The organism is Streptomyces sp. NRRL F-5122, assembly GCF_001507435.1.
Lineage (GTDB): Bacteria > Actinomycetota > Actinomycetes > Streptomycetales > Streptomycetaceae > Streptomyces > Streptomyces lannensis.
The window spans coordinates 1-56,772 of record NZ_LMWH01000266.1; the positions used below are offsets into that span (position 1 = coordinate 1).

Below are 56,772 nucleotides of genomic sequence, written 5' to 3' on the forward strand. Positions count from 1 at the left end.
GGAAACGCCCGGTTACATTCCGAACCCGGAAGCTAAGCCTTTCAGCGCCGATGGTACTGCAGGGGGGACCCTGTGGGAGAGTAGGACACCGCCGAACAATTCTTCAGAGCTGGTCCCCGAACTTCGGTTCGGGGACCAGCTTTTTTGTGTTGGGCGTCACTTTTCGTTCACTTTGCCGCACCAGCATCCGGAGCATGGGTACCGCAGGAATGCTCAGGGCCGCGGGAGTTGGACACGGTGACGAGGTCATCGTGCCGTCCTTCGGGAACGTCGAGGTCGCCGAGGCCGTGACCCTGGCCGGCGCGACGCCGGTCTTCGCCGACATAGACCCGGCGACGTACTGCCTTGCCCCCACGGCCGTCGAGGCCGTGGTCGGCGCGCAGACCGCCGCGATCGTCGTCGTCCACCGCTTCGGGCATCCGGCCGACGTCGCCGGCCTGCACGAGATCGGACAGCGGCACGGGCTCCTGGTGCTGGAGCAGGGTGAGTCGGAGACTCCCTATGCCGAGGTCGCGCAGCGTCGTGAGCGGGCCGCCTACCTCGACCGGCGGCTGCGGGGCGTGGGTACGCCCGAGAGCGGCGGCGGTCACACCTACCAGCAGTACGTGGTGCGGGTTCCGGGTAATGGACGGCCGGACCGGGACGCTTTTGCCCAGGCCCTTCGAGCCAGGGGCGTCGAGTGCCGGGTGCCGGTGAAGACGCCGGTCCACCGGATGCCGGGGTTCCGTCGCGACGTGTGCCTGCCCGAGACCGAACTCGCCTCGGACGAGACACTTTCCCTGCCGGTGGACGCCTCGTTGACGAAGCGTGAGATGAATCGGATCGTGTCCGCGTGCAATGCCCTTGGAGGGCTGCTCCAGCCGGCCTTCTGAGCTGCTGCTGATGGTTGGGAGCACACTCCGGTTCGGGGTATGATCTATCCCGTTGCGGCGGGGGATACCTCGAGAAGGCAACCGGCCCCTATAGCTCAGTCGGCAGAGCGTCTCCATGGTAAGGAGAAGGTCAACGGTTCGATTCCGTTTGGGGGCTCCAGCAGAAGGCCTCGCCCAACAGGGCGAGGCCTTCTTCGTTTTCCGGGGGTCTGCTCAGTCCTTCGGAAGGCCCGGGACGCGCATCGCGAGAATCGCCATGTCGTCGGACGGGGCGTCGGACGCGAAGCGTTCCACCGCGCGCATGATGCGAGCCGCCACCGCACCCGCCGTGAGGCCCGTGCAGGTGGTCAGAACGTCCGCGAGGCCGTCGTCCCCCAACATGCGGGTGCCCTCGCGACGTTCGGTGACGCCGTCCGTCACACAGAGCAGGACGTCGCCCGGGTCGAGCGTCACGGTCTGCTCGTACAGGTCCAGGTCTTCCATGACGCCGAGGAGCGGCTGGGGCTCAGCCGCCGGTTCCACCGAGCCGTCCTGGCGCAGGCGCAGCGGTAGGGGATGACCGGCGCACACCACCTTCAGCAACGCGCTGCCGTCCTCCTGCGGCCACAACTCGCCGTAGAGGAGCGTCAGGAAGCGGCTGCGGGCGCCCTCGTCGAGGATCGCCGAGTTCAGGCGCTCCAGTACCGCGGGACCCCCGAAGCCCTCCCTGGCGAGCAGACGGAGGGCGTGGCGGGCCAGGCCCGTGACGGCCGCCGCCTCCGGTCCCGTACCGCAGACGTCGCCGATGGCGAAGCCGTAGGCGCCGTCGCGGATCGGGAACAGGTCGTAGAAGTCGCCGCCGACCTCGTTGCCCTCGCCGGCCGCGCGGTAGATGACCTCCACCTCGACGCCGTCGACATGCGGGAGCTCGGGCGGGAGCAGGCTGCGCTGGAGGGACTGGCTGATGGCCGTGCGCTCCGAGTACAGCCGGGCGTTGTCCAGCGCGAGGGCGGCCCGTCGGCTCAAGTCCTCGGCAAGTTCCAGGATTTCCTGGCGGAAGTGTTCGTCCGTCGGCTTGCCCAGGGTCAGCATGCCGATGACACGGTTGCGCGCCACGAGGGGGAGTACGACCGTCTCGCCGCCGACAGCCGAAGCGGTTGCCAGCGTCGTGCCGATGCCGGAGCTGAGGGCCGGGGCTTCGCCGAGGCCCAGGCTCCGCATCGAGGTGCGCAGCGCGGCCTGGTGGGCCGCCTCCCCCGGGGCCGTCCAGATCCTGGCGCCCGGCGTGGGGATGGGCTCCGGCGGCGCGATCTTCGACAGCAGTGCCTTGACGCCGTCGATGCGTTCCTCGTCCTCGTGCAGGACGTAGGACAGATAGGGCTCCGAGGCCTGGTCGGCGATCGTGTACACCGCACACCAGGTGGCGAGGGTCGGGATGGTCATCTGCGCCATGAGCGCCAGCGTCTGGTCGCGGTCCAGGGTGCCGGCGAGGAGGTCCGAGGCCTCGACCAGGAAGCTGAGCGAGCCACGACGCAGGCGCTCGAGCTCACCGAGCCGGGCCGACTCCACGGCGAGGGCGATCCGGTCGGCCGCGAACTGGAGCCGCAGGGCCTCTTCGTTGGAGTAGCGCGTGGCGGCCTCGGCCGCCACGCCGAGGGAGCCGGTGAGCCTGCCCTCCACCTTCAGCGGGACCGTCACGACCGAACGCATGCCCGTGCCGGACAGCAGGGGCACGGCGCCGGGGACGGCCGTCAGGTCGTCGTGGACGGCCGGCATGCGGGCCGAGCCGTAGCGGCCGGGGCCCGCCTCGACCGGGACACGGGCGAAGCGCTGGCGGGCGGACGGCAGGCCCGTGGAGGCGCGTACCTCGAGCTCCGTCTCGTCGTCGGTGGCGAGGAGCAGGAAGGCCGCGTCGCCGTCGAGCATGTCGCGGGCGCGTTCCACCGTGCGCTGCAGCAGGCCGTCGAGGTCGTCCGGGGCCGGGGAGCCGATGAAGACCTCGAACGGATCAGTGGTCTGGCCGTCCTGGCCGGTGGAGGCGTCGGGCGCCGGTCCGCGCAGGGGGGTCTGGAGGACCGCGCGCTCATGGTCGCGGACGAGCAGGCAGACCGTGGAGGGGTCGCCCGCGGCGTCCCGTACGCGCAGATGGGAGGCGTAGACGGGGGTGACACGGCCGTCGGCGCCGCGGATGCCGTAGCTGCCCTCCCAGCGCGAGAGCTGGAGGGCCTCGGCGACGCCGGTGCCGGTGCCGGGGGTGTGCGGCCAGGCAGCGAGGTCGGTGAGCGGCTTTCCGGTGACCTGCTCGGCGGCGTAGCCGAAGAGCTCCTCAGCGTCCTCGTTCCAGGCCGTGATGGAGCCGCCGCGGTCGATCTGGACGACGGCGACGCGGACCCGGGCGTCGGCGAGCGGGAGAAGATCGGCGGGCAGGGTGGGTCCTGCCGCACGGGTGCCCACCGGCCGCTCGGGGAGGTCGAGTTGGAACCAGACCTGTTTGTGCGTGGGGGTGTACTCCACGCCCCAGCGTCCGGCCAGGGCGGCGCAGAGCTGGAGGCCGCGGCCGCCCTCGCGATCGGGGTGGCCCATGTTGACGGCGGCCGACTGGAGCGGGACCTCGCGTTCCGGATAGCGGTCGGCGACCTCGATGCGTACTCCGTCGTCGCTGCGCAGGCACAGGACGTCCGCGGCGGTGCCCGCGTGCACGACGGCGTTGGTGACCAACTCGCTGGTCAGGACGACGGCGTCGTCGACGATGTCGGCGAAGCCCCAGCCCTGCAGGGTGTCGCGTACGAAGGAGCGGGCGGTCGCGACCGCCCGTCCGACGGGTTCGAAGGTGGCGGCCGCGCGCGCGGTGATCACAGAGCTCCTCGTCCGGTTCTCGACGTGCGGGGCTACCGGGCCGACCCGCTCCTGCCGAGGCAGTTGCTCGTTCCCCGCGTGCCGGGGATCCTGGGGTGGTCCCCCGGGATGCAGTCCGGTGGTCATGTGAGGCGCCCCTCCGATGCCTGCCCGCTCGTGCTCATGCCGCCGCCCAGGCCGGTCGCACCGGTGCGGCTGGACAGCCGGATGCAAGGTTACTTACCTTCGCCGTCCATGCGGATGCCGGTTGGCTGTGTTTACGTCCGGAGGGTGTGCGGAGCGTGTGCGAAGCTGCCGAACTGTTATGGCCGGGTTCAGGCATGGTGAAACACTGGGCAAGCTTCTGGAGATGGTCCGAGCAGACAGAGTGTCTTTGGCCACGCCGGGCAGGAGCACGCGCGTGTGCCTGATACACAGGGCGGCACCAGGCACCAGTAACCGGTACGGCGAGCGGTACACCTGAGCACAGCAGTGATGGTCGACCCCTGCGGGAGGGACACAGTGGAGTCTGGCGAAGCGACGCGGAGCACGAAGACGCGCGCAAAAGGCGGACAGTCCCTGAGCAACCAGCGCAAAGAACGCAATGGAACCACCTCGGTGGACACGGCGGCCCTGAACAGGCTGCTGGCGGCTCTGGTGTCCATGAGGGACGGCAATTTCCGCAAGCGGCTGACGGTCACCGGCGACGGGGTGATGGCCGAGATCGCGGCCGTCTTCAACGAGGTCGCCGACCGGAATCTGCATCTGACCGGTGAGCTGTCGCGGGTGCGGCGCATGGTCGGGCGTGAGGGCAAGCTCACGGAGCGGCTGGAGACGGGGGCCTGCGAAGGCTCATGGGCGGCCGCCATCGACGCCTCGAACGCGCTCGTCGACGATCTCGCCCGCCCGGTCTCCGAGGTCAGCCGGGTGCTGTCCGCGGTCGCCGAGGGTGATCTGTCGCCGCGGATGGAGTTGCGGGCCCCGGGTCCGGAGGGGACCGGGCATCCGTTGCGAGGTGAGTTCCTGAAGGTCGGCCGTACGGTCAACAATCTGGTCGACCAGCTGTCGACGTTCACCGACGAGGTCACGCGGGTGGCCAGTGAGGTGGGTACCGAGGGCAAGCTGGGCGGGCAGGCCCGGGTGCGCGGTATGTCCGGTTCATGGAAGGACCTCACGGATTCGGTCAATACGATGGCGTACCGGCTGACCGCCCAGGTGCGGGACATCGCCCTGGTGACCACGGCGGTCGCCAAGGGTGATCTGTCCCGGAAGGTCACCGTTCACGTGGCCGGCGAGATGCTGGAGCTGAAGGAAACCGTCAACACGATGGTGGACCAGCTCTCCTCCTTCTCCTCCGAGGTGACCCGGGTGGCCCGCGAGGTGGGCACGGAGGGGGAGCTGGGCGGCCAGGCGCAGGTGCCCGGTGTGGCCGGCGTGTGGAAGGACCTCACCGATTCGGTGAACCTGATGGCCGGCAATCTGACCGCCCAGGTGCGCGGGATCGCCCAGGTGACCACCGCGGTCGCCAACGGCGACCTGTCGCAGAAGGTGACGGTGTCGGCGCGCGGCGAGGTCGCGCAGCTCGCCGAGACGATCAACCAGATGACCGAGACGCTGCGGACGTTTGCGGACGAGGTCACCCGTGTCGCCAACGAGGTCGGCGCCGAGGGCCAGCTCGGCGGGCAGGCGAACGTGCCGGGTGCGGCGGGAACGTGGAAGGACCTCACCGATTCGGTGAACACGGTCTTCCGGAACCTGACCACCCAGGTGCGGGACATCGCCGCCGTGACGACGGCGGTGGCCAGCGGTGACCTGTCGCAGAAGGTCACCGTCGACGTCGCAGGCGAGATGCTGGAGCTGAAGAACACCGTCAACGGGATGGTGGACCAGCTGTCGGCCTTCGGTTCCGAGGTCACGCGCGTGGCGCGGGAGATCGGCGACGAGGGTGAGCTGGGCGGCCAGGCCCAGGTCACGGGTGCCGCGGGCACCTGGAAGGACCTCACGGACTCCGTCAACACCGCGTTCCGCAACCTCACCGGCCAGGTCCGCAACATCGCGCAGGTGACGACGGCGGTGGCCAACGGCGATCTGTCGCAGAAGGTCACCGTGGACGTCTCCGGCGAGATGCTCCAGCTGAAGAACACCGTGAACACGATGGTGGACCAGCTGTCCGCCTTCGCCGACCAGGTCACACGCATGGCGCGGGACGTGGGCACCGAGGGCCGCCTGGGCGGCCAGGCCGTGGTGCCGGGCGTCAGCGGAACCTGGAAGGAACTCACCGACTCCGTCAACTTCATGGCCGGCAACCTCACCTCCCAGGTGAGGCAGATCGCCCAGGTGACGACGGCGGTGGCCCGTGGTGACCTGTCGCAGAAGATCGACGTGGACGCCCGGGGCGAGATCCTGGAGCTGAAGAACACCATCAACAACCTGGTGGACCAGCTCTCCGCCTTCGCCGAGCAGGTGACGCGGGTGGCCCGCGAGGTGGGCACCGAAGGCCGGCTGGGCGGTCAGGCGCAGGTGCCGGGTGTGGCAGGCGTGTGGCGCGACCTGACCGATTCCGTGAACGGCATGGCCGGCAACCTCACCACCCAGGTGCGCAACATCGCGCAGGTCGCGACGGCGGTGGCCCGTGGTGACCTGTCGCAGAAGATCGACGTGGACGCGCGCGGCGAGATCCTGGAGCTGAAGAACACCCTCAACACGATGGTGGACCAGCTGTCCAACTTCGCCGAGCAGGTGACTCGGGTGGCCCGCGAGGTGGGCACCGAGGGGATCCTCGGCGGCCAGGCGGAGGTCCAGGGTGTCTCCGGCACCTGGAAGGACCTCACCCAGTCCGTGAACTTCATGGCGAACAACCTCACCATTCAGGTGCGCAACATCGCCGAGGTCACGACCGCGGTCGCCAAGGGCGACCTGTCCAAGAAGATCACCGTCGACGCCAAGGGCGAGATCCTCGAGCTCGTCACCACCGTCAACACGATGGTGGACCAGCTGTCGTCCTTCGCCGAGCAGGTGACGCGGGTGGCCCGTGAGGTGGGCACCGAGGGCATCCTCGGCGGCCAGGCCCACGTCCCCGGTGTCACGGGCATCTGGAAGGACCTCAACGACAACGTCAACCTGATGGCCAACAACCTGACCACTCAGGTGCGCAACATCTCCCAGGTCGCCGCGGCCGTCGCCAACGGCGACCTGACACGGACGGTGACGATCGAGGCGCGTGGTGAGGTCGCCCAGCTCGCCGACACCTTCAACACGATGGTGAAGACGCTGAGTTCGTTCGCCGACCAGGTCACCAAGGTGGCCCGTGAGGTGGGCACGGACGGCATCCTCGGCGGCCAGGCGCACGTCCCGGGTGTGGCCGGCACATGGAAGGACCTCACCGAGTCCGTGAACCAGATGGCGTCCAACCTCACCGGTCAGGTGCGGAACATCGCCATGGTCACCACGGCCATCGCCAAGGGCGACCTGACCAAGAAGATCGACATCGATGCCCGCGGCGAGATCCTCGAGCTGAAGACCACCATCAACACCATGGTCGACCAGCTCTCCTCGTTCGCCGAGGAGGTCACGAGGGTCGCCCGCGAGGTGGGTACGGAAGGACAGCTCGGCGGACAGGCGCGCGTCCGGGACGTCGACGGCACCTGGCGCGACCTGACCGAGTCGGTGAACGAGATGGCCGGGAACCTGACCCGGCAGGTGCGCGCCATCGCGCGCGTGGCGACCGCGGTGACCCGCGGTGACCTCAACCTGAAGATCGACGTGGACGCCTCCGGCGAGATCCAGGAGCTTCAGGACTACATCAACAAGATGATCGCCAACCTGCGCGACACCACGATCGCGAACAAGGAGCAGGACTGGCTGAAGGGCAACCTGGCACGGATCTCCGCGCTGATGCAGGGCCGCCGCGACCTGGAGGACGTGGCGTCGCTGATCATGAGCGAGCTGACGCCGGTGGTGTCCGCCCAGCACGGCGCGTTCTTCCTCGCGATGCCGCTGGTCGACGGCAAGGACCTGGCCGCCGAGGCGGACGAGGCGTACGAGCTGCGCATGCAGGGGTCGTACGGCTACTCCATGGGCTCCATGCCGACGTCGTTCCGGCCGGGCGAGGCGCTCATCGGGACCGCGGCCAAGGAGAAGCGCACGATCCTCGTGGAGAACGCGCCGAGCGGTTATCTGAAGATCTCCTCCGGGCTCGGTGAGGCACCGCCCGCGCAGGTGATCGTCCTTCCGGTGCTCTTCGAGGGCAAGGTGCTCGGTGTGATCGAGCTGGCCTCCTTCACCCCGTTCACGCAGATCCAGAAGGACTTCCTGAACCAGATCGCCGAGATGATCGCGACGAGCGTCAACACCATCTCCGTCAACACCAAGACCGAGGTGCTGCTGAAGCAGTCGCAGGAGCTGACCGAGCAACTGCGGGAGCGGTCGGCCGAGTTGGAGAACCGGCAGAAGGCCCTGCAGTCGTCCAACGCCGAACTGGAGGAGAAGGCGGAGCTGCTGGCCCAGCAGAACCGCGACATCGAGGTCAAGAACACCGAGATCGAGGAGGCGCGGCAGGTCCTCGAGGAGCGCGCCGAGCAGCTCGCGGTCTCCATGCGCTACAAGAGCGAGTTCCTGGCCAACATGTCGCACGAGCTGCGTACGCCGCTCAACTCCCTGCTGATCCTGGCCAAGTTGCTCGCCGACAACGCCGAGGGCAACCTCTCGCCCAAGCAGGTCGAGTTCGCCGAGACCATTCACGGTGCGGGATCCGACCTGCTCCAGCTCATCAACGACATCCTCGACCTGTCGAAGGTCGAGGCGGGCAAGATGGACGTCTCCCCGACGCGTATCGCGCTCGTCCAGCTCGTCGACTACGTGGAGGCGACCTTCCGGCCGCTGACCGCGGAGAAGGGACTGGACTTCTCCGTCCGGGTCTCGCCCGAGCTGCCCGCCACGCTGCACACCGACGAACAGCGCCTCCTTCAGGTGCTGCGCAACCTGCTCTCCAACGCGGTGAAGTTCACCGACACCGGCGCCGTGGAGCTGGTGATCCGCCCTGCGGGCAACGACGTCCCGGTGGCCATCCGGGAGCAGCTCCTGGAGGCGGGTTCGCTGCGGGACGCGGACGCGGATGTGATCGCGTTCTCCGTGGCCGACACCGGCATCGGGATCGCGGCCAGCAAGATGCGGGTGATCTTCGAGGCGTTCAAGCAGGCGGACGGCACCACCAGCCGCAAGTACGGCGGTACGGGCCTCGGGCTGTCCATCTCCCGGGAGATCGCGCGGCTGCTCGGCGGGGAGATCCACGCGCAGAGCGAACCCGGACGCGGCTCCACGTTCACTCTGTACCTGCCGCTTCACCCGAGCGAACTGCCCCCGCACGGCTACGCGCAGCTCGCGCCCGCCATGGCGGCGGACGAGCTGCTGGCCTCGGAGGCGGAGCCGGGTGCGCCGGACATCGAGACCCCGGCCGAGGTGAAGTCGTACCAGGAGACCCAGAACGGCCCCGCGGCGCTCTTCCGGCGCCGGCGCAGGGCGGTCTCCGCGGCCCCGCAGCGTTCGGTCGCCGGGCAGGGACAGGAGCAGTGGGCAGGGGACCAGCAGGAAGGTGTCGTGCCACGGCAGAGCGTGCGGTTCGACAGCGAGAAGGTGTTGATCGTCGACGACGACATTCGCAACGTCTTCGCCCTCACCAGTGTTCTGGAGCAGCACGGTCTGTCGGTGCTGTACGCCGAGAACGGCCGGGAGGGCATCGAGGTCCTGGAGCAGCACGACGATGTCGCCGTCGTCCTGATGGACATCATGATGCCCGAGATGGACGGCTACGCCACGACGACGGCAATCCGGCGGATGCCGCAGTTCGCGGGCCTGCCGATTGTTGCACTGACGGCGAAGGCGATGAAGGGCGACCGGGAGAAGGCCATCGAGTCGGGCGCCTCGGACTATGTGACCAAGCCGGTCGACCCCGATCACCTGCTGGCCGTGATGGAACAGTGGATGCGTGACCATTGAAGGCGATCCTCAAAGTTCACACCGAGTTGCTGACTGAGTGTGGCCGACGCCGTGTAGAAGTGCGGTGTACGGGGAACCTTCCGGTCTCCTGCTGCGTTTCTGCTACGTGCACAGTGACATCTCGGTGACAGGGTGTGGCGACGGGCGGGGTGCGGCTACGATGACCGGCACAAGGACGGGCGGCGCAAGGGAGTCGTCCCCTGGGGTGGTGCCGGGTGGCGTCACCCCGAGTCCTGAGGACAGGGGAGGCCCCAAGCCGGGGCGAGGAGGGCGGCCCATGGTGCAGAAGGCCAAGATCCTCCTGGTCGATGACCGGCCGGAGAATCTGCTGGCGCTGGAGGCCATTCTCTCCGCGCTCGATCAGACGCTGGTCAGGGCATCGTCCGGGGAGGAAGCGCTCAAGGCACTGCTGACGGACGACTTCGCGGTCATTCTGCTGGACGTCCAGATGCCGGGTATGGACGGTTTTGAGACCGCAGCGCACATCAAGCGCCGGGAGCGCACCAGGGATATCCCGATCATCTTCCTGACGGCCATCAACCACGGCCCGCACCACACGTTCCGCGGGTATGCGGCGGGAGCGGTGGACTACATCTCCAAGCCGTTCGATCCGTGGGTGCTGCGGGCCAAGGTCTCGGTGTTCGTCGAGCTCTACATGAAGAACTGCCAACTGCGCGAGCAGGCGGCCCTGCTGCGGCTCCAGTTGGAGGGCGGCGGCAAGTCCGCGGTCGGCGCGAGCAAGGAGCCCGCCGGACTCCTCGCCGAGCTCTCCGCACGACTCGCGGCGGTCGAGGAGCAGGCCGAGGCGCTGTCCAAGCAGCTCGACGACGACTCGGCGGACGCGGCGGCGGTGGCGACCGCAGCCCATCTCGAACGCAAACTCACCGGCCTTCGCAGGGCGCTGGACGCCCTCGAGCCGGGCACGGGCAGCGGCGCGCCGTCGGTGCCGTCCCAGAGCTGACAAGCCGGTCCGCTCCGCGGGTCGGGGCTTTGCCCCGCGGAGCGGCCGGATGACCGTGTGCGACGGCCGTTTGAGCCCGCGTCAGTTTCGCGCCTCGCTCGTGGCGACACGAACGGGTGAAGCAGTGGGCACGCGTGTCCCGTGTCGCCTCCACCGGTAACCTCACACTCATGGCCCCACGTCCCGCAGCCAAGAAGTCGCCCGCCAAGAAGGCGGCCGCTCCGAGGAAGGCTCCGGCGAAGCAGGCCCCCGCGAAGAAGGCCGTCGCGAAGAAGGCGCCCGCCCGCAAGGCACCGGCCAAGAAGCCGGCCCCGGCGCCCGCGCCGAACCCGACGGCGGGGGTCTACCGACTCGTACGCGCTCTCTGGCTGGGGCTCGCGCATGCCGTGGGAGCCACGTTCCGCGGCATAGGGCGGGGCGCGAAGGGGCTCGACCCGGCGCACCGCAAGGACGGCCTGGCGCTGCTGCTGTTCGCCCTGTCGATGGTCGTCGCCGCGGGTACGTGGGCCAGCCTGCGTGGTCCCGTCGGCGACCTCGTGGAGATCCTGGTGACCGGCGCCTTCGGCCGCCTCGACCTGCTCGTGCCGCTGCTGCTCGGCGGTATGGCCGTGCGGCTGATCCTGCATCCGGAGCGTCCCGAGGCCAACGGCCGTATCGTCATCGGCCTGTCCGCCCTCGTCATCGGTGTGCTCGGCCAGGTGCACATCGCGTGCGGCGCGCCCGCGCGCAGCGACGGCATGCAGGCGATAAGGGACGCCGGCGGACTCATCGGCTGGGGCGCGGCCACCCCGCTGTCGTACGCCATGGGGGACGCCCTCGCCGTACCGATCCTCGTCCTGCTCACGTTCTTCGGTCTGCTCGTCGTCACCGCCACACCGGTGACCGCCATCCCGCAGCGGCTCCGGCTGCTCGGCGTGAAGCTCGGGATCCTGCACGACCTGCAGGACGACGCTGTCGGAGACGACGACCAGCGCTACGACGAACAGTGGCGCGAGGCGCTGCCGCGCTCCCGGCGCAACGGATCCGCCGGCCCCGAAGCGTACGACCCGGACGGGGCCGAACGGGAGGCGCTCTCCCGGCGTCGCAACCGGCCTCGCCGCCCCTCGGTGCAGCCGGCCATGGGCCGGGAGATGGACGCCGTGGACGTCGCCGCTGCGGCCGCCGCAGCCCTGGACGGCGCCGTCCTGCACGGCATGCCGCCGTCCCCCATCGTCGCCGACCTCACCCAGGGCGTGAGCGTGGGCGACCGGGCGGAGCCGACGCCGACGCCGGTACCCGCCGCGCGCCCCCAGCAGGAGAAGCTCCCGGTCGACTCCGTACCGGACCTGACCAAGGCCGCGCCGGAGGATTCCCGCGGGCTTCCGCCGCGGGCCGAGCAGCTCCAGCTCTCCGGGGACATCACCTACGCCCTGCCGTCCCTGGACCTCCTGGAGCGCGGCGGCCCCGGCAAGGCGCGCAGCGCCGCCAACGACGCCGTCGTCGCCTCGCTCACGAACGTCTTCACCGAGTTCAAGGTCGACGCGGCCGTCACCGGCTTCACCCGCGGCCCGACGGTCACCCGCTACGAGGTCGAGCTGGGTCCCGCCGTGAAGGTCGAACGGATCACCGCGCTCGCCAAGAACATCGCGTACGCCGTCGCCAGCCCCGATGTGCGGATCATCAGCCCGATCCCCGGCAAGTCCGCGGTCGGCATCGAGATCCCCAACACCGACCGCGAGATGGTCAACCTCGGCGACGTGCTGCGCCTCGCGGCGGCCGCCGAGGACGACCACCCGATGCTGGTCGCGCTCGGCAAGGACGTCGAGGGCGGCTACGTGATGGCCAACATCGCGAAGATGCCGCACGTGCTGGTCGCCGGCGCCACCGGTTCCGGCAAGTCGTCCTGCATCAACTGCCTGATCACCTCGATCATGATGCGGGCCACCCCGGAGGACGTTCGCATGGTCCTGGTCGACCCCAAGCGGGTCGAGCTGACCGCGTACGAGGGCATTCCGCACCTGATCACCCCGATCATCACCAACCCCAAGCGGGCCGCGGAGGCGCTCCAGTGGGTGGTGCGCGAGATGGACCTGCGCTACGACGACCTCGCGGCCTTCGGTTTCCGGCACATCGACGACTTCAACGCGGCCATCCGGGACGGCAAGGTCAAGGCGCCCGAGGGCAGTGAACGCGAACTTCAGCCCTACCCGTATCTGCTGGTGATCGTCGACGAGCTGGCCGACCTGATGATGGTCGCGCCGCGCGACGTCGAGGACGCGATCGTGCGGATCACCCAGCTCGCCCGGGCGGCCGGCATCCACCTGGTGCTCGCCACCCAGCGGCCGTCCGTGGACGTTGTGACCGGTCTGATCAAGGCGAACGTGCCCTCCCGGCTCGCCTTCGCCACCTCCTCCCTCGCCGACTCGCGGGTCATCCTCGACCAGCCCGGCGCCGAGAAGCTGATCGGCAAGGGCGACGGTCTCTTCCTGCCGATGGGGGCGAACAAGCCGACGCGCATGCAGGGCGCGTTCGTGACCGAGGACGAGGTCGCGGCGGTCGTCCAGCACTGCAAGGACCAGATGGCGCCCGTCTTCCGGGAGGACGTCACGGTCGGCACGAAGCAGAAGAAGGAGATCGACGAGGACATCGGCGACGACCTCGACCTGCTGTGCCAGGCGGCGGAACTGGTCGTCTCCACGCAGTTCGGCTCCACCTCGATGCTCCAGCGAAAGCTGCGCGTGGGCTTCGCCAAGGCGGGAAGGCTGATGGACCTCATGGAGTCGCGGAACATCGTCGGTCCGAGCGAGGGTTCGAAGGCTCGTGACGTTCTTGTGAAACCTGACGAACTGGACGGAGTGCTCGCCCTGATCCGTGGGGAGTCTCCTTCCTAGGGATGTGTGCGGTTCCGGTTGGCCGTACGAGTGGGCCGACCGGGTGTGTCCGCCCGCGTCGGGTGACGCGCCCGGAAGCCCGACCGTGACCGACTCGTAAGTGATCCGTGAGCAACCGTTTCCCGCCCGCGTACGTCAAGTTGAGGGAGGGGACAGGTACATGTCCCAGCATCAGGATGACCGGCCATTCTGATGGCGTACAAAGTCATACCGCCCGGTTGCCCCACCCTTTCGTAACCCCCCTAGACTGAACTTCCAGCACAGGTGGCTCAACGCTCGAAAGGCGCCCCCGTGTCCATCGGCAACTCCCCTGACGGCAACTCCCCCGAGGACGAGCGTCCGCTCGAAATCGATCGCGACGACGCCACGGCGTCGGAGCACGTCTCGATCGGCCGAGCCCTGCAGCAGGCGCGTATCGCGGCCGGGCTGACCGTCGACGACATCAGCAACGCCACCCGTGTCCGTGCCCCCATCGTGCAAGCGATCGAACAGGACAACTTCGCCCCCTGCGGCGGCGCGGTGTACGCCCGGGGGCACATTCGCACGCTCGCGCAGGCTGTGCATCTCGACCCGGCTCCGCTGCTGGAGCAGTTCGCCGCCGAGCACGGTGAACGCCGCAGCACTCCCACCCCGGCCACCCCGCTCTTCGAGGCGGAGCGCATCCGCCCCGAGCGGCGCGGGCCCAACTGGACCGCTGCCATGGTCGCGGCGATCGTCGCCGTGATCGGCTTCGTCGGCTTCACCGTCGTCAAGGGCTCCGACGGCGGGGACGTCGGCAAGACGCAGGTCGCCGAGGGCTCCAAGCCGTCGACGAGCAAGTCCGCCTCGCCCACGCCGAAGACCAGCAAGCCGGCCGAGCAGAAGCCCGAGCCGTCCGACAGTGCCATCGCGGCGGCACCCCGGGACAAGGTGACCGTCCAGGTGAGCGCCACCGACGGCCGCAGCTGGATCTCCGCCAAGGACCACAACGGCCGGACGATGTTCGACGGGCTGCTGGAGAAGGGCGACTCGCAGACCTTCCAGGACAAGGAGAAGATCGACCTGGTCCTCGGCGACGCGGGGGCCATAGAGCTGTACGTCAACGGCAAGAAGATCCAGGACGACTTCCAGCCCGGACAGGTCGAGCGTCTGACCTACACGCAGGGCGACCCCGTCGCGGGCTGACGCGACCCGCTCGGGCACCTGTGAGGTGCCCGAGCGGTACTGAACGGACAGGAACACACGGGGTTGGCCAAGATCGGCCAACCCCGTCGACGTGGGCCGTCAGCGGGACGAAGTAGTCTTGAGCCCATGCCTGAACGCCGTACCGTCGCACTCGTCACCCTTGGCTGCGCCCGTAACGAGGTGGACTCGGAGGAGCTCGCAGGCCGTTTGGAGGCGGACGGCTGGCAGCTCGTGGAGGACGCCGAGGCCGCCGACGTCGCGGTCGTGAACACCTGTGGCTTCGTCGAGGCCGCGAAGAAGGACTCCGTGGACGCCCTGCTGGAGGCCAACGACCTCAAGGGCCACGGGAGAACACAGGCCGTCGTGGCGGTGGGCTGCATGGCCGAGCGGTACGGCAAGGAACTGGCCGAGGCCCTCCCGGAGGCCGACGGCGTCCTCGGCTTCGACGACTACGCGGACATCTCCGACCGCCTCCAGACCATCCTGAACGGCGGCATCCACGCCTCCCACACCCCCCGCGACCGGCGCAAGCTGCTGCCGATCAGCCCGGCCGAGCGGCAGGAGTCCGCCGCGGCGGTCGCGCTGCCCGGACACGGGCCCGTGGACCTCCCCGAGGGCCTCGCCCCGGCCTCGGGCCCCCGCGCGCCCCTTCGGCGCCGCCTGGACGGCTCCCCGGTCGCCTCCGTGAAGCTCGCCTCCGGCTGCGACCGGCGCTGCTCCTTCTGCGCCATCCCGTCCTTCCGTGGCTCCTTCATCTCACGCCGCCCGAGCGACGTGCTGAACGAAACGCGCTGGCTGGCCGAACAGGGCGTGAAGGAGATCATGCTGGTCTCCGAGAACAACACCTCCTACGGCAAGGACCTGGGTGACATCCGTCTCCTGGAGTCCCTGCTGCCCGAGCTCGCGGACGTGGACGGCATCGAGCGTGTCCGCGTCAGCTACCTCCAGCCGGCGGAGATGCGGCCCGGCCTGATCGATGTGCTGACCTCGACCCCGAAGGTCGCGCCCTACTTCGACCTGTCCTTCCAGCACTCGGCGCCCGACGTGCTGCGCGCCATGCGCCGCTTCGGCGACACCGACCGCTTCCTCGAGCTGCTGCACACCATCAGGAGCAAGGCCCCAGAGGCTGGCGTGCGGTCCAACTTCATCGTGGGCTTCCCCGGTGAGTCCGAGGCCGACTTCGCCGAACTCGAGCGCTTCCTGAACGGTGCGCGGCTGGACGCCATCGGCGTCTTCGGCTACTCCGACGAGGAGGGCACCGAGGCCGCGACCTACGACAACAAGCTGGACGAGGACGTCGTGGCCGAGCGGCTGGCCCACATCTCCCAGCTGGCCGAGGAGCTGGTGTCCCAGCGCGCCGAGGAGCGCGTCGGTGAGACCCTGCAGGTGCTCGTGGAGTCGGTGGACGACGAGGACGGCGCCTACGGCCGCGCCGCGCACCAGGCGCCCGAGACGGACGGGCAGGTGCTGTTCACCGGGCGCGAGGGCCTGCGGGTCGGCCGTATGGTCGAGGCGAAGGTGGTCGGTACGGAGGGTGTCGATCTGGTGGCCGAGCCGCTCGCGAGTTCGCTCGGTCCTGAGGAGGCGGGCAGATGACGGGAATCCCGGCATCCGCGGCGGGTGGCTCCTCGGCCGCGCGTGGAGCATCCGGGCCAGGAGGCTCGGGGCCGCCCGGCCTGACCGGTGCAAGGGCGGCCAAGGGCGCGTCCGGCCATCAGGCGGCCAGGACCGACGCGGACACCTCCGGCGACCAGGAGGGCGCGCGCCAGGCGCGAGGCGGCAAACTGACGGCGGCCGCGGTCAACCAGGCCAGCGTCTGGAACGTCGCCAATCTTCTGACGATGCTCCGGCTGCTCCTCGTGCCGGGTTTTGTCGCGCTGATGCTGGCGGAGGGCGGTTACGACCCGGCCTGGCGCTCGCTAGCCTGGGCGGCCTTCGCCATCGCCATGATCACCGACCTCTTCGACGGGCATCTGGCCCGCACGTACAACCTCGTCACGGACTTCGGGAAGATCGCCGACCCGATCGCCGACAAGGCGATCATGGGTGCGGCGCTGATCTGTCTGTCCGGGCTCGGGGACCTGCCGTGGTGGGTGACGGTGGTGATCCTCGGGCGTGAGCTCGGCATCACACTGCTCCGCTTCCTGGTGATCCGCTACGGAGTCATTCCGGCGAGCCGTGGCGGCAAGCTGAAGACGCTGACGCAGGGAGTGGCCGTCGGCATGTATGTGCTGGCGCTCACAGGCTGGCTCGCGACGCTGCGGTACTGGGTGATGGCCGCAGCGATCGTGCTGACCGTCGTCACCGGACTCGACTATGTGAGACAGGCCATCGTGCTGCGCAGACGCGGGATCGCCGAGCGACGGACGTCGCCCGAGGAGGCCCAGGGGTGAACCACCGGGCCGCCGAGATCGTGCGACTACTCACAGTGAGAGGCGAGACGCTCGCCGTCGCGGAGTCGCTGACCGGTGGCCTGGTGGCCGCGGAGATCACAGCGGTGGCCGGGGCCTCCCGGGCCTTCCGGGGTTCCGTGACCGCCTACGCCACGGATCTGAAGCGGGACGTCCTCGGGGTCGACGCCACCCTTCTGGAGGCACGCGGAGCGGTGGATCCGCAGGTCGCGGCGCAGATGGCGGCCGGTGTGCGCAAGGCGCTCGGTGCCGACTGGGGGCTGGCGACGACCGGTGTGGCCGGGCCGGACCCCCAGGACGGGCAGCCGGTCGGTACGGTCTTCGTCGCGGTGCACGGGCCGTTCGAAGAGGTTTCCGACGAACTCGGTGGCGGCAAAGTGGTCTCGCTGCGGTTGAACGGCGACCGCGCGGAAATCCGTATGGAGAGTGTACGGAGCGTGCTCGCACTGCTCCTCAGGGAGCTTGCGGGCGAACAGACTGGGAATGAGCGGGCACAGGATACGGAACAGAACGGGGGGACTTGATGTTTGCAGCCCTGAGTGAACACAACAGCGCTCCCCGCACGGCCGCGGCGCGAGGCGGTACGGTGGGGCGTGAAGGATGCGGTTTCGCGGTCCGAGGAGGGAGCCACCGATGATTCTGCTCCGTCGCCTGCTGGGTGACGTGCTGCGTCGGCAGCGCCAGCGCCAGGGCCGTACTCTGCGCGAAGTCTCCTCGTCCGCCCGAGTTTCGCTCGGCTATCTCTCCGAGGTGGAGCGGGGGCAGAAGGAGGCGTCCTCCGAGCTGCTCTCCGCGATCTGCGACGCGCTGGACGTACGGATGTCCGAGCTCATGCGGGAAGTGAGCGACGAGCTCGCGCTCGCCGAGTTGGCACAGTCGGCAGCGGCACCCGAACCGGTGCCCGCACCGGTACGTCGTCCCATGCTCAACTCCGTGTCCGTCGCCGGTGTCCCACCGGAACGGGTCACGATCAAGGCGCCTGCCGAGGCAGTGGACGTGGTCGCCGCCTGACACTCGCGTGGGTGGGTGAGGTGGCAACGTGTGGAAGAGCCCTGGCCAGGGCTTCTCCGGGAGACCGGGGAGGCCGCGCCGGGGCTCTCGCGCGTCCGGGTGCCGTCACCTGGCGCGTTCCTCCGGTGAGCGGCGCGCGAGCCGGTCCCGTGCTTCGGCCGCCCGTGTGAGGGCCGTGCGGCCATACGGCCCCGTTTGCCGCGCCCCGACGGTGCGGCCATGGTGGAAGGGGGGCTCGGGGCCACACGAACGCATGCGGAGGATGCCGATGTACGTCGTGAAGAGCCCGCTGTCCGACACGGACCTCAAAATCGTCTCGGAGGCGCTGCAGGGAGCCCTGGTCGATCTGGTCGACCTCTCCCTGGTGGCGAAGCAGGTGCACTGGAACGTGATCGGACCGCGCTTCCGCTCCATCCACCTGCAACTCGACGAGGTCGTGGACAGTGCACGCCGGCACTCCGACACCGTCGCGGAACGGTCCTCGGCCCTGGGGGTCCCGCCCGACGGGCGGGCCCCGACGGTCGCCCAGGGCAGTGGCATCGGCTCTGTGCCCCAGGGCTGGGTCAAGGACACGGATGCGGTGGGCACGCTGGTGGCCGCCCTGGGGGCGGTGATCGGAGCCATGCGCGAGCGGGTGGTCGCCACCGCCGAGGCCGACCCGGTGAGCCAGGACATATTCCTGGGGATCACCGCGGACCTCGAGAAGCACCATTGGATGTTCCAGGCGGAGAACGGGTGAACGCGGGGCACTGTGGTGCTCCGCACACCGGTGGGGCCGGTGGTGGGGGAGGGTGTGCGCGGGGTGCGCCCTGTGCGACAGACGCCGGGGGCATGCGCTGGTGCCGGTGCGCCTGTGTGCCGCTGGTGCGCCCTCCTCAGCCGCGACAGGCCGGTCTAGGGTCTGGTTCCTCGGGTTGGAGGTGACGACCATGGCGAGGCCCACGGCGCGCTGGGGGGCTGCGCTGGCGTTGGGCGCGCTGTGGTGGTGGGGAGTGCTCCGACTCGTGCTGGCACCCGATGCGGGGGTGCTGGAGGGGGCGGTCGCGACCGGGGGATGGGGACTGAGTCTGCTGCCGGTGCACTGTGTGCCGAAGTCCCGGGCCGAGGGGGCGGCCGGGTCGGACCAGTGGGCCCGGTCCTGGCGACGGTGGCGTACCGCATGGGGGCGCGGGAGGGGTGCGCAGTCCCGCTGAGAGGGTGGGGCGCGGACGGGACCGGTGGGATCGTGCCCGGGGGTGTTCAGGGGACCCCCGGAGGGGTCGGCTGCCGGCCCGGCCGCGCCGCACCGCCCACGGGGCGTCACCAGGGCATCGCGACGCCGCCGTTCGGGCGGAGGATCTGGCCCGTGGTGAACGATGCCGCGTCGCAGGCCAGATGCAGGACCGCGTGGGCGATGTCCACCGGTTCCCCGACCCGGCCGAGAGGCGACAGGCGCGTCATGAACGCCTCCGTCTGCGCCGCCCGTCCTTCCCCGTGACGGGCGGTCATCGGTGTACGGGTCCAGCCGGGCGCCACCGCGTTGACCCGGATGCCGTGCCGCCCGACCTCGGCCGCGAGCGTTTTTGTCATCTGCACCACAGCGGCCTTCGCCACGCCGTAGCAGAGCAGCCCGGGACCGCCGGTGTCGACGGCGCTCGAGGCCATCGTGACGATGCTGCCGCGAGTGCCGTCCGCGATCATGCGCAGTGCGGCCTCCTGGCAGGCGTGCAGTACGCCCTTGCAGTTGACGGCCAGGACCCGGTCGAGGTCCTCGTCCCGCGTCTCCAGCACCGGACTGCTGTGCATGATGCCGGCGACGGCCGCCATGATGTCGAGGCCCTCGCAGGACGCGACCGCGCGTTTGAGGTGCGCACGGTCGGTCACATCGAGGTGGTGGGTGCGCGCCGCGCCCCCTCGGTCCTTGATCAGGGTCGCGGTCCCGTGCAGACCCTGTGCGTCCTGGTCCGCACAGTGCACGGTGGCGCCCGCCTCCGCGAGCAGCACGGCCGAGGCGCGGCCGATGCCGCCGGCGGCGCCGGTGACGAATGCGGTGCGTCCGCTGAGGTCGTACGCCGTGACGGCCATGACAGCGACGGTACGAGCATTTCTGACGGGTCGTCAATTAGTTGTGCGGGGTGGGATGCTGTGACGGTCGGCAGGTCCGTGCGACGGGGACGGAGCCGGGCCGCGCTGGCAGACCGGACACCAGTAGGTGGGACGGTCGCGGGAGCCGTCGCCCTGATCGGCCACCCGGACGGGAGCGCCGCAGCGGGCGCACGGGCGTGGGGCACGGCCGTAGACGAAGAGGTTCTGCTCGCGCCGCCCTGTGGTGTTGCGGGCGGGGCGGTCGCGATTGGCCTCCAGGAGCCGCTTGGCGAGATCGGGGAGGCGGGACGCGTACTCGGCCGGAAGATCGCCGACGGCGAGCCACGGGGTCACCCTGAGCAGGAAGCACAGCTCGCTTTTGTAGACATTGCCGATCCCGGCCAGATTGCGCTGGTCGAGCAGGGCCTCACCGAGTGGGCGAGCGGGGTCGCTCAGCAGGTTCTCCAGCGCCCTCTCGGGATTCCAGTCCGGGCCGAGGAGATCGGGACCGAGATGGCCCACCACGCGGTGCTCGTCCGCGGTGCGCAGCAGCTCCAGGACGGGCAGCCGGTAGCCGACGGCGGTGCGGTCGCCGGTGCTGAGGATCGCCCGGATCTGATGGGTGGGGCCGCCGCTCCAGCGCTGCCCGGGTGTGTAGACCTTCCACACGCCGTCCATCCTCAGATGCGAGTGCAGGGTGAGCCCGCCCTCGACCCGGGTCAGGAGGTGCTTGCCGCGTGCGGTGACGTCCAGGACGGTACGGCCGGTCAGGTCGGCGGTGGCGTACCTGGGCACTCGGAGGTCGGAACGGGTCAGCACCTTTCCCGCGAGCGCACCGTGCAGACGCTTCGCGGCTTGGTGGACGGTGTCGCCTTCGGGCATGGGTCAAGGGTGACACGCCGGGGAGGTGGGAAGGAGGGTGCCCGCATGGAGGTACGGGCCGTTTCCGTCGCCCTGCCGCGGCCTCCGTGCCGACGTGTTATGCCCGGATCCGCAGTCCTCTCGGCGTCGCGATGAAGCCGACTCCCTCCAGCACCACGCCGAACGGGGACGAAAGGGCCGCGGCGCCGTTGACGCGTTCCACCGTGACCGTGCCGAGCGAGCCCGCCTTTGCGGCCGCGCCCAGCGCCTCGGCGGCGGCGCGCACTCGGGGGTCCTCGGTTGCCTTGGCCTCCGGCTCGGACGGCCACACCAGGAGGGTCTTGCCACCCCGCTCCATGTAGAGCGCCAGCTCACCGTCGACGAGCACGACCAGCGAACCCGCTTTGCGCCCCGGCTTGTGTCCCGCGCCGTCCGGTGGCTCCGGCCACGACAGCGCCGCTCCGTACGCGTTCGCCGGGTCGGCGGCCGCCAGGACCACGGTCCGGGCCTGGCCCGTGGGGCGGCCGCGCTGCGGCGGAAGACCCGGCCCGTACGGCGCGTAGGGAGCGCGAGGGCCCGGCCCCGTGGCGGAGGGGCCGGAGCCCGAGCGGGGGCCGCCGAACCCCGGAGCGGACAACGGGTCCCGGCCGATCGCGTCCGGGTCGAAGACATCGCCGAACGGGTCGTCCAAGCCGTCGGCGCCGCGGCCGTCGGGATCCGGAGCGCCGACGGGATCGAAGCCGTACGGATGCGCGGCCGTCTCGGGGAAGCCGTTGGCGAAGCCGTTTCCGGCGGGGGACGTCCCGGGAGCGCCGGGCAACGGCTCGCCCCGCTCGCGTGCGTTCGCCACGGCGCGCAGCCGGTCCACCGCGCCGTCCATCGCGAACTGCGCCGCACCCAGACCCTCGACCACATAACCGCGCCGGGCCTGACCGCTCTCCTCGAAGGCGGACAGCACGCGGTACACGGCCGAGAAGCCGCCCTCCACGCCCTCCGCCGCCACCGCGCCGCGGGTCACCACGCCGTGCCGGTCCAGCAGCGTCCGGGCCAAGGCGTGGGCACGGACGGTGGTGTCCGCCTCGCGGGCGGGCAGCAGCGACCAACGCCCCGCCACGGTCGGAGGGCCGGTGCGGGACTGGGGGCGGGCGGCGGCCGTCAGCGAGCCGTACCGGCCGCGTGGCACCGTGCGCTTGGCGCGGTGGGCCGTGGAGCCCGCGGTGCGGCCCGAGCCGAGCAACGACCGCATCGGTGCGAGCGTGTCGTTCGTGAGCCGTCCCGACCAGGCCAGGTCCCAGATCGCGTCGGCCAGTTGAGGATCTGTCGCGTCCGGGTGCGTCGTGGCGCGGACCCGGTCGGCGATCTGACGGAAGAACAGGCCGTAACCGCCGGAGAGGGCATCGAGGACGGACTGGTGGAGCGCCGTCGGCTCCAGGGGGTGAGGAGGCGGCAGCAGCAGGGGCGCGGCATCCGCCAGATACAGCGAGACCCAGCCGTCCTTGCCGGGCAGTGCACCGGCGCCTGCCCACACCACCTCGCCGGCGGCCGTGAGCTCGTCCAGCATCGCGGGCGTGTAGTTCGAGACCCGGGACGGCAGGACGATCTTCTCCAGGGCGGACGCGGGAACGGATGCGCCCTGCAACTGTTCGATCGCACGCACCAGGCCGTCGATGGCGCGCAGTCCGTGTCCGCTGCCCACGTGCTGCCACTGCGGCAGGAACTGCGCGAGCGCGGCCGGAGGCACGGGCTCCAGCTCGTGCCTCAACGCCGCCAGGGAGCGGCGCCGCAGTCTGCGCAGCACCGTCGCGTCGCACCACTCCTGGCCGATCCCCGCCGGGTGGAACTCGCCCTGGACGATCCGCCCGGACGCCGCCAGCCGCTGCAGTGCGCCCTCGGTCACGGCCACCCCGAGGCCGAACCGCGCGGCAGCCGTGGCCGATGTGAAGGGTCCGCGGGTGCGGGCGTAGCGCGCGAGGAGGTCGCCGAGGGGATCCTTGACCGGTTCGGTGAAGGCTTCCGGGACTCCCACCGGCAGCGCCGTGCCCAACGCGTCGCGCAACCGGCCCGCGTCCTCGACGGCCGCCCAGTGATCGGCGCCGGCGATGCGGACCCTGATCGCGCGGCGGGCGGCGGCCAGATCCCCGGCCCAGTGCGCGTCGGCGCCCCGCTCCACCAGCTCCGCCTCGGTGAGCGGGCCAAGCAGCCGCAGCACGTCCGCGACCGACTCGACGTCCTTGACGCGCCGGTCCTCGGTGAGCCACTGAAGCTCGCGCTCCAGCTCGGTCAGCACCTCGGCGTCGAGCAGCTCGCGCAGCTCCGCCTGGCCCAGCAGCTCGGCCAGCAGCCGGGAGTCCAGCGACAGGGCGGCGGCCCGGCGCTCGGCGAGCGGGGAGTCCCCCTCGTAGAGGAACTGCGCAACGTATCCGAACAGAAGTGAACGGGCGAAGGGGGACGGTTCGGGGGTGGTGACCTCGACGAGCCGCACCCTGCGGGACTCGATGTCGCCCATCAGCTCGACCAGCCCCGGGACGTCGAAGACGTCCTGGAGGCATTCGCGGACCGCTTCCAGGACGATCGGGAACGAGCCGAACTCACTCGCCACCTGTAGCAGTTGGGCCGCGCGCTGACGCTGCTGCCACAGCGGGGTGCGCCGGCCCGGGTTGCGGCGCGGCAGCAGCAGCGCACGGGCCGCGCACTCCCGGAACCGGGAGGCGAACAGCGCCGAGCCGCCCACCTGGTCGGTGACGACCTGGTCCACCTCGCCCTTGTCGAAGGCCACGTCCGCCGCCCCGACGGGTGCCTGCTCGGCGTCGTACTCCGTACCGGCCTTCATCGGCTCCTTGTCGAGCAGGTCCAGGCCCATCAGATCGGCGTCCGGCAGGCGCAGCACGATGCCGTCGTCGGCGTGCATGACCTGGGCGTCCATGCCGTAGCGCTCGGACAGCCGGGCGCCCAGCGCCAGCGCCCAGGGTGCGTGGACCTGGGCGCCGAACGGGGAGTGCACCACGACCCGCCAGTCGCCCAGCTCGTCACGGAACCGCTCGACGACGATCGTGCGGTCGTCCGGGATGTGACCGCAGGCCTCGCGCTGCTCGTCCAGGTAGGCGAGCACGTTGTCTGCGGCCCAGGCGTCGAGGCCCGCGGACACCAGTCGCAGCCGCGCGTCCTCCTTCGGCAGCGAGCCCACCTCGCGCAGGAACGTGCCCACCGCCCGGCCCAGCTCCAGCGGCCGGCCGAGCTGGTCGCCCTTCCAGAACGGCAGCCGGCCGGGGACGCCGGGAGCGGGGGAGACCAGGACCCGGTCGCGGGTGATGTCCTCGATCCGCCAGGAACTGGTGCCCAGCGTGAACACGTCCCCGACCCGGGACTCGTACACCATCTCCTCGTCCAGCTCGCCGACCCGCCCGCCGCCCTTCTTCGGGTCGGCCCCGGCCAGGAAGACCCCGAAGAGGCCGCGGTCCGGGATCGTGCCGCCCGAGGTGACGGCGAGGCGCTGCGCGCCGGGGCGACCGGTGATCGTGCCGGCGACCCGGTCCCACACCACACGCGGCCGCAGCTCCGCGAAGGCGTCGGAGGGATAGCGTCCCGCGAGCATGTCCAGCACCGCCGTGAAAGCCGACTCGGGCAGCGAGGCGAAGGGGGCCGCCCGCCGGACCGTCGCAAGGAGGTCGTCGAACTGCCAGGTGTCGAGGGAGGTCATGGCGACGAGCTGCTGCGCGAGCACGTCCAGCGGGTTCGCCGGGACCCTCAGCGACTCGATGGAGCCGGACCGCATCCGCTCGGTCACCACGGCGGCCTGGACGAGATCGCCGCGGTACTTGGGGAAGACCACACCGGTGGACACTGCGCCGACCTGGTGTCCCGCGCGGCCCACGCGTTGCAGACCGGAGGCCACGGACGGCGGTGACTCGACCTGGACGACCAGGTCCACCGCACCCATGTCGATGCCCAGCTCGAGGCTGGAGGTGGCGACGACGGCGGGCAGCCGGCCCGCCTTCAGGTCCTCCTCGACGACGGCCCGCTGCTCCTTGGAGACCGAGCCGTGGTGGGCGCGCGCGAGCACCGGGGGCGCGCCCTGCGCCGCACCCGAGCCGCCCATCAGCTGTGCCGGCGAGTGGTGCTCCTCCAGCGGCTCTCCGGTCGCCCGCTCGTACGCGATCTCGTTGAGCCTGTTGCACAGCCGCTCCGCGAGACGGCGGGAGTTGGCGAACACGATCGTGGAGCGGTGGGCCTGGACCAGGTCCGCGATCCGTTCCTCGACGTGCGGCCAGATGGAGGGGCGCTCCTTGCCCTCACCGCCGTCGCTGACGGGGGAGCCGCCCAGCTCGCCCAGGTCCTCGACGGGAACGACGACCGACAGGTCGAACTCCTTGCCGGACTCGGGCTGGACGATCTCCACCTTGCGGCGGGGGGAGAGGAAGCGGGCCACCTCGTCCACCGGGCGCACGGTGGCGGACAGGCCGATGCGGCGGGCGGGCCGGGGCAGCAACTCGTCGAGCCGCTCCAGCGAGAGCGCCAGATGCGCGCCGCGCTTGGTGCCCGCCACGGCGTGCACCTCGTCCAGAATCACCGTCTCCACGCCGGTCAGCGCGTCGCGCGTGGCGGACGTCAGCATCAGGAAGAGCGACTCGGGCGTGGTGATCAGGATGTCCGGCGGGCGCGTGGCCAGCGCCCGGCGGTCGGCGGCCGGGGTGTCGCCCGAGCGGATCCCCACCTTCACCTCCGGCTCGGGCAGGCCGAGCCGCACCGACTCCTGGCGGATCCCCGTGAGCGGACTGCGCAGGTTCCGCTCCACGTCGACCGCGAGAGCCTTCAGCGGGGACACGTACAGCACGCGGCAGCGCTTCCTGGGGTCTGCGGGCGGCGGCACGGACGCCAGCTGGTCGAGCGCGGCGAGGAACGCGGCCAGCGTCTTGCCCGAGCCGGTCGGGGCGACCACCAGCACGTCCGAACCCGCGCCGATGGCGCGCCACGCCCCGGCCTGGGCCGCGGTGGGCGCGGAGAACGCCCCCGTGAACCAGTCGCGGGTCGCGGGGGAGAAGCCGTCGAGGGCCGGATGCGCGGGACTGGGCATGCGTCCATCCTGCACCCGTCCACTGACAACGACTCCGACCTGCGCAAACGTGGGGCGTGAGGGACGCGTTCCGGTCCGGTCCGCATCGGGCGTGCCGCAGAATGGGGCCATGGCGGGTTCCCGGGAGAGGGCACGGCACTGGCAGTACGAGGATCTGCCCGGTGTCGACCTGCTGCGAGCCCGCTACATCCACAAGAGCTTCGTACGGCACACGCACGAGCACTTCGTGATCGCGGCCATCGCCGACGGCGTCGAGGTCTTCCACCACGGCGGCTCCGACCAGTACGCGGGCCCGGGCGCCCTTGCGCTCGTCAACCCCGACACCCCGCACACGGGCCGGGCCGGCAGCCCCGAGGGCTGGCGGTACGGAGCCGTCTACCCCTTGCCGGGGCTGGTGGCCGAGATCGCCGCGGAGACCACGGTCATCCGGGGGACCCCCGGCTTCGCCAGTCCTGTGCTCGAGGACCCCTATGCGGTCGGTCTGGTCCACGAGGTGCTCAGGGCCGCCGACGAGGGGAACGCACTCGCCGCCGACACACTGCTGCGGGTCGCCGTGACCCGGCTGCTGCGCCTCAACGGCGGGCCGATGCCGCAGCGCACCCTGCGCGGTGCGGGCGCCCGGGCGGCGGCACGCGCGCGTGCGGTGCTCGAGGAACGGATGACCGAGCCCCCGACTCTGGAGCGGTTGGCGGCCGACCTCGGCACCAGTCCCTTCGCGTTGTTGCGTGCCTTCCGCGACGCCTACGGCATGCCGCCGCACACCTGGCTGACCGACGCCCGGGTCCGCCGGGCCCGGCGCCTTCTGGACTCCGGAGTCGCCCCCGCCGCAGCGGCCGTCGCCGTCGGATTCACCGACCAGCCCCATCTCAACCGCCACTTCACCCGGATCGTGGGGGTGCCCCCCGGGTCGTACCAGCGCGAGCGCAGACGTGACGATCGAGGGGTCTCGGGGCGCAAGAACGTACAAGACGTCCCTCACGGGCCCGCCGTACCGTCCGCGGCGTGGCAGAACAAACCGCACGAGCGGACATACACAGCCAAGACGTTGGAAAACCGGACGCGGCCGTCGTCCGTGACGCCCTCGGAGTCGGGGTCGCTGTAGGGCTGTCCGGCTTCGCCTTCGGAGTGACCTCGGCCGGCAGCGGCCTCTCGCTGCTGCAGACCTGTGCGCTCAGCCTCCTGGTGTTCACCGGCGCCTCGCAGTTCGCCCTGGTGGGCGCCCTCGCGGCCGGCGGCAGCCCGTTCACGGCGGCCGCCGGCGCCTTCTTCCTGGGGGTGCGGAACGCGTTCTACGGGCTGCGTCTGTCGCAGTTGCTCGCTCTGCCGCGGGCCGTGCGCCCGCTGGCCGCCCAGGGGGTCATCGACGAGACCACCGCCGTCGCGCTCGCCCAGCCGACCCGGCGGAGCGCGCGGATCGGCTTCACCGTCACCGGGCTCACCCTCTACGTGCTCTGGAACCTGACCACGCTCCTGGGGGCCGTCGGCGCGCGTGCCATCGGGGACACCGACGCATGGGGTCTGGACGCCGCCGGTCCCGCCGTGTTCCTTGCGCTGCTCGCGCCGATGCTGAAGACCACCACCGAGCGTGCCGTCGCCGGTGCCGCCGTGGTCCTGGGGCTCGGTCTGCTGCCGGTGCTGCCCGCCGGTGTGCCGGTCCTGGTGGCTGCGCTGGCGGCCCCGGCCGTCCTCTGGGCGGAGGGGCGCCGGCGCGGGGCGGGACCCGTGGCCCGGGCCGCCGACGACGTACCGCACGGACAGGGGGAGGACCGTTGAACGTCTGGATCGCGATCGGTGTCACTGCGGTCGGCTGCTACGTCGTCAAGCTCACCGGCCTTCTCGTGCCGGCGGGCTTCCTGGAGAAGCCGCTCGTGCGGCGGCTCGCGGCCCTGCTGCCCGTGGCCCTGCTGGCCGCCCTCACGGCCCAGCAGACCTTTGCCGACGGCCGTTCCCCGGTGCTGGACGCCCGGGCCGCGGGGCTCGCCGCAGCGGCCGTGGCCCTGCTGCTGCGCGCCCCCTTCCTGCTCGTCGTCGCCGCGGCCGTCGTGGTGACGGCGGGAGTGCGGGCGATGGCGGGCTGAACGGCCGTCGGGGCAGCACGCACCTGGAGCGCGGGACCCCGCGGGGGCGCGCGTGCCAGGGCCGTGCGCTGTCAGTCGATGGGCCGTCCGTACGCCCGCAGGGTGCGCAGGGCCTCGATGGTCACCATGGGGCGGCACTCCAGCGCGGTACCCGGGGCCCAAGCGCGCCACCGGATCGGCCAGCCGCCGTCCGCCTGCTGTTCGGCCGCGAGCAGGTCGAGTGCGCGGGCCATCTCCTCGTCGGTGAACCAGGCCCGCGCCACGGAGTCGGGGGTACGCGCGAAGTCGTGGGGGAAGTGGTGCTCGCCCGGCGCGTACCCGGACGCGACCGGGTAGGCGTCGAGGCGGTCCGGGTCCAGGACCGCGAGCCGCTGCGCCCGCACCAGGCGGCCCAGCCGCTCGGCCGCCGCCTGCGCGCGCACGCGGTCGGGCGCCGAGTCCAGGAAGGCCACGGCCGCCTCGATCTCGTAGGGATGGGACTTCTCCAGGGATTCGACCGCCTGCCAGCAGAAGTCGGTGGCCCGGAACAGCCACGCGTGCCACACCTGGTTGCGGTGCAGCAGGCCCACCACGGGAGCAGTCGCCAGGAGGTCGCTCGCGGGATCGTCGACGATCGGCAGGAAGGGCGCCGCCGGATAGCCCCGCTGACCGGGGTGGATCGCCGGCAGAGCGCCGTCCGGCGTCGCCACCCCGGTCAGATAGCGGCACGCCCGCTCCGCACGCTGCCCGCCGCAGCGCCCGATCGAGTCGAGGACGCGCAGCGCGTGCATGGTGTGCAGGGGCTGGCTGACCGGTCCGCGCAGATCGGGTTCGAGGGCATGACCGTAGCCCTCGTCCTCGTTGCGGTAGGCGGTCAGCGCGGACTCCACCGGGTCGGCGCCGCCGCCCAGGAAGTGGTACTCGAAGCGCCGCTGCTCCAGTACGCGGGCGGTGAGCCAGACGAAGTGCTCGGCGCGGGACAGCGGTGAGCGCGCCGAGGGCGTCGTGGGGAGTGGGGATGCTCCGGTTACGGCCATGGCTCAGACCGTAGGGCGCAAAGCGCTCGCGGCAAGCGGTCACCGGCCGGGCCCACTCTCAGGAGCGGGATACTGAGTGCATGCGGTTGACGGTCTTCTGGCAGCGGATGGCGGATCACTTCGGTGAGACCTACGCCGACACCTTCGCGCGCGACCACGTCATGTCGGAACTCGGGGGGCGCACGGTGCATCAGGCACTGGACTCCGGATGGGAGGCCCGGGACGTGTGGCGCGCGGTGTGCACGGCTGTGGAAATCCCCCACGAGAAGCGCTGAAAGGCCACGACGATCCGTAACGATTCCCCGATCGACGGTGGAGTGGGCGAGACTTGCCCCGTGCCACCCACAGACGAGACCGCGCAGGTCCCTCAGCAGGATTCACCGCTCGGCACGACTCCGCCCCGCCCCCCGGCGGATGGCGGCGCCGCGCCGAGCGGCCGCATGCCGCGCTGGCTGCCGCGGGCCATGGTGCTGGCGCTCGCCCTCATCGCCGCGTTCCAGCTCGGCAGCTGGGCGTTCCACCAGGTCACCGGCCTGCTGATCAACATTCTGATCGCCTTCTTCCTGGCGCTCGCCATAGAGCCCGCGGTGAGCTGGATGGCCGCACACGGCATGCGCAGGGGGCTGGCCACCTTCCTGGTGTTCCTCGGGCTTGCGATCGCGGTGGCCGGGTTCGTCACCTTGCTCGGTTCGATTCTCGCGGGCCAGATCATCAAGATGATCGAGGGCTTCCCGGGCTACCTCGACTCGGTCATCAACTGGATCAACTCCACGTTCCACAGCGAGCTCAGACGTGTGGACGTACAGGACAGCCTGGTCCACTCCGACTGGCTCAGGAAGTACGTCCAGAACAGCGCCACCGGTGTCCTGGACGTCTCCGCGCAGGTGCTGGGCGGTCTCTTCCAGCTGCTGACGATCACGCTGTTCTCCTTCTACTTCGCGGCCGACGGACCGCGGCTGCGGCGCGCCCTGTGCTCCGTGCTGCCGCCCGCCCGGCAGGCCGAGGTGCTGCGTGCGTGGGAGATCGCCGTCAACAAGACGGGCGGTTACCTCTACTCACGCGGCCTGATGGCGCTGATCTCGGGAATCGCGCACTACGTCCTGCTGGCGGCGCTGGGGATTCCGTATGCGCCAGTGCTCGCCGTCTGGGTCGGTCTGGTCTCGCAGTTCATCCCCACCATCGGCACGTATCTCGCCGGGGCCCTGCCGATGCTGATCGCCTTCACCGTGGATCCCTGGTACGCGCTGTGGGTGCTGATCTTCGTCGTGGTCTACCAGCAGTTCGAGAACTACATGCTGCAGCCCAAGCTGACCGCCCGGTCCGTGGACATCCATCCCGCGGTCGCCTTCGGGTCGGTCATCGCGGGCACCGCCCTCCTCGGTGCGGTGGGCGCTCTGATCTCCATCCCCGCGGTCGCCACGCTGCAGGCGTTCCTCGGGGCGTACGTGAAGCGGTACGCCGTCACGGACGACCCCCGGGTCCAGGGACACCGGACCCCACGGGCCTCGGCCGGTCTCACCACGCGGCTGCGGCAGCTGCTGCGCGGCTGACGGCGCGAGGTCGTCGCCCGGCGGGGATCACCAGGTGAGCCCCGCCCGGATCCCCGCCACGAGCACCGCGGCCGCATAGGCGCCGACCGCCGCGTACAGGACCCGCTGCCTGGTGACCTCGCTCCAGGAGGTGCGCGCGAGCAGCAGTACCAGGGCGGGCAGCACCAGCACGGCGTGCAGGCTCACCCCGTGCAGCGGTTTGAGCGGTGCCGTGGAGTCGTACGCTGCCTGCTGGTGTCCGGTGCGGGACAGCACCACACCGCGCGCGATCATCGCGGCGCCGGAGAGCAGTGCGACCATCAGGATCGCGAACCCGGAGCGCAGTGCGAGCGCCATGCCCGGGGGGCCGCCGGGACGGCGCCGGAACGCCGCGGCGGCGAACGCCGGGAGGACGACGACCAGGACACCGCCGCCGACCGCGAGTGTCATCGCGACCGCGCTGTCGAAGGGCGTCTCGGTGTTGAGGTGGGACGGCACGCGGCGCCACGCCTGAAGGGTGATCCCGGCGACCTCCACGACGCAGTCGGCGGCGAACACCACCAGGAGGGCGGCGCGCCGCCGCGCGCTGATCCGCAGGTACGACGTCACCCAGGTGACCGCGATCAGGGTCAGTCCGAAGGACAGTCCGAACGTGACGGGCTTGCGCCAGGAGACGGGCCCGTACCAGGGGCCGCCGTCGACGAGGAACACCACCAGATGCACCAGGCCGGACAGGCACAGGAAGACGCCGGTCGCGACGCACAGACGCTCGGCACCGCTCGTGCCGGACACCCCGGACGGCACGAGCGACCGCCGCTCCGGTGCGAGGGATGCCGCCATCAGACCCGGGCCCCGTTCATGAGGAGTGCCGTGTCCCCGGCGAGGGCGAGGCCGGGACGGGCGACGCGCCCCGCGACGGTGGAGACGACGGGCAGGCCGTCTTCCGAGGGGAGACGTCCGCCGATGTCCCGGCCCCCGGGCGCGCCCCCTGCGACGGGCGGACCGGCGGCGGGGTAGGGCCCGGCCGTAGGGCGGCTCGCGGCCCGGGCGGGCGGGTCGGCCGCCACGCGCGGGACGGCATGGCCGGCGGGCACGACGGGGCGGCCGGTGCCTTCGGCGATGCGGCCCCCGGCCGACGCGGCGGGCGGGGGCGGTGCGGTCGGTGCCGCGGTCGCGGCGGCGGGACGGGCCGGCCCGCGGTTGTGCGGGGGGATCCTGTCGTTCTCCATGCGCCAAGCCTCGCGAGAGCGGCCCGGCCGGTCGTCCGCCGGCCGGAGGCACCCGCCGTACGCCGTGGGGAGTACCGCGAAAAACCGGGTCGCTGTCGGACCCCGAACGTAGTCTCGGTGGTGCCGGGTTGTGCGCTTGACACGAAATTCGAACATCCATTCTTATGGAAGCTCCGGCGGGGTTCTCGACGGGGATTCCGACACGGATTCACGGAGAAGTGCCCGAGTTATCCACAGGCCGGACGGGCGTCGGGGCGCATTGTCAGTGGCAGGCGTTAGCGTCTTTGACGTGAAGCGATCGACTCAAGCAAACCGGGTGGAACCCATGGCAGGAACCGACCGCGAGAAGGCTCTCGATGCCGCGCTCGCACAGATTGAACGGCAATTCGGCAAGGGCGCGGTCATGCGCATGGGCGAGCGGTCGAGGGAGCCCATCGAGGTCATCCCGACCGGGTCGACCGCGCTCGACGTGGCCCTCGGTGTCGGTGGACTGCCGCGCGGCCGTGTGGTGGAGATCTACGGACCGGAGTCCTCCGGTAAGACGACCCTCACCCTGCACGCGGTGGCGAACGCTCAGAAGGCCGGCGGGCAGGTCGCCTTCGTGGACGCCGAGCACGCCCTCGACCCCGAGTACGCGCGCAAGCTGGGCGTCGACATCGACAACCTGATCCTCTCCCAGCCGGACAACGGCGAACAGGCGCTGGAGATCGTGGACATGCTCGTCCGCTCCGGCGCGCTCGACCTCATCGTCATCGACTCCGTCGCCGCGCTCGTCCCGCGGGCGGAGATCGAGGGCGAGATGGGCGACAGCCACGTGGGTCTGCAGGCCCGTCTGATGAGCCAGGCCCTGCGGAAGATCACCAGCGCGCTCAACCAGTCCAAGACCACGGCGATCTTCATCAACCAGCTGCGCGAGAAGATCGGCGTGATGTTCGGCTCCCCCGAGACCACGACGGGTGGCCGCGCGCTGAAGTTCTACGCCTCGGTGCGTATCGACATCCGCCGCATCGAGACCCTGAAGGACGGCACGGAGGCGGTCGGCAACCGCACGCGCTGCAAGGTCGTGAAGAACAAGGTCGCCCCGCCCTTCAAGCAGGCCGAGTTCGACATCCTCTACGGGCAGGGCATCAGCCGCGAGGGCGGCCTGATCGACATGGGCGTCGAGCACGGCTTCGTCCGCAAGGCCGGCGCCTGGTACACGTACGAGGGCGACCAGCTCGGCCAGGGCAAGGAGAACGCGCGCAACTTCCTGCGCGACAACCCCGACCTGGCCAACGAGATCGAGAAGAAGATCAAGGAGAAGCTGGGCGTCGGCGTCCGTCCCGAGGAGCCCTCCGCCGAGCCGGGCGCGGACGCGGCGGGTGCCGCACCCGCGGGCGAGGACGCCGCCAAGTCGGTGCCCGCCCCGGCGGCCAAGGGTGCCAAGGCCAAGGCCCCGGCGGCCAAGAGCTAGCCCATGACACGACGAACCGACTGGGCCGAGTACGCACACCCCGTCGCCCCGCAGGGCAGGGGGAACCGGGGCGACGGGGGGTCGGTCGGGGGCGGTGACGCGGGGTCGGACGATGTGCGCGGCGAGGCGGACGCCCATGACGGGGGCGCTCCGTACGGGGACGGGCGGGCTCGCGGACGACGAGGGCGAGGGCGGCGGCGCGGATTCGGGGATCCGGCCGAGGGCCCACAGGACGGAGGTTCCTTCCACTCGTCGAGGGCCGAGGAGGGGGAGCCCCCGGGGGACCCGGTCGAGCGGGCGCGGGCGATCTGCCTGCGCCTGCTCACCGGGACCCCACGCACGCGGAAGCAACTCGCGGACGCCCTGCGCAAGCGGGAGATCCCCGAGGACGTGGCGGACCAGGTGCTGTCACGGTTCGAGGAAGTGGGCCTGATCGACGACGGCGCCTTCGCGGACGCCTGGGTGGAGTCCCGACACCACGGACGGGGACTGGCCCGTCGGGCACTCGCGCAGGAACTGCGTACGAAGGGCGTGGACACCTCGCTCATCGACGAAGCGGTGGGCCGGCTCGACGTGGAACAGGAGGAGGCCACCGCGCGTGAACTCGTCGCACGCAAGCTGCGCGCGACCCGGGGCCTGGACCGCGACAAGCGCCTGCGCCGCCTTGCGGGCATGCTCGCCCGCAAGGGCTACTCCGAGGGCATGGCCCTGCGGGTGGTCCGCCAGGCACTGGAGGCCGAGGGGGAGGAGACACAGGGTCTGGAGGACGAGGGGTTCTGAAACCCGCTGCTCGGCAACTCGGATCCCCGTTGCCCGAAGCGCAGTGGCGACGGACATCGGACACGGCTCGAAGTACCGGGGGCCGGCAGCCGGTCCGCCCCGGATGCACTACTAGGTCGTGATCGGCAGCCCGGCGGCCCTCCAGGCCTGGAAGCCGCCCACCAGGTCCGTGGCTCGCCGCAGGCCGAGTTGGCGCAGGGACACGGCGGCGAGGCTGGAGGCGTAGCCCTCGTTGCAGATGACGACGACGCGCAGGTCGTGGCTCGTCGCCTCGGGGGCGCGGTGGCTGCCCTGGGGGTCGAGGCGCCACTCCAGTTCATTGCGCTCGACGACAAGAGCGCCGGGGATCAGCCCGTCCCGGTCGCGCAGCGCGGCGTACCGGATGTCCACGAGCAGGGCCTCACCGGCCTGCGCGGCCTCGAAGGCTTCCGCCGCCTCCACCCTCTCGAGGTCCACCCGGACCCGTTCCAGGAGTTCGTCGATGCCCAGGGGCCGTTCGGATGCCGAGCTCAACTCCAGTCCTCCGGTCGCTCGACCTGCTCCAGCCGCAGCACCTGGCCGGTACGGCTGTAGCGGCGGATCTGCGGCAGGGGCGGGTAGTAGACATGCACCGAGACCGCGTGCCGGTCGGGGGACTCGTTGAGCACCTCGTGCACATGGTGCTGCCCGAAGGAGCGGCCGGTGCCGGCGGGCAGCCGCCGCTCCCGGTCGACCCCCTCGGTCAGTTCCAGGGTCTTCCAGCCGTCGGAGGGCAGCCGGGCCGCGAGCGAGTTCTCCTTGAGTTCGCCCGACGCGGTGACAAAGGCGCCGCACGAGTCGGCGTGATCATGCCACCCGGTACCGGTGCCGGGCGGCCAGCCGATGAGCCAGGCCTCGCTGCCGCCTGGGCCCTCCAGGCGCAGCCAGGTACGACCTTCGGGGTCCAGCGGGAGGGAGGTGATCAGCTCCGCGTCGGCGGCCGTTCGGCGTACGAAGGCGAGCAGATCGGCCTGGGTGGGTGCCTGCGGCGGGGCGGAAACGGAGGCAGAAAGGGATGCAGACATCGGGTACCGTCCTGAGAGTTCGCGCGAGGCGCGCATCCGTCAGAGCACGGCGCGCGCAGGTGAAAAAAGCGAGATCAGCAGGACGGGCGACACACGCAGCCCGCATAGCGGACAAGGTCCATATGGACCCTCCGCCACAGGTGCACACAGGTGTCGCTCACGATCCGGAGTACACCATGGCGGTGCGGTGCGGTCAACCGACAGTCACCATGTGGACGCCGTGGCCATCAGGTGTTCGGGCACATCGGGTCCTGCGTCTGACGCCCTGTCATCCCCAGGCCCGCCTCCTGCACCGTCACCCCGCGCTCGCGGCCGCCTTCGCCGTCGACTGACCTCCCAGTGCCGCTTCCGCCGCCTGGTACAGGTCCGCCGGGCGCACTCCGCCCAGTGCCGTGACCAGATGGCCGTCCGGGCGGATCAGGAGGACCGTGTGGGCGGCCGCGCCCGGGTAGCTCTCGGCGACCAGCAGTTCCGCGGGATGCGGCAGGGCCGTCACCGCGGCGGCCAGCCGGGGCATGACCCCGGCCGACACCCAGTGCTTGCGCTCCCACACACCCGTGCCCGGAGCGACCAGCACCACCAGCAGCGATCCACGCCCGAGCCGGTCCCGCAGCCGTACGAACGAGCCGTCCTCCGCGGTCACCCGCACATCCACGACCGGCGCCCCGGGCTCGGTGCCGACCGGTACCACCGCCTCGGTGGGGGCGGGCGCGAGCGTGGAGGCGCCGTAGGCTCCCGGAGCCCCGAGCGGGCCGCGCCCGAGGTGGCCGTCCGCGAGCAGCGCCTCCTGCCCACGGGCTGAACCGGGCATGTACGAGCGCAGTCCTCCTCCGCCGCGCAGCAGGGGCAGTGCCTGGTCGGCGGCGCGCAGCCGGGCGGCGACCGCGGTCCGGCGCTCCGCCTGGTAGCTGTCGAGCAGGGCCTCGTGCGGACCGTGGTGCCAGGCCAGCGCCAGCTTCCAGGCGAGGTTGTCGATGTCCCGGAGGCCCTCGTCCAGGCCCTGGGTGCCGAGCGCGCCGAGCAGATGCGCGGAGTCCCCGGCGAGGAAGACCCGGCCGGAGCGCCAGCGGCGGGCGAGCCGGTGGTGGACGATGTGCACCCCCGTGTCCAGCAGGTCGTACGCGGGGGTGGTGCCCCCGTTCCAGCCGGCCAGGGTCTCCCGGATGCGGGCGACCAGCAGTTCGGGCGTGACCAGGTCCGTGCCCGGCAGCAGCCAGTCCAGGCGCCACACACCGTCCGGCAGGGGGCGTGCGGTGACCTCGCCGCCCGAAGGACCCGACGTCCGCCAGGGCGGCATCCGGTGGAGTAACGCCTCGCCGGTCCACGGCAGTTCGGTGCGCAGCGCCGCGACGGCGTGACGCTCCACGGCCGTACGGCCCGGGAAGCGGATGTCCAGGAGCTTGCGCACGGTCGAGCGCGGTCCGTCACAGCCGACCAGATGACTGCCGCGCCACCATATGGCGTTGGGTCCCCGGGTGTGCGCCGTCACGCCCGAAGGTTCCTGCTCCAGCAGGTCCAGCCGGCTCTCCACCGCGACCTTGACCAGCCGTTCGCCCGCGATGGCCTCGCGCAGGGCACCGGTGAGCACGTGCTGGGCGATGTGCAGCGGTGCGGGACCCTCGACGGTCCGCGGCCCTTCGGCCGTGCCCTCGCGGTCCTCGACGGCCCGCTCGGCCGTGGAGCCGTAGCCGCCCGGGCGGTCCTGCCCGGCGCCGGGCGGTTCGAAGGCGACCTCACGGATCACCTGCTTGCGCCGCATCGACCGCCATCCGGTCCAGCGCAGTCCGTACTCGGCGAGCGGCACCCCGGTCAGCCGTTCCATCAGGGCGGCGGTGTCCTCGGGCAGTACGACCGTGCGTGCGGGCCGCTGCTCGTCCTTGCCCGGCCCCTCGTCGAGGACCACGGACGGCACCTCCTGGCGCGCCAGCGCAAGGGCGAGCGAGAGCCCCACGGGTCCCGCGCCGACGATGATCACCGGGTCCACGGCGTGGCGCCCCCTGCCCGTGGCGGTGTCCCGTGGGACGCCTGTGAACAGGGGGTTGGAGCAGGGTGCACGATCACAGAACGTATGCAACCTATTGCCGGTGCTTGCGTCAAGCTACCGAGGCAGCGGCGGCGGGGCCGCTGCTCCGGTGTCGTACCTTCGGGTTGACAGCTCGTCAGGCGGCGGCACCTGTCGACTCGGTACCCGCCATCGCCGCCGGCGGCAGTACCACGCCGGTGGACTTCTTGCCGCGCCGCAGCCGGCGCTCCAGCCAGCCCGCGAAGGTCGTGAGGCTGAAGTTGATCAACACGAAGATCAGTGCGACGACCGTGAAGCTGGCGATGGTGTTCGCGCCGTAGTACGAGCTCATCGTGTTGGCCGAGGCCAGCAGTTCGGAGAAGGTGAGGACGGCTCCGCCGAGTGCGGTGTCCTTCACGATCACAACGAGCTGACTGACGATGGCGGGCAGCATCGCGGTGACCGCCTGCGGCAGCAGGATCGACGTCATGGTCTGGGTCTTGCGCAGACCGATCGCGTGCGCGGCCTCCGTCTGGCCCTTGGGCAGGGCGAGGATGCCGGCCCGGACGATCTCCGCGAGCACGGAGGCGTTGTAGAGCACCAGGCCGGTGACGACGGCGTACAGCGGGCGGTCGTCCGAACTGACGCTGGTGTACTTGAAAAACAGCGCCACGCCGAAGATCATCAGGATCAGCACGGGGATGGCCCGGAAGAACTCGACCACCACGGCGGCCGGCACCCGGATCCAGGCGTGGTCGGACAGTCGCGCGATGCCGAAGACGGCGCCCAGCGGGAGCGCGATGATCATCGCCAGCGCCGCGGCGATCAGGGTGTTCTTCAGGCCGGGCAGGATGTACGTGGTCCACGCCTCCGTGCCGGCGAAGAACGGCTTCCACTTCTCCCAGTCCAACTGCCCCTTGTCGTCGAGGCTCTTGAGCACCCACCAGCCGACCGCCGCGAGGACCAGCAGAAACACGATCGTGTAGAGGATGTTGCGCCGCTTGGCCCGGGGGCCCTGGGCGTCGTACAGCACGGAGCTCATCGCTTCACCGCCACCTTCTTGCCCACCCAGCCGAGGATCAGGCCGGTCGGCAGCGTCAGGCACACGAAACCGAACGCGAACACCGCGGAGATCAGCAGCAGCTGGGCCTCGTTCTCGAGCATCTTCTTCATCAACAGGGCGGCCTCGGCCACGCCGATCGCGGCGGCGACCGTGGTGTTCTTGGTCAGGGCGATCAGAACGTTGGTCAGCGGGCCGACGACCGAGCGGAACGCCTGGGGGAGCACGATCAGTGTCAGGACCTGGGTGAAGCTCAGCCCGATGGCCCGGGCCGCCTCCGCCTGGCCGACCGGCACGGTGTTGATGCCGGCCCGGATCGCCTCGCAGACGAAGGCCGAGGTGTAGGCGATCAGACCGAGCACGGCGAGCCGGAAGTTGATGGTGTCGAAGTTGTGCGCACCGAGGCTGATGCCGAGGGTCTGGTTGAGGCCGAGCGAGGTGAACAGAATGATCACCGTGAGCGGGATGTTGCGCACGATGTTGACGTAGGCGGTACCGAAGCCGCGCATCAGGGGCACAGGACCGACGCGCATGGCGGCCAGCAGCGTCCCCCATATCAGGGAGCCGACGGCCGAGAGCAGGGTGAGCTGCACCGTCACCCAGAAGGCCCCCAGCAGGTCGTAACCTTCAAGAAAGTCGAACACGATCTCCCGCGCTTCCGCGTGTGGGTTGCCCCGGTGCGCCGCCCCCCGTGGGCGGCGCACCGGCCGGGCGATGACTCAGCTCTTGATGTCGCCGATCTTCGGTGCGGGCTCGTTCTTGTAGTTCGCGGGACCGAAGTTGGCCTGCACGGCCTTGTCCCAGGAACCGTCGGAGACCATGTCCTCGAGGGCCTTGTTGATCTTGTCCTTGAGGTCGCTGCCCTTCTTGACGCCGATGCCGTAGTTCTCGTTGGTCATCTTGAAGCCGCCGAGCTTGAACTTGCCCTTGAACTGGGCCTGGGAGGCGTAGCCGGCCAGGATCGAGTCGTCCGTGGTCAGCGCGTCGATGGCCTTGTTCTGCAGACCGGTGAGGCAGGCCGAGTACGTCGGGTACTGCTGCAGGTCCGCCTTGGGCGCCAGCTTGTCCTTGACGTTCTGGGCCGAGGTCGAACCGGTCACCGAGCACAGCTTCTTGCTGTTGAGGTCGGCCGGCGTCTTGATCGCGCTGTCGTCGGCGCGGATCAGAACGTCCTGGTGGGCGAGCAGGTAGGGGCCCGCGAAGTCGACCTTCTCCTGGCGCTCCGGGGTGATCGAGTACGAGGCGGCGATGAAGTCCACGTCACCGCGCTGCAGCATGGTCTCGCGGTCGGCGCTCTTGGACTCCTTCCACTCGATCTGGTCCTGGTTGTAACCGAGCTTCTTCGCCACGTACTTGGCGACGTCGACGTCGAAGCCGGAGTAACCCTGCGGCGTCTTCTGGCCGATACCGGGCTGGTCGAACTTGATGCCGACGGTGATCTTCTTGCCGCCGCCCGAGCCGCTGTCGTCCTTGTCGCCCGAGCCACAGGCGGTCGCCGCGACGGCGAGCGCGAGGACGGCGGCCGAGGCGGCGGTGACCTTGCGGAGCTTCATGGTGAACATCCTTTGCGTGGTGATCAGATGCGGGCCCGGGGCCCGCGAGGCGGACCGCCGGTGGCGGACGCCCCGGCCGCCGTGCAGATGGGGTGGGCCGTCAGTGGTGCAGGATCTTCGACAGGAAGTCCTTCGCCCGGTCACTGCGCGGGTTGCTGAAGAACTGGTCCGGCGTGGCCTCTTCGACGATGCGGCCGTCGGCCATGAAGACCACGCGGTTGGCGGCGGAACGGGCGAAGCCCATCTCGTGCGTGACGACGACCATGGTCATGCCGTCCCGGGCGAGCTGCTGCATGACTTCGAGGACCTCGTTGATCATCTCGGGGTCCAGGGCGGAGGTCGGCTCGTCGAAGAGCATGACCTTGGGGTCCATCGCCAGCGCGCGGGCGATCGCGACACGCTGCTGCTGGCCGCCGGAGAGCTGTGCGGGGTACTTGTCCGCCTGGGTGCCGACCCCCACACGGTCGAGCAGGCCGCGCGCCTTCTCCTCGGCCTTGTGCTTGTCCGTCCGGCGGACCTTGACCTGGCCCAGCATCACGTTCTCGAGCACCGTCTTGTGCGCGAAGAGGTTGAAGGACTGGAACACCATGCCGACGTCGGCGCGCAACCGGGCCAGCTCACGGCCCTCGTCGGGCAGCGGCTTTCCGTCGATCAGGATCGTGCCGGAGTCGATCGCCTCCAGGCGGTTGATGGTGCGGCACAGAGTGGACTTCCCCGACCCCGAGGGGCCGATGACCACGACGACCTCGCCACGGGCGATGGTCAGGTCGATGTCCTGGAGCACGTGCAACGCGCCGAAGTGCTTGTTCACGCTGCTCAGGACGACCAGATCGTCGGTCGCGGCCACCGAGTCCTTGGCCACCGATACTTCGGTCATGTGCTCACTGGCTCCGTCCTCGCTCGGTTTCGGAGGACAGTAGTAAGGCCGTACGACCAGCGTCATTACATCTGAGGGAGATCTGAGCATCACAATCCGATAGCGGCCGGGCACGATCCGTAGTACCCGTGCGTGGAGCGCGTACCGGCTGGATAACGGAAGCCCTCCGCAACCCGAAGCCTCTTGACGCCGTCCTTGTTCATCGGAGTGACTGCCATGGTGCACGCGCGCGGGTGGCCGCGTTCGCGTGATCGACGCTTTCCGGTACAAGACGTGAGCACGTACGCGTACGTGCCGGGAGCGGAACCGTAGGGCCGAGTAACCGGAGGGGGCCGGGCATGAGACTGCTTCTCGTCGAGGACGACAACCACGTCGCGGCCGCCCTGTCCGCGGTGCTGGCCCGGCACGGATTCGACGTCACACACGCCCGCAGCGGCGAGGAGGCACTCCAGGCGCTGGTGCCCGAGGGCGCCGGGTTCGGTGTGGTCCTGCTCGACCTCGGTCTGCCGGACCAGGACGGCTACGAGGTCTGCGCGAAGATCCGCAAGCGCACCAGCACCCCGGTGATCATGGTGACCGCACGCTCGGACGTGCGCTCCCGGATCCACGGCCTCAACCTGGGCGCCGACGACTACGTGGTCAAGCCGTACGACACCGGGGAACTGCTCGCACGTATCCATGCCGTCAGCCGGCGCACCCCCCTCCTGGACGACACGGGCGCCACCGAGACCGCGCTGCGCCTCGGCTCCGTGCACATCGAACTCCCCACGCGCCGCGTCAGTGTGGACGGTGCGGTGATACAGCTGACCCGCAAGGAGTTCGACCTGCTGGCCCTGCTCGCCCAGCGCCCGGGTGTGGTCTTCCGCCGCGAGCAGATCATCAGCGAGGTGTGGCAGACCAGCTGGGAGGGGACCGGGCGCACCCTCGAGGTGCATGTGGCCTCCCTGCGCTCCAAGTTGCGCATGCCCGCGCTGATCGAGACCGTGCGCGGCGTCGGGTACCGGCTCGTCGCACCGGCCGCCTAGCGGGGGCGGGGTGGGCGCACGACTGCTCCCGCTGCTCATCGTCCTGATGGCTGCCGTGCTGCTCGCACTGGGCGTGCCCCTCGCGGTGAGTCTCGCGGCCGCCCAGCAGCAACGGGTCGTCGTCGACCGCATCGACGACACCGCGCGCTTCGCGGGCCTCGCCCAGTACGTCACCGACAGGCCGGGGCCGACCGGCTCCCGGGTGGACGACAAGGACGAGCGCGGCGAGACGCTGCGCAAGGAACTCGCCAAGTACTACAGCGTGTACGGCATTCGGGCCGGTGTCTTCTACCGCGACGACGTACCCATGGCCAACGCGCCGGGGAACTGGTACCTGCCGCAACGGGGTGAGGGACGCAACGCGTTCAACGAGGCGCTCCTCGGGCGCCGCAGCCACGATCCGGAGCAGGTGTGGCCCTGGCAGCGCTCCCGGCTCGTGGTCGCCTCCCCGGTCATCCGCGACGGTGACGTCGTCGCGGTCGTGGTCACCGACTCGCCGACCGGGCAGATGCGGTCGAAGACGCTGCACGGCTGGCTCCTCGTCGGCGCGGGCGAGGTGGCCGCGATGCTGCTCGCCGTGGGCGCGGCGCTGCGTCTGACCGGCTGGGTGCTCAGACCTGTGCGCGTCCTGGACGCGACCACCCACGACATCGCCACCGGTCGCCTGAAGTCCCGGGTCGCCGCGGCGGGCGGACCGCCTGAACTCAGGCGCCTGGCCAGGTCGTTCAACGAGATGGCGGACAACGTCGAGGAGGTCCTGGAGCAGCAGCGCGCCTTCGTCGCCGACGCCTCCCACCAGTTGCGCAACCCGCTGTCCGCGCTGCTGCTGCGCATCGAGTTGCTCGCTCTCGAACTGCCCGAGGGCAATGAGGAGATCGCCTCGGTCCGCACCGAGGGCAAACGGCTCGCGGAAGTCCTGGACGATCTGCTCGACCTGGCGCTCGCCGAACACGCCGAGGCCGATCTCCGGCTCACCGACATCGGTGCGCTGGCCGCCGAGCGGGTCGCGGCCTGGGGCCCGGCCGCGGAGGCGAAGGGGGTGCGGCTCGTCGGGAACTGCCCGCCCACCACCGCCTGGGCTGATCCCGTCACCCTGTCGAGTGCCCTGGACGCCGTCATCGACAACGCGGTGAAGTTCACGCCCGAGGGAGAGCGCGTCGACGTGGAGGTCGCGGCCGGCGGCGAGAGCGCGATGGTCGTGGTCACGGACGGGGGCCCGGGACTCGGCGACGAGGAACTCGCCCGTGTCGGCGACCGCTTCTGGCGCAGCCCGGCCCACCAGAACGTCAAGGGTTCCGGCCTCGGCCTGTCGATCTCCCGGGCGCTGCTGGAGGCGGGCGGCGGGTCGATCTCCTACGGGCATCACCAGCCGCACGGGCTGAAGGTGACGGTCGAAGTGCCACGAGCTGGGACACCGACGGGCCGCGCGGCCCGGAGTTAGGGCTGTGACCGGGAAGGTTCACCGGGGTCGGGAGTGGTCGAGCGGTTTGATGGGTTGAGCGACCTGTGCTGTGGGCGTGGCAGGATCGCGCCGTGACTGTCACCCTGCATGACTTCAACGGCGAGCACTCGCTGACGTTCACTGCCGGTGACCTGGTCGCCGATGCTGCAGTAGTTGGCGCCGGGCACGAGCCGAATGGGTACTTCTGGGAAGGACTTGTGCAGTTCGCCTGGCCGGATATCGCTGAGCGCCTCGATTTCGACAGCGAGGGCGGCATGTTCTGCGCGGTCGGGAGCTCGAGTGACCTCGCGCAACTCAAAGCTGCTCTTGAACCCGTGATCTCGAGCCCCAGCGCAGTTCGCGAGATTGTTGCCCGTGCGCAGACGTCAGGCTTCGAGTTCGACGACTAGAGCTGTGACCCGAAGGTTGCCGGGTTCAGGCTGCAAGCCGAAGAGGTCTGGCACCCTGCGCGATCGCCGGGGCCGGGCTGCCGACCGACGAGGCCGGCAGCGTCACCGCCCGCCGGAACCGCACCGAACCGGTGCTTCCCCGACGAACGATCCGCTGCAGCTTCTGTTCCTCCTGCTCGGTCAGCCGGCGAACCCGCACAGGTGATGCCGTACCGGCCCCCAGTCGAGCGTCTCCACTGACACCCAACACAACGACCAACCCCGCAAAGGATCCCGGTCACAGCGCTAGGGCTTGATCGACCGGTAGTACCGGCGCGCGCCCTCGTGCAGATCCAGGGGGTCCGTGTAGATGGCCGTGCGCAGGTCGACCAGCTGGGCCGCGTGTACCTGCGCGCCGATCCGGTCCCGGCTGTCGATCACCGTGCGGGTGAGCTTCTCGGTCAGGTCTGCGTCCATGTCCTGGCGGGTCATCAGCAGGTTGGCGACGGCCACGGTCTGCACGGAGGACCCCTGTTCGGAGTCCGGGTAGGCGTCGGCGGGCATCACGGCGGCCCGGTAGTAGCGCGACGCCCCGCCTTGCGCGTGCAGCTTCGCGACCAGATCACCGCCGATCGGCACCAGTCGGATCGCGGCGCGCTGCGAGAGCTCGGTGACCGCGCCGGTGGGGAGCCCGCCCGACCAGAAGAACGCGTCGATCTTGTGCTGCTGCAGCAGCCGGGGCATGGTCCCGATGCCGTCGGACAAGGGCTCGACGTCCTTCTCCGGGTCGAGCCCGGCCGCCTTGAGCACGTTCTCCGCGATCAGCCGGACGCCCGAACCGGTCGGCCCCACGGCGACCTTGTGGCCCTTCAGGTCCGCCACGGACCGCACGGGGGACGAGCGCGGCACCACGAGGTGGACGTAGTCGTCGTAGAGCCGGGCGCAGCCGCGCAGCCGGTCGGCCCCGGGCTTCTTCTCCAGCTTGTAGGACTCCACCGCGTCGGCCGCCGCGATCGTGAAGTCCGCCTCTCCCGTCGCCACCCGTCGCACGTTCTCCTGCGACCCGTCGCTGTCCAGCAGCCGGACGTCCAGTTTCGGCATGTCCTTGGCAATCGCCTGCTGCAGCAGGATGCCGTACTTCTGGTAGACGCCGGTCGGGGTGCCCGTACTGAAGGTGACCGTGCCGCCAGGGGTCTCCTCGCCGAGCGGCAGCAGCCACCACAGCAGCAGCCCGAAGACCGCGAGCGCGGCCGCCGAGCCCAGCAGCGCGCGGCGTCGTCCGATCCGGGGGAGTGCGTGGAACATGCGCGCGATCCTGCCAGGCCGCGGGCCCTCTGACCAGGGCGGAGGCCCGGGGCCAGGCAGGCGGTCGGGCGCGGGCGACCGGTAGGGTCACCGGATGCGCCCTTCCCCCGCCTCCCTCGTCCGTGAGTTCCACCTGGCCTTCGGCCTCGACGTCCGTGCCGTGCCGACGGAGGTCTCCCCGGGTCTGGCCGCGCACCGTGGGGAGCTGCTCGCCGAGGAGGCCGCGGAGGTCGCGGAGGTGGCCGTCACCGGCCCGCTCGACCGGCTGGCGCACGAGCTGGCCGACCTGGTGTACGTCGCCTACGGCACGGCTCTCGTGCACGGCATCGACCTCGACGCGGTGATCGCCGAGATCCACCGGGCCAACATGACCAAGATCGGCCCGGACGGCACGGTCTCCCGCCGGGCCGACGGCAAGGTCCTCAAGGGTGACCACTACCGCGCCCCGGACGTCACGGCGATCCTGCGCGAGCAGGGCTGGACGACCCCGGAGCCGTAGGAGGCGAGCCCGCGCGGCGGATTCCGGACCGCGGGCCCGCCTTCGATCATCACCAGGACTGTCACGGCTCCTACCGCATGACCGGGTGGGAGGCGGAGCATGGTGGCGGTGGTTTCCAGAACCCGTCCGCCGAGGCGCCGGCGGAGGCGGCCGGTGCCGAGCGACCGTCCGCCGGTGGGACGCGTCGGTCAGGGGCTCGCGCAGTCGTAGCCGTAGGCCAGCGGTTCGCCGTGCACGCCGGGATGGCGTCGGTAGACGTACACCGCCTCCACCCGGACACCGTCCTCCGGCGCCTCGACCCGGCAGGGGTAGGTCACCTGCAACACCGAGGGCCGCCCCGCGACCTGCATGTGCAGGCCGTCGGCAGGCCCTCCCGCGAGGACCGCAGTCTCCCACTTCGTCGCGACGTGAAGATCCATGGCTGTACTTTAAAGTTGCGGAAAGTTCGAAGTGTTGTGAGTTCCGCCACGTGGTGTTCGCCGCGTGGCGTGCACGGCCTACGACTGAGGCGGATCCGTCGGCACGGATGTCTCGAGCACCTCCAGCAACGCCCGCAGCGGCGCGCTCGCGCGACGGGTCGCGGAGACCGCGACCGAAAGCGTCCACCGCAGTGTGGGGTCCGCCAGGGGCAGGACGGCCAGCCCCCTGCTGTCCACTCCGGACGTGCTGTCGTGCAGGAAGGCGACGCCCAGTCCGGCCCGCACATAGGAGGCGACGGTGCCGACGTCGGTCGCCTCCAGCACCACCTGCCGATGCAGCCCGGCGCGGGCGAAGGCGCGATCCGTCACCTCGCGGTTGCCGTAACCGGGCGGGGTGTCGATGAACGGCTCCTCGACCAGTTCCGTCAGCTCGCGCGGCCCGTCCGACCGGGCCAGCGGGTGTTCCGCCGGAACGAGGAGCGCCATCGGCGCGGTGTAGATCTCACGCACGCGCAGTCCGGCCGGGGGATCGCCGGGCAGCGAGACGAAGGCCAGATCCAGGCTGCCCGCGAGCAGCCGCTCCACGAGTCCCGCCGATCCGCGGGGGGACACCGCGAGCCTCAGTGTCACCGCAGGGTGCAACCGGTGGAAGCGTCCCAGGATCTGGGGGAGGTCGGGGCGGACGAGGGAGGTGAACGTCCCGATGTGCAAGGTGCCCCGCAGCCGCCCCTCGCTCAGCTGCGCCGCCTCGCGTGCGGCACGTGCGGCGTCCAGGGTGTTCCGGGCCTCGGGCAGCAGGGCGGCGCCCGCGGAGGTGAGGGCGACGCGCTGGGAGGACCGTTCGAACAGGGTCGGACCGAGCTCCCGCTCCAGTGAGCGGATCGCCGCCGAGACGGCCGACTGGACCACGTGCAGCCGCGCCGCCGCACGCGTGAAGCTCAACTCCTCCGCGACGGCGACGAAGTACTCCAGCTGTCGCAGCTCCATGGGCCGATTATGGCCGGACCCCACCGGCCCGGCATCTGCGTCCCTGATGCGAGCACCGGGGGAGATTGCCTGTGCGTGATGATCGGTGGCCCTCGGTTCGGACATCGGCGCCCGGCGGCACCCGCGCCGGTGCAGAGTCCGGAGGCCGGGCGGGGGAGCGCCGTCGACCGGGGTGGGCCGACTTCCGCAACCACCTACTCTTGAGCCATGACCAGCAGCAGCGACCGGAGCCCGGCAGTGGACGTTCCCAGCACTATGACGTACGAGATCCGAACCTACGGGTGCCAGATGAACGTCCACGATTCCGAGCGATTGTCCGGGCTGCTCGAAGAGGCCGGTTATGTGCGCGCGCCGGAGGGGTCGGACGGCGACGCGGACGTCGTCGTCTTCAACACGTGTGCCGTCCGCGAGAACGCCGACAACCGCCTCTACGGCAACCTCGGCCGCCTCGCGCCGAAGAAGGCCCAGCGGCCCGGCATGCAGATCGCCGTCGGCGGCTGCCTCGCGCAGAAGGACCGCGACACCATCGTGAAGAAGGCGCCCTGGGTGGACGTCGTCTTCGGTACGCACAACATCGGCAAGCTGCCCGTCCTGCTCGAACGCGCCCGTGTGCAGGAGGAGGCGCAGGTCGAGATCGCCGAGTCGCTCGAGGCCTTCCCCTCGACGCTGCCCACGCGCCGCGAGAGCGCGTACGCGGCATGGGTGTCGATCTCCGTCGGCTGCAACAACACCTGCACCTTCTGCATCGTCCCGGCCCTGCGCGGCAAGGAGAAGGACCGCAGGCCCGGCGACATCCTCGCGGAGGTCGAGGCCCTGGTCGCCGAGGGCGTCTCCGAGATCACGCTGCTCGGGCAGAACGTGAACGCGTACGGCTCCGACATCGGTGACCGCGAGGCGTTCAGCAAGCTGCTGCGCGCCTGCGGGCGGATCGAGGGACTGGAGCGGGTCCGGTTCACCTCGCCGCACCCGCGCGACTTCACCGACGACGTCATCGCGGCCATGGCCGAGACGCCGAACGTGATGCCCCAACTGCACATGCCGCTGCAGTCCGGGTCGGACACGGTCCTGAAGGCGATGCGCCGCTCGTACCGGCAGGAGCGCTACCTGGGGATCATCGAGAAGGTGCGGGACGCCATCCCGCACGCCGCGATCACCACCGACATCATCGTGGGCTTCCCCGGCGAGACCGAGGAGGACTTCGAGCAGACGCTGCACGTGGTGCGCGAGGCGCGGTTCGCGCAGGCCTTCACCTTCCAGTACTCCAAGCGGCCCGGCACGCCCGCCGCCACCATGGACGACCAGATCCCCAAGGAGGTCGTCCAGGCGCGCTACGAGCGGCTCGTGGCCCTCCAGGAGGAGATCTCCTGGGACGAGAACAAGAAGCAGGTCGGCCGCACCCTCGAGCTGATGGTCGCCGAGGGCGAGGGCCGCAAGGACGGCGCGACCCACCGCCTGTCCGGGCGCGCCGCCGACAACCGCCTGGTCCACTTCACCAAGCCGGACGAGGAGGTCCGCCCCGGTGACGTGGTGACGGTGGAGATCACGTACGCCGCCCCGCACCACCTGCTCGCCGAGGGCTCGGTCCTGGGAGTGCGCCGTACGCCCGCGGGTGACGCGTGGGCGAGGCGGAACGCCGCGGAGGCCGCCAAGCCGGCCGGTGTGATGCTGGGGCTGCCGCAGATCGGCGTTCCCGAGCCCCTGCCCGTGGCCGCCGGCTGCGGCTGCGACTGACCCGCCCGTCATCGGCGTGCGTGGGGTCCCCCGACCCCCGCCGCCGCACCCGGCGCGAGCGGGCGTGCTCCCGTTCCGCGGTGCACGCGGGGGAGTGACACGTCCCGCTCCGGCGGGGTTACGCTGCGGATCATGCTTGTCGCCGCCGCCGTGTGCCCGTGTCCGCCGCTGCTCGTACCCGAGGTCGCCGCGGGTGCCGCGCCCGAACTTGACGGCGCCCGCGCCGCGTGCGTGGACGCACTGGGCGTGCTCGCGGCAGCCCGCCCCGACCGGCTGGTGGTGGTCGGCCCCGGCGACGTCGGGACCTACCCGGAGGGCGCCCCGGGCTCGTTCGGCGGGTTCGGCGTCGACATCGACGTACGGCTGGGCGCGGGCACGACGGCCCGGGCGGCGTCCGGACCCGGGCTCCCGACCTCGCTCGCCGTCGCGGCCTGGCTGCTGCGGCGCACGGGCTGGGCGGACGCACCCGTCGAAGGGACGAGCGTTGCGGAATCCCTCCCCCCGCGGCGGTGCGCCGAGGTGGGAGCCGAGCTCGCCGCGCGGGACGGGCGGGTGGCCCTGCTGGTCATGGGCGACGGCAGCGCGTGTCGCACGGTCAAGGCGCCGGGCTACCTGGACGAGCGCGCGGCGGGGTTCGACGCACAGATCGCACGCGCCCTGGGGGACGCGGACGTGGCGGACCTGCAGGCGCTGGAAGTGGAGCCGGCGCGGGAGCTGAAGGCGTGCGGCCGCGCCCCGTGGCAGATCCTCGCGGGTGCGGCCGCGGGCGCGCAACTTTCCGGCGCGCTGCTGTACGACGACGCGCCGTACGGAGTGGGCTACTTCGTGGCGGCCTGGTCGTAGCGCGAGCCCTCGACCGGCCGGCATCCCGACGGGGGGACGGCCGTGAGGCGGTTCGCCCCGCGGCCGTCCGCCGGGGCGCCCCCGGTGTCCGGGGCGAGCTCAGGAGGCCGTGGGCGGCGGTGCGTCCGGCGGCGTCCCGTCGCCGCCCGCGGGGCCGGTCTCCCGGTGCGCGATGCGCTCCATCGCGTCCTTCGCCTTGTCCGTACCGGTGTGGATCTTGTCGCTGTACTTGCCTTTGGTCCTCTCGTCGATCACCTTTGCAGCCTTTTCGAGGCCGCGATCGACCTTGCCCTCGTGCTGCTGCGCGAACTCCGAGACCTTGGCTTTCAGATTGTCCACGAGACGCATGATCCACCTTCCCTTGCGGGGGCAGTTATCTGCGGGCGCCCTCGTCGGCCTCGCTGTCGACGGCCTTCTCGGCGGACTGCTGCTTCGGGATCCCGACGGCCTGGTCGGCGGCCCGGGTGGACACCTCCACCGCGCCCTGTGACCCGGCTGCGGACGCGGTCGCGTCCTGGCCTTCGTCGGGTGCCTCCGCCCCGGCCGGGGCCGTCGGCCGTGTGGCCTCCACCGCGGCGGACCGGTCCTCCTCCGTCGTCCTCGGCCTCCGGAAAAGCCGTCCAAAAACGCCCATATCAACTCCATACATTACTCGTGCGGGCGAAATACCGGGCGGCTCGGGGCGTCCGTTTGCGTCGCCCGGGTCTTTTGCCCTCGAACCGGCGGCCGGACCTCGCATCGGGCAACGAAGCCGCCAAGTCACATAACTCGTTCGAGGCGGGGTGCGCAGGTTTGGGAGACTGTTGCGGTGAGTAGTGCACCCCCCGCACCGCGGGTCATCGCCGTCGTCGGACCGACCGCGGCCGGAAAGTCCGATCTGGGCGTGTTCCTGGCGCAGCGTCTCGGCGGCGAGGTCGTCAACGCCGATTCCATGCAGCTCTACCGGGGGATGGACATCGGCACCGCCAAACTGACGCCCGAGGAGCGCGGCGGTGTGCCTCACCATCTGCTGGACATCTGGGACGTGACGGTGACCGCGTCCGTGGCCGAGTACCAGCGCCTGGCCCGCGACCGGATCGACGCGCTGCTGGCCGAGGGCCGCTGGCCCGTCCTCGTGGGCGGATCCGGACTGTATGTGCGCGGCGCGGTCGACAATCTGGAGTTCCCGGGGACCGACCCCGAGGTGCGCGCCCGTCTCGAGGAGGAACTCACGGTGCGTGGTCCGGGGGCCCTGCACGCGCGCCTGGCGGCCGCCGACCCGGAGGCCGCGCACGCGATCCTGCCGAGCAACGGCCGCCGGATCGTCCGGGCCCTCGAGGTCATCGAGATCACCGGGCGGCCCTTCACCGCCAACCTCCCGGGTCACGACTCGTTCTACGACACGGTCCAGATCGGGGTCGACGTGGCGCGCCCCGAGCTCGACGAGCGCATCGCGCTCCGGGTCGACCGGATGTGGGAGGCGGGACTCGTCGACGAGGTGAGGGCCCTGGAGCAGCAGGGGCTGCGCGAGGGGCGTACGGCATCGCGTGCGCTCGGATACCAGCAGGTGCTCGCTGCGCTCACCGGGGAGTGCACGCTGGAAGAGGCGCGCGCCGAGACCGTGCGCGCGACCAAGCGCTTCGCGCGCCGTCAGGATTCCTGGTTCCGCCGGGACCCGCGTGTGCACTGGCTCAGTGGTGCCGCCACGGACCGTACGGAACTTCCGCACCTCGCGCTGGCGTTGGTCGAACGACCGGTTACAGCCTGATCACGTGATGGCATCGGGACGCTCGGGCCGTCATACGGGCCTCCGGCGGCATGCCATCATCGAGCTTCGATCGACCAAGTGGAGTCCGAGTTGGGAGGGCGCGTGGCGATGGAGGCCGGCCCTCGCGACACCGCACAAGGCGCGGAGTACGACAGTGCCGAGGGCGGAGAGCAGGGGCTCAGTTCCGACGGTCCCGATCAGGAGCCGCCGGGCGGTGTGACCGCCGACGGACCGGGCGCGGACGAGTTGGCCGCGGGTGCCGAGGTGGAGGTCGAACTGCGGCCGCAGCGCCGGCTGCGGATCTGGCAGCTCGCCCCCATCGTGGGGCTGGCCGCGCTCGGCTCCCTGATGTTCGCCTTCCCTCTGGCCTTCGAGTTCGGCGACGGCGGTGCCGTGGTCGCCATGCTCGGCCTGCTGATCTGCTCGTGCGCGGCCGGCTGGGGCATGATGGCCGCGCGCCGCGTCGGATACGCCTGGCCCGGTCTGTCGCCGAGCGGCTCAGGACGGAGCGCCGACTGGCGGGTGGCCCTCGTCTACGCGGTGGTCGTCGCCGCGGTCGTGGTGCTGGCCGTGTGGCGCGTGGCCAGACTGCGCTGACGCCGCTGTCCGCAGAGCGGGCCGGCCGTCGCGGTCGGCCGGCCGGGACCGCCCGCCGCGGCGTGTCGGTGCAACCCCGTACGATCGAGGAATGAGCACGCGGATCGCCTTCCTCAAGGGTCACGGCACGGAGAACGACTTCGTGATCGTCCCCGACCCCGAGAACGTCATCGAGCTGCCCCCGGCCGCCGTCGCCGCCCTGTGCGACCGCCGCGCGGGCATCGGCGGCGACGGTCTGCTGCACGTCGTGCGATCCGTGACGCACCCCGAGGCCCGTGCGATGGCGGCCGAGGCGGAGTGGTTCATGGACTACCGCAACGCGGACGGCTCGGTCGCGGAGATGTGCGGCAACGGCGTGCGCGTCTTCGCGCGCTACCTCCAGCGCGCGGGGTACGTGGCCGAGGGGGACCTCGCCGTCGCGACCCGCGGGGGCGTGAAGACCGTGCACATCGCGAAGAGCGGGACCGGCGGCGATTCGGCCGAGGGGGACATCACCGTCGGCATGGGGAGGGCGGTCCTGCCCGAGGGTGACGTCGAGGTGAGTGTCGGGGAGCGCACCTGGCCGGCCCGCAACGTAAACATGGGCAACCCCCACGCGGTCGCCTTCGTCGACGACCTCGCGGACGCCGGCCACCTGTACGACGCGCCCCCGTTCCGCCCGGTGTCGGCCTACCCGGACGGGGTGAACGTGGAATTCGTGGTCGACCGGGCACCCCGGCACGTCGCGATGCGGGTCCACGAGCGCGGTTCCGGCGAGACCCGCTCGTGCGGCACGGGTGCGTGCGCGGTCGCCGTGGCCACCGCCCGCCGTGACGGTGCCGACCCGGCCGTCACCGGTGTCCCGGCGACGTACACCGTGGACGTCCCGGGAGGCACCCTGGTGATCACCGAGCACCCGGACGGCCGGATCGAGATGACCGGGCCCGCGGTGATCGTCGCCGAGGGCGAGATCGACGCTGCATGGCTCGCCGCCGTGACCCGCTGACGCGTGAGGGCCGGCGGCCTTCCGCCGGCCGACGTGTCCCCAGGGGGTGAACGGGCGGCGCTGTGAAGCACGGTGTGGCACACGAGCGAAGACACGCCATGGCGCCAACTGGCCGGAATACGCGGCCGTTCGGTTGATCGGACGACTCCGTATCGCAGTCCGGAGGGACCAGGACACTGTGATCCGAAGTTCTGGGGCGTAGGGGACGAGAGAATCGACGGTCCACCCCGTTGCCCCTGGCGAAAAACCGTAAACGTGCGGAACCTTCGCTCGAATGGGTGATCCGTTTCACGCTCGACGAGAGCCGGTCGGGCGCGCGTGATGGGCTCGGTAGCATCAAGCACCGGCCCGGACGGGGGATCATCACCATCCCCTGCGCCGCGTACGCCATGGGGCACCCGTCCGCCGGTCGACGCAGCCGGAGGTGCCCAATGAGTGCGGAGGCCACGAACCCTGCCACGCCCGCCCCCGCGACACCGGGGACGCACCGCAGGAAGAGCCGCCCCCGGATCGATCTGCGCCGTCTGGGGCGGGCGGCCCTGCTGGGCCCGGCCACCCGCGACCGGCTGCCCGACGCCATCGGCCACGTCGCCGAGGCGCACCGTGCCCATTACCCCGAGGCCGATCTCGAACTGCTGCGCCGTGCCTATCTGTTGGCGGAGACCTCGCACCGTGGGCAGATGCGCAAGAGCGGCGAGCCGTACATCACGCACCCCCTCGCCGTGACCCTGATCCTCGCCGAACTGGGCGCCGAGACGACCACGTTGACTGCCTCCCTGCTGCACGACACCGTCGAGGACACGGATGTCACCCTCGATCAGGTGCGCGAGGAGTTCGGCGAGGAGGTGCGCTATCTCGTCGACGGCGTCACCAAACTGGAGAAGGTCGACTACGGGGCGGCCGCCGAGCCCGAGACCTTCCGCAAGATGCTCGTGGCCACCGGAAGCGACGTCCGGGTGATGTCGATCAAACTCGCCGACCGGCTGCACAACATGCGCACCCTCGGCGTGATGCGCCGCGAGAAGCAGGAACGCATCGCCAAGGTCACCCGGGACGTGCTCATCCCGCTCGCCGAACGCCTCGGTGTCCAGGCACTCAAGACCGAACTCGAGGACCTCGTCTTCGCGGTGCTGCACCCCGAGGAGTACGAGCACACCAGGGAACTGATCGTCGAGAACGCCGCGCACGGCGACGACCCGCTCGCCGAGATGGCGGAGCAGACGCGGGCCGTCCTGCGCGAGGCGGGGATCCAGGCCGAAGTCCTGATCAGGCCACGGCACTTCGTCTCGGTCCATCGCATCTCGCGCAAGCGCGGCCGACTGCGTGGCGCGGACTTCGGGCGCCTGCTCGTCCTTGTGAACGAGGACGCCGACTGCTACGGGGTCCTCGGCGAACTGCACACCTGTATGACTCCGGTGGTCTCGGAGTTCAAGGACTTCATCGCGGTTCCCAAGTTCAACCTGTACCAGTCACTGCACACCGCGATCGCGCGCGAGGACGGCGAGGTCGCCGAAGTCCTCATCCGCACGCACCAGATGCACAAGGTGGCCGAGGCGGGTGTGGTCGCGCTCGGCAATCCCTACGCCCCCGCCTCCGACGACCCGGCCGACGGCGAGCGGGTCGACCCCACCCGCCCCGGCTGGCTGTCCCGGCTTCTGGTGTGGCAGGAGGCGGCCCCGGACACCGACACCTTCTGGTCGACGCTGCGCGAGGACCTCGCCCAGGACCGGGAGATCACCGTGTTCCGGCCGGACGGGGGCGCGCTGGGGCTGCCGGAGGGCTCCAGCTGCGTGGACGCCGCATACGCGCAGTACGGCGAGGACGCGCACGCCTGCATCGGGGCCCGCGTCAACGGCCGTCTGGCGACCCTGAGCACGGTGCTCAAGGACGGCGACACCGTGCAACTCCTCATGGGGCAGGACCCGGCCTCGGAGCCGTCCAGGGAGTGGCTGGAGCACGCCCGCACACCGTCCGCGCGCATCGCCATCCAGCGCCGGCTGGCGGCCCGTCCGGGGCCGGAGGGCCCGTCCGAGGACGGGCTTGACCCGGGCGATGTGCGGTACCGCGCTGAGACGTCGGCGGACGACGGCGCAGCCCTCGGGCCCGCCTCCCGCCCGCCCGCGCTCCCCGCCCACCCCACCCCGGAGGCCTCCGGCGCATCGGAGGCCAACGCCGTCGTCGATCTGCCAGGAGCCTCCGTACGCCTGGCGGGCTGTTGTACGCCCGTGCCTCCCGACGAGGTCACCGGCTTCGCCGTGCGCGGCGGTGTGGTGACCGTCCATCGTGTCGAATGCGCGGGAGTGGCGCGCATGAAGGGCGCGGGCCGTGCGGAGGTCGGCGTGCACTGGGGCGAGACGGCCGAGTGCCGGGTCACGCTCGTCGCCGAGTCCTTCGTCCGCCCCCACCTCCTCGCGGACCTCACCGAGGCGATCGCCCTGCAAGGCGTCGGGATCGTCTCGGCGACCGTCGAGCCGCCGAGCCAACAGCGGGTGCGCCACACGTACACGCTCCAACTTCCGGACGCCGCGCACCTGCCGGCCCTGATGCGGGCGATGCGGAACGTCGCCGGTGTCTATGACGTCGGCCGGGCGCAGCACCGCGCGGCCGCCCAGTAACCTTGTATGATAAGTGAGTTGAGGGTGGAACGTCGACGCTGAACCCGTTCGAGTGTGACCGGTGCGCGTCGTCACCGCGCGGCGGGCATGCGCTGGTAGCGGTGGTCCATGCCGCACAGCCTCCGTTCCGCGATCCCCCGTTCCCGCCGTACCACAGCAGCCCTTCTCGCCTGCGCCGTCTCCGGCTGCCTGATCGCCGCGAGCGCGCCCTCGCCCGCGACGCCGCTGGGCATCGGCGACCCCCTCTTCCCGACGCTCGGCAACCCGGGCTACGACGTGAAGTCGTACGACCTCTCCTTCACCTATCCCGGCAGCAACAACAAGCCCCTCACCGCGGTGACCAGGATCAAGGCGCGGGCCACCCAGCGCCTGGAGAGCGTCAACCTCGACTTCACGCACGGCACGGTCCAGTCCGTCGACGTCAACGGCCTGCCCGCGTCCTTCACCAGCGCGGGGGAGGACCTGGTGATCACGCCGGCCGTGCCGCTGCCCAGGGGCGGCACGTTGCGGATCACCGTGCGGCACACCAGCGACCCCGTGTCCACGAAGGGCGAGGACGGAGGCTGGGTACAGACCGAGGACGGACTCGTGATGGCCAACCAGGCAGACGCCGCCCATCTGGTCTTTCCGTGCAACGATCACCCCTCCGACAAGGCGATGTTCACCTTCCACGTGACCGCGCCGGACGCCTACACGGCCGTGGCGAACGGTGTGCCCCGGGGGTTCGAGCGGACCGGCGGGGCCACTACCTGGAACTACCGCACGCGGCACCCGATGGCGACCGAGCTCGCCCAGGTCTCCATCGGCCGCAGCACCGTCCTGCACCGCCGGGGACCGCAAGGCCTGCCCCTGCGCGACGTCGTACCCGCCAAGGACGCGGCGGTCCTCGAACCTTGGCTGAAGAAGACCTCCGACCAGATCGCATGGATGGAGAGGAAGGTCGGCCGCTTCCCCTTCGAGACGTACGGGCTGCTGATCGCCCAGGCGCGGACCGGCTTCGAGCTGGAGACGCAGACACTCTCCCTCTTCGAGAAGGGGGTGTTCACCGAGCCCGCCTATCCCGCCTGGTACGTCGAGTCGATCATGGTGCACGAACTGTCCCACCAGTGGTTCGGCGACAGCGTCAGCCCGCGCGGCTGGTCCGATCTGTGGCTGAACGAGGGGCATGCCACCTGGTACGAGGCCCTGTACGCGGACGAGACCGCGCACCGGCCCCTGGAGACCCGTATGAAGGCCGCGTACGCCCGCTCCGACCAGTGGCGGGCGACCGGTGGACCGCCCGCCGACCCCAGGCCGGCGAAGCCCGGCCAGAAGATCAGCCTCTTCCGGCCGAACGTCTACGACGGCTCCGCGCTGGTCCTGTACGCGCTGCGCCAGGAGATCGGGAACCGCGCCTTCGAGCGCCTGGAGCGGGCCTGGGTGGCCGTGCACAGGGACGGCACGGCCGACACGGCCGATTTCGAGCACCTGGCGTCC

49 protein-coding genes, 1 tRNA gene, 1 rRNA gene and 1 pseudogene (1 of these 52 only partly in view) are annotated in these 56,772 nt (G+C 70.9%); 31 read left to right on the forward strand and 21 right to left on the reverse strand.

What is annotated here, in order from left to right; all coding sequences use genetic code 11:
• The 3 genes from rrf to ADL25_RS35605 all read left to right on the forward strand — a co-directional run.
• Window positions 1-97, forward strand: a 5S ribosomal RNA gene (rrf, locus tag ADL25_RS35595); the annotation flags it as partial.
• A gap of 112 nt (window positions 98-209) precedes the next feature.
• On the forward strand, window positions 210-872 hold the full coding sequence (locus ADL25_RS35600) for a DegT/DnrJ/EryC1/StrS family aminotransferase (protein ID WP_059132041.1): 663 nt from the start codon (window positions 210-212) through the stop codon (window positions 870-872).
• An 84-nt stretch (window positions 873-956) separates the two neighbouring features.
• Window positions 957-1,032: transfer RNA gene (locus ADL25_RS35605), tRNA-Thr, on the forward strand.
• A gap of 53 nt (window positions 1,033-1,085) precedes the next feature.
• On the opposite strand, the gene ADL25_RS35610 is transcribed toward ADL25_RS35605, so the two are convergent.
• Entirely contained in the window at window positions 1,086-3,833 is a 2,748-nt protein-coding gene (locus ADL25_RS35610; protein ID WP_059132042.1) for a SpoIIE family protein phosphatase, read from the reverse strand.
• Window positions 3,834-4,208: 375 nt separating this feature from the next.
• Between ADL25_RS35610 and ADL25_RS35615 the strand changes: the two genes are divergently transcribed.
• From ADL25_RS35615 to ADL25_RS47000, 10 genes are all read left to right on the forward strand, one after another.
• Entirely contained in the window at window positions 4,209-9,680 is a 5,472-nt protein-coding gene (locus ADL25_RS35615) for a HAMP domain-containing protein (RefSeq protein ID WP_107116794.1), read from the forward strand.
• Between the two features lie 277 nt (window positions 9,681-9,957).
• Entirely contained in the window at window positions 9,958-10,641 is a 684-nt protein-coding gene (locus ADL25_RS35620; protein WP_059132044.1) for a response regulator, read from the forward strand.
• Window positions 10,642-10,811: 170 nt separating this feature from the next.
• Window positions 10,812-13,511 (forward strand): DNA translocase FtsK, encoded by a 2,700-nt coding sequence (locus tag ADL25_RS35625; RefSeq protein WP_234381176.1) that lies wholly within the window; start codon window positions 10,812-10,814, stop codon window positions 13,509-13,511.
• A gap of 291 nt (window positions 13,512-13,802) precedes the next feature.
• Window positions 13,803-14,675 carry a helix-turn-helix domain-containing protein gene (locus ADL25_RS35630; RefSeq protein WP_059132046.1) on the forward strand — a complete coding sequence of 291 codons (873 nt, stop codon included), beginning with the start codon at window positions 13,803-13,805 and terminating at the stop codon, window positions 14,673-14,675.
• 126 nt (window positions 14,676-14,801) lie between these two features.
• The gene (gene rimO / locus ADL25_RS35635; RefSeq protein WP_059132047.1) at window positions 14,802-16,271 is read left to right on the forward strand and encodes a 30S ribosomal protein S12 methylthiotransferase RimO; all 1,470 of its coding nucleotides are present in this window, start codon (window positions 14,802-14,804) and stop codon (window positions 16,269-16,271) included.
• A complete protein-coding gene (gene pgsA / locus ADL25_RS35640) occupies window positions 16,268-17,068 on the forward strand; it encodes a CDP-diacylglycerol--glycerol-3-phosphate 3-phosphatidyltransferase (RefSeq protein ID WP_059132048.1) in 801 nt (266 codons plus the stop codon). Before rimO ends, pgsA begins: the two co-directional genes overlap by 4 nt.
• Window positions 17,065-17,610, forward strand: a complete 546-nt coding sequence (locus tag ADL25_RS35645; protein ID WP_059132049.1) for a CinA family protein — start codon at window positions 17,065-17,067, stop codon at window positions 17,608-17,610. The genes pgsA and ADL25_RS35645 overlap by 4 nt, the downstream gene beginning before the upstream one ends.
• A gap of 109 nt (window positions 17,611-17,719) precedes the next feature.
• Window positions 17,720-18,097 carry a helix-turn-helix domain-containing protein gene (locus tag ADL25_RS35650; protein ID WP_059132050.1) on the forward strand — a complete coding sequence of 126 codons (378 nt, stop codon included), beginning with the start codon at window positions 17,720-17,722 and terminating at the stop codon, window positions 18,095-18,097.
• A gap of 268 nt (window positions 18,098-18,365) precedes the next feature.
• Window positions 18,366-18,836 carry a Dps family protein gene (locus ADL25_RS35655; RefSeq protein WP_059132051.1) on the forward strand — a complete coding sequence of 157 codons (471 nt, stop codon included), beginning with the start codon at window positions 18,366-18,368 and terminating at the stop codon, window positions 18,834-18,836.
• Window positions 18,837-19,026: 190 nt separating this feature from the next.
• On the forward strand, window positions 19,027-19,290 hold the full coding sequence (locus ADL25_RS47000; protein WP_079050821.1) for a hypothetical protein: 264 nt from the start codon (window positions 19,027-19,029) through the stop codon (window positions 19,288-19,290).
• A 106-nt stretch (window positions 19,291-19,396) separates the two neighbouring features.
• Here the strand turns inward: ADL25_RS47000 and ADL25_RS35660 are convergent, their stop codons facing one another.
• The 3 genes from ADL25_RS35660 to ADL25_RS35670 form a co-directional block, all read right to left on the reverse strand.
• Entirely contained in the window at window positions 19,397-20,161 is a 765-nt protein-coding gene (locus tag ADL25_RS35660; RefSeq protein WP_059132052.1) for an SDR family NAD(P)-dependent oxidoreductase, read from the reverse strand.
• Window positions 20,162-20,194: 33 nt separating this feature from the next.
• Window positions 20,195-21,043 (reverse strand): DNA-formamidopyrimidine glycosylase family protein, encoded by an 849-nt coding sequence (locus ADL25_RS35665; RefSeq protein WP_059132053.1) that lies wholly within the window; start codon window positions 21,041-21,043, stop codon window positions 20,195-20,197.
• Window positions 21,044-21,140: 97 nt separating this feature from the next.
• The gene (locus tag ADL25_RS35670) at window positions 21,141-26,093 is read right to left on the reverse strand and encodes an ATP-dependent helicase (RefSeq protein ID WP_059132054.1); all 4,953 of its coding nucleotides are present in this window, start codon (window positions 26,091-26,093) and stop codon (window positions 21,141-21,143) included.
• A gap of 109 nt (window positions 26,094-26,202) precedes the next feature.
• Between ADL25_RS35670 and ADL25_RS35675 the strand changes: the two genes are divergently transcribed.
• The 3 genes from ADL25_RS35675 to ADL25_RS35685 are packed head-to-tail and all read left to right on the forward strand — an operon-like array spanning window position 26,203 to window position 28,171.
• A complete protein-coding gene (locus tag ADL25_RS35675; RefSeq protein ID WP_059132055.1) occupies window positions 26,203-27,195 on the forward strand; it encodes an AraC family transcriptional regulator in 993 nt (330 codons plus the stop codon).
• Window positions 27,096-27,866 (forward strand): AzlC family ABC transporter permease, encoded by a 771-nt coding sequence (locus ADL25_RS35680; protein ID WP_059132248.1) that lies wholly within the window; start codon window positions 27,096-27,098, stop codon window positions 27,864-27,866. Before ADL25_RS35675 ends, ADL25_RS35680 begins: the two co-directional genes overlap by 100 nt.
• Window positions 27,863-28,171, forward strand: coding sequence for an AzlD domain-containing protein (locus ADL25_RS35685; protein ID WP_059132056.1), 309 nt, complete (start codon window positions 27,863-27,865; stop codon window positions 28,169-28,171). Before ADL25_RS35680 ends, ADL25_RS35685 begins: the two co-directional genes overlap by 4 nt.
• Window positions 28,172-28,242: 71 nt before the next feature.
• On the opposite strand, the gene ADL25_RS35690 is transcribed toward ADL25_RS35685, so the two are convergent.
• A complete protein-coding gene (locus ADL25_RS35690; RefSeq protein ID WP_059132057.1) occupies window positions 28,243-29,187 on the reverse strand; it encodes a hypothetical protein in 945 nt (314 codons plus the stop codon).
• 80 nt (window positions 29,188-29,267) lie between these two features.
• Between ADL25_RS35690 and ADL25_RS35695 the strand changes: the two genes are divergently transcribed.
• Complete coding sequence (locus ADL25_RS35695) at window positions 29,268-29,462, forward strand: DUF3046 domain-containing protein (protein ID WP_059132058.1); 195 nt, start codon at window positions 29,268-29,270, stop codon at window positions 29,460-29,462.
• A 60-nt stretch (window positions 29,463-29,522) separates the two neighbouring features.
• Window positions 29,523-30,737, forward strand: coding sequence for an AI-2E family transporter (locus tag ADL25_RS35700; RefSeq protein ID WP_079050798.1), 1,215 nt, complete (start codon window positions 29,523-29,525; stop codon window positions 30,735-30,737).
• A 27-nt stretch (window positions 30,738-30,764) separates the two neighbouring features.
• On the opposite strand, the gene ADL25_RS35705 is transcribed toward ADL25_RS35700, so the two are convergent.
• Both ADL25_RS35705 and ADL25_RS48545 read right to left on the reverse strand, forming a co-directional pair.
• A complete protein-coding gene (locus tag ADL25_RS35705) occupies window positions 30,765-31,556 on the reverse strand; it encodes a hypothetical protein (RefSeq protein ID WP_059132060.1) in 792 nt (263 codons plus the stop codon).
• Complete coding sequence (locus ADL25_RS48545) at window positions 31,556-31,945, reverse strand: hypothetical protein (protein WP_059132061.1); 390 nt, start codon at window positions 31,943-31,945, stop codon at window positions 31,556-31,558. Before ADL25_RS48545 ends, ADL25_RS35705 begins: the two co-directional genes overlap by 1 nt.
• Before the next feature lie 325 nt (window positions 31,946-32,270).
• Between ADL25_RS48545 and recA the strand changes: the two genes are divergently transcribed.
• Both recA and recX read left to right on the forward strand, forming a co-directional pair.
• Complete coding sequence (gene recA / locus ADL25_RS35715) at window positions 32,271-33,398, forward strand: recombinase RecA (protein WP_059132062.1); 1,128 nt, start codon at window positions 32,271-32,273, stop codon at window positions 33,396-33,398.
• 3 nt (window positions 33,399-33,401) lie between these two features.
• Window positions 33,402-34,178, forward strand: coding sequence for a recombination regulator RecX (recX, locus tag ADL25_RS35720; RefSeq protein ID WP_059132063.1), 777 nt, complete (start codon window positions 33,402-33,404; stop codon window positions 34,176-34,178).
• A gap of 111 nt (window positions 34,179-34,289) precedes the next feature.
• On the opposite strand, the gene ADL25_RS35725 is transcribed toward recX, so the two are convergent.
• The 8 genes from ADL25_RS35725 to ADL25_RS35755 form a co-directional block, all read right to left on the reverse strand.
• Window positions 34,290-34,691: a rhodanese-like domain-containing protein gene (locus ADL25_RS35725; RefSeq protein WP_059132064.1), complete on the reverse strand. Its 402-nt coding sequence runs from the start codon at window positions 34,689-34,691 to the stop codon at window positions 34,290-34,292.
• Complete coding sequence (locus tag ADL25_RS35730) at window positions 34,688-35,221, reverse strand: cysteine dioxygenase (protein ID WP_107116795.1); 534 nt, start codon at window positions 35,219-35,221, stop codon at window positions 34,688-34,690. Before ADL25_RS35730 ends, ADL25_RS35725 begins: the two co-directional genes overlap by 4 nt.
• A 74-nt stretch (window positions 35,222-35,295) precedes the next feature.
• Entirely contained in the window at window positions 35,296-35,382 is an 87-nt protein-coding gene (locus ADL25_RS52365) for a putative leader peptide (RefSeq protein ID WP_358902342.1), read from the reverse strand.
• Between the two features lie 134 nt (window positions 35,383-35,516).
• Window positions 35,517-37,205 carry an FAD-dependent monooxygenase gene (locus tag ADL25_RS35735; protein ID WP_059132066.1) on the reverse strand — a complete coding sequence of 563 codons (1,689 nt, stop codon included), beginning with the start codon at window positions 37,203-37,205 and terminating at the stop codon, window positions 35,517-35,519.
• A gap of 175 nt (window positions 37,206-37,380) precedes the next feature.
• Entirely contained in the window at window positions 37,381-38,265 is an 885-nt protein-coding gene (locus ADL25_RS35740; protein WP_059132067.1) for an amino acid ABC transporter permease, read from the reverse strand.
• Window positions 38,262-38,927 carry an amino acid ABC transporter permease gene (locus ADL25_RS35745; RefSeq protein WP_059132068.1) on the reverse strand — a complete coding sequence of 222 codons (666 nt, stop codon included), beginning with the start codon at window positions 38,925-38,927 and terminating at the stop codon, window positions 38,262-38,264. The genes ADL25_RS35740 and ADL25_RS35745 overlap by 4 nt, the downstream gene beginning before the upstream one ends.
• A 75-nt stretch (window positions 38,928-39,002) precedes the next feature.
• The gene (locus ADL25_RS35750) at window positions 39,003-39,836 is read right to left on the reverse strand and encodes a glutamate ABC transporter substrate-binding protein (RefSeq protein ID WP_059132069.1); all 834 of its coding nucleotides are present in this window, start codon (window positions 39,834-39,836) and stop codon (window positions 39,003-39,005) included.
• A gap of 100 nt (window positions 39,837-39,936) precedes the next feature.
• Window positions 39,937-40,713 (reverse strand): amino acid ABC transporter ATP-binding protein, encoded by a 777-nt coding sequence (locus tag ADL25_RS35755; RefSeq protein ID WP_059132070.1) that lies wholly within the window; start codon window positions 40,711-40,713, stop codon window positions 39,937-39,939.
• Window positions 40,714-41,051: 338 nt separating this feature from the next.
• Here ADL25_RS35755 and ADL25_RS35760 point away from each other — a divergent pair, with 338 nt between their 5' ends.
• From ADL25_RS35760 to ADL25_RS35770, 3 genes are all read left to right on the forward strand, one after another.
• Window positions 41,052-41,738, forward strand: coding sequence for a response regulator transcription factor (locus tag ADL25_RS35760; RefSeq protein ID WP_059132071.1), 687 nt, complete (start codon window positions 41,052-41,054; stop codon window positions 41,736-41,738).
• Between the two features lie 10 nt (window positions 41,739-41,748).
• Window positions 41,749-43,179: a sensor histidine kinase gene (locus ADL25_RS35765; RefSeq protein ID WP_107116796.1), complete on the forward strand. Its 1,431-nt coding sequence runs from the start codon at window positions 41,749-41,751 to the stop codon at window positions 43,177-43,179.
• Window positions 43,180-43,271: 92 nt separating this feature from the next.
• Window positions 43,272-43,589 (forward strand): Imm51 family immunity protein, encoded by a 318-nt coding sequence (locus ADL25_RS35770; RefSeq protein ID WP_059132250.1) that lies wholly within the window; start codon window positions 43,272-43,274, stop codon window positions 43,587-43,589.
• A gap of 55 nt (window positions 43,590-43,644) precedes the next feature.
• Here the strand turns inward: ADL25_RS35770 and ADL25_RS52370 are convergent.
• Window positions 43,645-43,812 (reverse strand): annotated as a pseudogene (locus tag ADL25_RS52370) (IS630 family transposase); the annotation flags it as partial.
• A 62-nt stretch (window positions 43,813-43,874) separates the two neighbouring features.
• Complete coding sequence (locus ADL25_RS35775; protein WP_059132072.1) at window positions 43,875-44,873, reverse strand: TAXI family TRAP transporter solute-binding subunit; 999 nt, start codon at window positions 44,871-44,873, stop codon at window positions 43,875-43,877.
• Window positions 44,874-44,967: 94 nt separating this feature from the next.
• Between ADL25_RS35775 and ADL25_RS35780 the strand changes: the two genes are divergently transcribed.
• Window positions 44,968-45,372 carry a MazG nucleotide pyrophosphohydrolase domain-containing protein gene (locus ADL25_RS35780; RefSeq protein WP_059132073.1) on the forward strand — a complete coding sequence of 135 codons (405 nt, stop codon included), beginning with the start codon at window positions 44,968-44,970 and terminating at the stop codon, window positions 45,370-45,372.
• Between the two features lie 188 nt (window positions 45,373-45,560).
• Here ADL25_RS35780 and ADL25_RS35785 read toward each other — a convergent pair whose 3' ends face one another.
• Together ADL25_RS35785 and ADL25_RS35790 are read right to left on the reverse strand one after the other, a co-directional pair.
• A complete protein-coding gene (locus ADL25_RS35785) occupies window positions 45,561-45,791 on the reverse strand; it encodes a hypothetical protein (protein WP_059132074.1) in 231 nt (76 codons plus the stop codon).
• A gap of 78 nt (window positions 45,792-45,869) precedes the next feature.
• Window positions 45,870-46,778: a LysR family transcriptional regulator gene (locus tag ADL25_RS35790; RefSeq protein WP_059132075.1), complete on the reverse strand. Its 909-nt coding sequence runs from the start codon at window positions 46,776-46,778 to the stop codon at window positions 45,870-45,872.
• Window positions 46,779-46,985: 207 nt separating this feature from the next.
• Between ADL25_RS35790 and miaB the strand changes: the two genes are divergently transcribed.
• Together miaB and ADL25_RS35800 are read left to right on the forward strand one after the other, a co-directional pair.
• Window positions 46,986-48,509: a tRNA (N6-isopentenyl adenosine(37)-C2)-methylthiotransferase MiaB gene (miaB, locus tag ADL25_RS35795; protein WP_063805803.1), complete on the forward strand. Its 1,524-nt coding sequence runs from the start codon at window positions 46,986-46,988 to the stop codon at window positions 48,507-48,509.
• A gap of 132 nt (window positions 48,510-48,641) precedes the next feature.
• On the forward strand, window positions 48,642-49,352 hold the full coding sequence (locus ADL25_RS35800) for a class III extradiol dioxygenase subunit B-like domain-containing protein (RefSeq protein ID WP_059132077.1): 711 nt from the start codon (window positions 48,642-48,644) through the stop codon (window positions 49,350-49,352).
• Window positions 49,353-49,451: 99 nt separating this feature from the next.
• On the opposite strand, the gene ADL25_RS35805 is transcribed toward ADL25_RS35800, so the two are convergent.
• The gene (locus ADL25_RS35805) at window positions 49,452-49,700 is read right to left on the reverse strand and encodes an antitoxin (protein ID WP_059132078.1); all 249 of its coding nucleotides are present in this window, start codon (window positions 49,698-49,700) and stop codon (window positions 49,452-49,454) included.
• Between the two features lie 25 nt (window positions 49,701-49,725).
• Complete coding sequence (locus ADL25_RS35810) at window positions 49,726-49,923, reverse strand: gliding motility protein (RefSeq protein ID WP_319113932.1); 198 nt, start codon at window positions 49,921-49,923, stop codon at window positions 49,726-49,728.
• Window positions 49,924-50,160: 237 nt separating this feature from the next.
• Between ADL25_RS35810 and miaA the strand changes: the two genes are divergently transcribed.
• From miaA to ADL25_RS35835, 5 genes are all read left to right on the forward strand, one after another.
• The gene (gene miaA / locus ADL25_RS35815; protein ID WP_059132080.1) at window positions 50,161-51,099 is read left to right on the forward strand and encodes a tRNA (adenosine(37)-N6)-dimethylallyltransferase MiaA; all 939 of its coding nucleotides are present in this window, start codon (window positions 50,161-50,163) and stop codon (window positions 51,097-51,099) included.
• A gap of 108 nt (window positions 51,100-51,207) precedes the next feature.
• On the forward strand, window positions 51,208-51,696 hold the full coding sequence (locus ADL25_RS35820; protein ID WP_059132081.1) for a hypothetical protein: 489 nt from the start codon (window positions 51,208-51,210) through the stop codon (window positions 51,694-51,696).
• A 91-nt stretch (window positions 51,697-51,787) separates the two neighbouring features.
• Window positions 51,788-52,681 carry a diaminopimelate epimerase gene (dapF, locus tag ADL25_RS35825; RefSeq protein WP_059132082.1) on the forward strand — a complete coding sequence of 298 codons (894 nt, stop codon included), beginning with the start codon at window positions 51,788-51,790 and terminating at the stop codon, window positions 52,679-52,681.
• 431 nt (window positions 52,682-53,112) lie between these two features.
• Window positions 53,113-55,296 (forward strand): RelA/SpoT family protein, encoded by a 2,184-nt coding sequence (locus ADL25_RS35830; RefSeq protein ID WP_059132083.1) that lies wholly within the window; start codon window positions 53,113-53,115, stop codon window positions 55,294-55,296.
• Between the two features lie 108 nt (window positions 55,297-55,404).
• A protein-coding gene (locus tag ADL25_RS35835) for a M1 family metallopeptidase (protein ID WP_059132084.1) crosses the window boundary here: on the forward strand, window positions 55,405-56,772 show its 5' portion. 126 nt of this gene lie beyond the right edge of the window; 1,368 of the gene's 1,494 nt are visible here — the first part of the coding sequence; its start codon is at window positions 55,405-55,407; the stop codon falls past the right edge of the window.

Excerpts from the sequence above, each read along its gene's own strand:
- ADL25_RS35780 (WP_059132073.1), top strand. The coding sequence starts at position 44,968 with ATGCGCCCTTCCCCCGCCTCCCTCGTCCGTGAGTTCCACCTGGCCTTC.
- ADL25_RS35830 (WP_059132083.1), top strand. The coding sequence starts at position 53,113 with ATGAGTGCGGAGGCCACGAACCCTGCCACGCCCGCCCCCGCGACACCG.
- ADL25_RS47000 (WP_079050821.1), top strand. The coding sequence starts at position 19,027 with ATGGCGAGGCCCACGGCGCGCTGGGGGGCTGCGCTGGCGTTGGGCGCG.
- ADL25_RS35790 (WP_059132075.1), bottom strand. The coding sequence starts at position 46,778 with ATGGAGCTGCGACAGCTGGAGTACTTCGTCGCCGTCGCGGAGGAGTTG.
- ADL25_RS35760 (WP_059132071.1), top strand. The coding sequence starts at position 41,052 with ATGAGACTGCTTCTCGTCGAGGACGACAACCACGTCGCGGCCGCCCTG.
- ADL25_RS35785 (WP_059132074.1), bottom strand. The coding sequence starts at position 45,791 with ATGGATCTTCACGTCGCGACGAAGTGGGAGACTGCGGTCCTCGCGGGA.
- ADL25_RS35740 (WP_059132067.1), bottom strand. The coding sequence starts at position 38,265 with ATGAGCTCCGTGCTGTACGACGCCCAGGGCCCCCGGGCCAAGCGGCGC.
- ADL25_RS35610 (WP_059132042.1), bottom strand. The coding sequence starts at position 3,833 with ATGACCACCGGACTGCATCCCGGGGGACCACCCCAGGATCCCCGGCAC.
- ADL25_RS35755 (WP_059132070.1), bottom strand. The coding sequence starts at position 40,713 with ATGACCGAAGTATCGGTGGCCAAGGACTCGGTGGCCGCGACCGACGAT.
- ADL25_RS35660 (WP_059132052.1), bottom strand. The coding sequence starts at position 20,161 with ATGGCCGTCACGGCGTACGACCTCAGCGGACGCACCGCATTCGTCACC.
- ADL25_RS35800 (WP_059132077.1), top strand. The coding sequence starts at position 48,642 with ATGCTTGTCGCCGCCGCCGTGTGCCCGTGTCCGCCGCTGCTCGTACCC.
- ADL25_RS35675 (WP_059132055.1), top strand. The coding sequence starts at position 26,203 with ATGGCGGGTTCCCGGGAGAGGGCACGGCACTGGCAGTACGAGGATCTG.
- dapF (WP_059132082.1), top strand. The coding sequence starts at position 51,788 with ATGAGCACGCGGATCGCCTTCCTCAAGGGTCACGGCACGGAGAACGAC.
- ADL25_RS35665 (WP_059132053.1), bottom strand. The coding sequence starts at position 21,043 with ATGCCCGAAGGCGACACCGTCCACCAAGCCGCGAAGCGTCTGCACGGT.
- ADL25_RS35670 (WP_059132054.1), bottom strand. The coding sequence starts at position 26,093 with ATGCCCAGTCCCGCGCATCCGGCCCTCGACGGCTTCTCCCCCGCGACC.
- rimO (WP_059132047.1), top strand. The coding sequence starts at position 14,802 with ATGCCTGAACGCCGTACCGTCGCACTCGTCACCCTTGGCTGCGCCCGT.
- ADL25_RS35750 (WP_059132069.1), bottom strand. The coding sequence starts at position 39,836 with ATGAAGCTCCGCAAGGTCACCGCCGCCTCGGCCGCCGTCCTCGCGCTC.
- ADL25_RS35655 (WP_059132051.1), top strand. The coding sequence starts at position 18,366 with ATGTACGTCGTGAAGAGCCCGCTGTCCGACACGGACCTCAAAATCGTC.
- ADL25_RS35625 (WP_234381176.1), top strand. The coding sequence starts at position 10,812 with ATGGCCCCACGTCCCGCAGCCAAGAAGTCGCCCGCCAAGAAGGCGGCC.
- miaB (WP_063805803.1), top strand. The coding sequence starts at position 46,986 with ATGACCAGCAGCAGCGACCGGAGCCCGGCAGTGGACGTTCCCAGCACT.
- ADL25_RS35705 (WP_059132060.1), bottom strand. The coding sequence starts at position 31,556 with ATGGCGGCATCCCTCGCACCGGAGCGGCGGTCGCTCGTGCCGTCCGGG.
- pgsA (WP_059132048.1), top strand. The coding sequence starts at position 16,268 with ATGACGGGAATCCCGGCATCCGCGGCGGGTGGCTCCTCGGCCGCGCGT.
- ADL25_RS35620 (WP_059132044.1), top strand. The coding sequence starts at position 9,958 with ATGGTGCAGAAGGCCAAGATCCTCCTGGTCGATGACCGGCCGGAGAAT.
- ADL25_RS35690 (WP_059132057.1), bottom strand. The coding sequence starts at position 29,187 with ATGGCCGTAACCGGAGCATCCCCACTCCCCACGACGCCCTCGGCGCGC.
- ADL25_RS35805 (WP_059132078.1), bottom strand. The coding sequence starts at position 49,700 with ATGCGTCTCGTGGACAATCTGAAAGCCAAGGTCTCGGAGTTCGCGCAG.
- ADL25_RS35730 (WP_107116795.1), bottom strand. The coding sequence starts at position 35,221 with ATGTCTGCATCCCTTTCTGCCTCCGTTTCCGCCCCGCCGCAGGCACCC.
- ADL25_RS48545 (WP_059132061.1), bottom strand. The coding sequence starts at position 31,945 with ATGGAGAACGACAGGATCCCCCCGCACAACCGCGGGCCGGCCCGTCCC.
- ADL25_RS35600 (WP_059132041.1), top strand. The coding sequence starts at position 210 with ATGCTCAGGGCCGCGGGAGTTGGACACGGTGACGAGGTCATCGTGCCG.
- ADL25_RS35820 (WP_059132081.1), top strand. The coding sequence starts at position 51,208 with ATGGAGGCCGGCCCTCGCGACACCGCACAAGGCGCGGAGTACGACAGT.
- recX (WP_059132063.1), top strand. The coding sequence starts at position 33,402 with ATGACACGACGAACCGACTGGGCCGAGTACGCACACCCCGTCGCCCCG.
- ADL25_RS35775 (WP_059132072.1), bottom strand. The coding sequence starts at position 44,873 with ATGTTCCACGCACTCCCCCGGATCGGACGACGCCGCGCGCTGCTGGGC.
- ADL25_RS35695 (WP_059132058.1), top strand. The coding sequence starts at position 29,268 with ATGCGGTTGACGGTCTTCTGGCAGCGGATGGCGGATCACTTCGGTGAG.
- ADL25_RS35650 (WP_059132050.1), top strand. The coding sequence starts at position 17,720 with ATGATTCTGCTCCGTCGCCTGCTGGGTGACGTGCTGCGTCGGCAGCGC.
- recA (WP_059132062.1), top strand. The coding sequence starts at position 32,271 with ATGGCAGGAACCGACCGCGAGAAGGCTCTCGATGCCGCGCTCGCACAG.